This is a genomic window from Streptomyces yokosukanensis, from assembly GCF_001514035.1.
In the GTDB taxonomy this organism is placed as follows: Bacteria; Actinomycetota; Actinomycetes; order Streptomycetales; family Streptomycetaceae; genus Streptomyces; species Streptomyces yokosukanensis.
On sequence record NZ_KQ948206.1, the window covers coordinates 661060 to 716680 of the forward strand.

At 70.9% G+C, this 55621-nt stretch carries 57 protein-coding genes (2 of these 57 running past the window's edge); 37 read left to right on the forward strand and 20 right to left on the reverse strand.

From position 1 onward, the window contains the following. The 6 genes from AQI95_RS02955 to AQI95_RS02980 all read left to right on the forward strand — a co-directional run. Positions 1-616, forward strand: partial view of a CobW family GTP-binding protein gene (locus AQI95_RS02955; protein ID WP_067116661.1) — the 3' portion only. The gene continues 593 nt to the left of window position 1, outside the view; 616 of the gene's 1209 nt are visible here — the last part of the coding sequence; its start codon lies off the left edge, out of view; it ends in the stop codon at positions 614-616. Then, the gene (gene rpsR / locus AQI95_RS02960) at positions 616-849 is read left to right on the forward strand and encodes a 30S ribosomal protein S18 (RefSeq protein ID WP_067116663.1); all 234 of its coding nucleotides are present in this window, start codon (positions 616-618) and stop codon (positions 847-849) included. The genes AQI95_RS02955 and rpsR overlap by 1 nt, the downstream gene beginning before the upstream one ends. Positions 850-916: 67 nt before the next feature. Then, on the forward strand, positions 917-1288 hold the full coding sequence (locus tag AQI95_RS02965; RefSeq protein WP_067116666.1) for a VOC family protein: 372 nt from the start codon (positions 917-919) through the stop codon (positions 1286-1288). Between the two features lie 25 nt (positions 1289-1313). After that, on the forward strand, positions 1314-1670 hold the full coding sequence (locus tag AQI95_RS02970; protein ID WP_067116668.1) for an ArsR/SmtB family transcription factor: 357 nt from the start codon (positions 1314-1316) through the stop codon (positions 1668-1670). After that, the gene (locus AQI95_RS02975; RefSeq protein ID WP_067116671.1) at positions 1667-2131 is read left to right on the forward strand and encodes an SRPBCC family protein; all 465 of its coding nucleotides are present in this window, start codon (positions 1667-1669) and stop codon (positions 2129-2131) included. Before AQI95_RS02970 ends, AQI95_RS02975 begins: the two co-directional genes overlap by 4 nt. Positions 2132-2335: 204 nt before the next feature. Beyond that, positions 2336-2605 carry a DUF397 domain-containing protein gene (locus tag AQI95_RS02980; RefSeq protein ID WP_208614052.1) on the forward strand — a complete coding sequence of 90 codons (270 nt, stop codon included), beginning with the start codon at positions 2336-2338 and terminating at the stop codon, positions 2603-2605. 111 nt (positions 2606-2716) lie between these two features. On the opposite strand, the gene AQI95_RS02985 is transcribed toward AQI95_RS02980, so the two are convergent. Continuing rightward, positions 2717-3190 (reverse strand): ATP-binding protein, encoded by a 474-nt coding sequence (locus AQI95_RS02985; protein WP_067116674.1) that lies wholly within the window; start codon positions 3188-3190, stop codon positions 2717-2719. Positions 3191-3555: 365 nt separating this feature from the next. Between AQI95_RS02985 and AQI95_RS02990 the strand changes: the two genes are divergently transcribed. The 4 genes from AQI95_RS02990 (at position 3556) to AQI95_RS03005 (ending at position 7370) form a co-directional block, all read left to right on the forward strand. Continuing rightward, positions 3556-4380 carry a helix-turn-helix domain-containing protein gene (locus AQI95_RS02990; RefSeq protein ID WP_067116676.1) on the forward strand — a complete coding sequence of 275 codons (825 nt, stop codon included), beginning with the start codon at positions 3556-3558 and terminating at the stop codon, positions 4378-4380. 112 nt (positions 4381-4492) lie between these two features. Continuing rightward, complete coding sequence (locus AQI95_RS02995) at positions 4493-5953, forward strand: aldehyde dehydrogenase family protein (protein ID WP_067116678.1); 1461 nt, start codon at positions 4493-4495, stop codon at positions 5951-5953. A gap of 178 nt (positions 5954-6131) precedes the next feature. Then, entirely contained in the window at positions 6132-6683 is a 552-nt protein-coding gene (locus AQI95_RS03000) for a DinB family protein (protein ID WP_067116686.1), read from the forward strand. 45 nt (positions 6684-6728) lie between these two features. Then, positions 6729-7370, forward strand: a complete 642-nt coding sequence (locus AQI95_RS03005) for a PadR family transcriptional regulator (RefSeq protein WP_067116691.1) — start codon at positions 6729-6731, stop codon at positions 7368-7370. 42 nt (positions 7371-7412) lie between these two features. Here the strand turns inward: AQI95_RS03005 and gad are convergent, their stop codons facing one another. Then, complete coding sequence (gad, locus tag AQI95_RS03010; protein ID WP_067116694.1) at positions 7413-8819, reverse strand: glutamate decarboxylase; 1407 nt, start codon at positions 8817-8819, stop codon at positions 7413-7415. Between the two features lie 23 nt (positions 8820-8842). Next, positions 8843-10132 (reverse strand): ion channel protein, encoded by a 1290-nt coding sequence (locus tag AQI95_RS03015; protein ID WP_067116698.1) that lies wholly within the window; start codon positions 10130-10132, stop codon positions 8843-8845. A gap of 122 nt (positions 10133-10254) precedes the next feature. On the opposite strand from AQI95_RS03015, the gene AQI95_RS03020 reads away from it, so the two are divergent. Then, positions 10255-11016 carry a MerR family transcriptional regulator gene (locus tag AQI95_RS03020; RefSeq protein WP_067116702.1) on the forward strand — a complete coding sequence of 254 codons (762 nt, stop codon included), beginning with the start codon at positions 10255-10257 and terminating at the stop codon, positions 11014-11016. A 28-nt stretch (positions 11017-11044) separates the two neighbouring features. On the opposite strand, the gene AQI95_RS03025 is transcribed toward AQI95_RS03020, so the two are convergent. Then, positions 11045-11410, reverse strand: coding sequence for a YbjQ family protein (locus AQI95_RS03025; protein ID WP_067116705.1), 366 nt, complete (start codon positions 11408-11410; stop codon positions 11045-11047). Positions 11411-11555: 145 nt separating this feature from the next. Here AQI95_RS03025 and AQI95_RS03030 point away from each other — a divergent pair, with 145 nt between their 5' ends. Continuing rightward, positions 11556-12563, forward strand: coding sequence for a DedA family protein (locus AQI95_RS03030; RefSeq protein WP_425264853.1), 1008 nt, complete (start codon positions 11556-11558; stop codon positions 12561-12563). Between the two features lie 63 nt (positions 12564-12626). On the opposite strand, the gene AQI95_RS03035 is transcribed toward AQI95_RS03030, so the two are convergent. Together AQI95_RS03035 and AQI95_RS03040 are read right to left on the reverse strand one after the other, a co-directional pair. Further along, positions 12627-14282 carry a threonine/serine exporter family protein gene (locus AQI95_RS03035; RefSeq protein WP_067116711.1) on the reverse strand — a complete coding sequence of 552 codons (1656 nt, stop codon included), beginning with the start codon at positions 14280-14282 and terminating at the stop codon, positions 12627-12629. Between the two features lie 165 nt (positions 14283-14447). After that, positions 14448-14939: an inorganic diphosphatase gene (locus AQI95_RS03040; RefSeq protein ID WP_067116714.1), complete on the reverse strand. Its 492-nt coding sequence runs from the start codon at positions 14937-14939 to the stop codon at positions 14448-14450. Positions 14940-15018: 79 nt separating this feature from the next. Here AQI95_RS03040 and dacB point away from each other — a divergent pair, with 79 nt between their 5' ends. The 6 genes from dacB to folE all read left to right on the forward strand — a co-directional run bounded on the left by dacB (position 15019) and on the right by folE (position 22729). Beyond that, complete coding sequence (gene dacB / locus AQI95_RS03045; protein WP_244188597.1) at positions 15019-16623, forward strand: D-alanyl-D-alanine carboxypeptidase/D-alanyl-D-alanine endopeptidase; 1605 nt, start codon at positions 15019-15021, stop codon at positions 16621-16623. A 103-nt stretch (positions 16624-16726) separates the two neighbouring features. Further along, positions 16727-17860, forward strand: a complete 1134-nt coding sequence (locus AQI95_RS03050; RefSeq protein WP_067116720.1) for a zinc-dependent metalloprotease — start codon at positions 16727-16729, stop codon at positions 17858-17860. Positions 17861-18052: 192 nt separating this feature from the next. Beyond that, positions 18053-19108: a tRNA lysidine(34) synthetase TilS gene (gene tilS, locus AQI95_RS03055; RefSeq protein WP_067116723.1), complete on the forward strand. Its 1056-nt coding sequence runs from the start codon at positions 18053-18055 to the stop codon at positions 19106-19108. Between the two features lie 89 nt (positions 19109-19197). Next, a complete protein-coding gene (hpt, locus tag AQI95_RS03060; protein ID WP_067116727.1) occupies positions 19198-19758 on the forward strand; it encodes a hypoxanthine phosphoribosyltransferase in 561 nt (186 codons plus the stop codon). Between the two features lie 195 nt (positions 19759-19953). Continuing rightward, on the forward strand, positions 19954-21993 hold the full coding sequence (gene ftsH / locus AQI95_RS03065; protein ID WP_067116730.1) for an ATP-dependent zinc metalloprotease FtsH: 2040 nt from the start codon (positions 19954-19956) through the stop codon (positions 21991-21993). Between the two features lie 130 nt (positions 21994-22123). Next, a complete protein-coding gene (gene folE / locus AQI95_RS03070; RefSeq protein ID WP_067116733.1) occupies positions 22124-22729 on the forward strand; it encodes a GTP cyclohydrolase I FolE in 606 nt (201 codons plus the stop codon). Between the two features lie 44 nt (positions 22730-22773). Here folE and AQI95_RS03075 read toward each other — a convergent pair whose 3' ends face one another. From AQI95_RS03075 to AQI95_RS03100, 6 genes are all read right to left on the reverse strand, one after another. Further along, positions 22774-23265, reverse strand: coding sequence for a DUF3180 domain-containing protein (locus tag AQI95_RS03075; RefSeq protein WP_067116736.1), 492 nt, complete (start codon positions 23263-23265; stop codon positions 22774-22776). A gap of 71 nt (positions 23266-23336) precedes the next feature. Continuing rightward, a complete protein-coding gene (gene folK / locus AQI95_RS03080) occupies positions 23337-23948 on the reverse strand; it encodes a 2-amino-4-hydroxy-6-hydroxymethyldihydropteridine diphosphokinase (RefSeq protein WP_067116739.1) in 612 nt (203 codons plus the stop codon). Then, the gene (folB, locus tag AQI95_RS03085) at positions 23945-24304 is read right to left on the reverse strand and encodes a dihydroneopterin aldolase (RefSeq protein ID WP_067116740.1); all 360 of its coding nucleotides are present in this window, start codon (positions 24302-24304) and stop codon (positions 23945-23947) included. The genes folK and folB overlap by 4 nt, the downstream gene beginning before the upstream one ends. Before the next feature lie 248 nt (positions 24305-24552). Further along, positions 24553-25083 carry a nuclear transport factor 2 family protein gene (locus AQI95_RS03090; RefSeq protein WP_067116744.1) on the reverse strand — a complete coding sequence of 177 codons (531 nt, stop codon included), beginning with the start codon at positions 25081-25083 and terminating at the stop codon, positions 24553-24555. Next, entirely contained in the window at positions 25080-26084 is a 1005-nt protein-coding gene (gene folP / locus AQI95_RS03095; RefSeq protein ID WP_079071004.1) for a dihydropteroate synthase, read from the reverse strand. The genes AQI95_RS03090 and folP overlap by 4 nt, the downstream gene beginning before the upstream one ends. Positions 26085-26244: 160 nt before the next feature. Continuing rightward, positions 26245-28059: a phosphatidylglycerol lysyltransferase domain-containing protein gene (locus AQI95_RS03100; protein ID WP_067116747.1), complete on the reverse strand. Its 1815-nt coding sequence runs from the start codon at positions 28057-28059 to the stop codon at positions 26245-26247. Positions 28060-28285: 226 nt separating this feature from the next. Here AQI95_RS03100 and AQI95_RS03105 point away from each other — a divergent pair, with 226 nt between their 5' ends. Both AQI95_RS03105 and AQI95_RS03110 read left to right on the forward strand, forming a co-directional pair. Next, positions 28286-29413 carry an alpha/beta hydrolase gene (locus AQI95_RS03105; RefSeq protein ID WP_067116750.1) on the forward strand — a complete coding sequence of 376 codons (1128 nt, stop codon included), beginning with the start codon at positions 28286-28288 and terminating at the stop codon, positions 29411-29413. Between the two features lie 96 nt (positions 29414-29509). Beyond that, a complete protein-coding gene (locus tag AQI95_RS03110) occupies positions 29510-31078 on the forward strand; it encodes a hypothetical protein (RefSeq protein ID WP_208614053.1) in 1569 nt (522 codons plus the stop codon). A gap of 52 nt (positions 31079-31130) precedes the next feature. Here the strand turns inward: AQI95_RS03110 and AQI95_RS03115 are convergent, their stop codons facing one another. Beyond that, positions 31131-32474, reverse strand: a complete 1344-nt coding sequence (locus tag AQI95_RS03115) for a PH domain-containing protein (RefSeq protein WP_067117064.1) — start codon at positions 32472-32474, stop codon at positions 31131-31133. 104 nt (positions 32475-32578) lie between these two features. Further along, positions 32579-33082, reverse strand: a complete 504-nt coding sequence (locus AQI95_RS03120; RefSeq protein WP_067116753.1) for a PH domain-containing protein — start codon at positions 33080-33082, stop codon at positions 32579-32581. 31 nt (positions 33083-33113) lie between these two features. Here AQI95_RS03120 and AQI95_RS03125 point away from each other — a divergent pair, with 31 nt between their 5' ends. Then, positions 33114-34265, forward strand: a complete 1152-nt coding sequence (locus AQI95_RS03125) for an NADH-quinone oxidoreductase subunit D (protein WP_067116756.1) — start codon at positions 33114-33116, stop codon at positions 34263-34265. 24 nt (positions 34266-34289) lie between these two features. Here the strand turns inward: AQI95_RS03125 and AQI95_RS03130 are convergent, their stop codons facing one another. Beyond that, positions 34290-35459: an SAM-dependent methyltransferase gene (locus AQI95_RS03130; protein WP_425264848.1), complete on the reverse strand. Its 1170-nt coding sequence runs from the start codon at positions 35457-35459 to the stop codon at positions 34290-34292. A 118-nt stretch (positions 35460-35577) separates the two neighbouring features. Here AQI95_RS03130 and AQI95_RS03135 point away from each other — a divergent pair, with 118 nt between their 5' ends. Both AQI95_RS03135 and AQI95_RS03140 read left to right on the forward strand, forming a co-directional pair. Continuing rightward, positions 35578-36783, forward strand: a complete 1206-nt coding sequence (locus tag AQI95_RS03135; RefSeq protein WP_067116759.1) for a sensor histidine kinase — start codon at positions 35578-35580, stop codon at positions 36781-36783. A 115-nt stretch (positions 36784-36898) separates the two neighbouring features. Next, positions 36899-37570, forward strand: coding sequence for a response regulator (locus AQI95_RS03140; protein WP_067116762.1), 672 nt, complete (start codon positions 36899-36901; stop codon positions 37568-37570). Positions 37571-37737: 167 nt separating this feature from the next. Here the strand turns inward: AQI95_RS03140 and AQI95_RS03145 are convergent, their stop codons facing one another. After that, positions 37738-38841 carry a DUF5937 family protein gene (locus AQI95_RS03145; protein WP_067116766.1) on the reverse strand — a complete coding sequence of 368 codons (1104 nt, stop codon included), beginning with the start codon at positions 38839-38841 and terminating at the stop codon, positions 37738-37740. Positions 38842-39023: 182 nt separating this feature from the next. Between AQI95_RS03145 and AQI95_RS03150 the strand changes: the two genes are divergently transcribed. Next, the gene (locus tag AQI95_RS03150) at positions 39024-39230 is read left to right on the forward strand and encodes a hypothetical protein (RefSeq protein ID WP_067116769.1); all 207 of its coding nucleotides are present in this window, start codon (positions 39024-39026) and stop codon (positions 39228-39230) included. A 112-nt stretch (positions 39231-39342) separates the two neighbouring features. Here AQI95_RS03150 and AQI95_RS03155 read toward each other — a convergent pair whose 3' ends face one another. Next, positions 39343-40503: a threonine aldolase family protein gene (locus tag AQI95_RS03155; protein WP_079071023.1), complete on the reverse strand. Its 1161-nt coding sequence runs from the start codon at positions 40501-40503 to the stop codon at positions 39343-39345. Positions 40504-40723: 220 nt separating this feature from the next. Here AQI95_RS03155 and AQI95_RS03160 point away from each other — a divergent pair, with 220 nt between their 5' ends. The 10 genes from AQI95_RS03160 to AQI95_RS03200 all read left to right on the forward strand — a co-directional run bounded on the left by AQI95_RS03160 (position 40724) and on the right by AQI95_RS03200 (position 49085). After that, positions 40724-41671: a Rossmann-like and DUF2520 domain-containing protein gene (locus AQI95_RS03160; protein ID WP_067116775.1), complete on the forward strand. Its 948-nt coding sequence runs from the start codon at positions 40724-40726 to the stop codon at positions 41669-41671. Continuing rightward, positions 41668-42660 carry a pantoate--beta-alanine ligase gene (gene panC, locus AQI95_RS03165; RefSeq protein ID WP_067116778.1) on the forward strand — a complete coding sequence of 331 codons (993 nt, stop codon included), beginning with the start codon at positions 41668-41670 and terminating at the stop codon, positions 42658-42660. The genes AQI95_RS03160 and panC overlap by 4 nt, the downstream gene beginning before the upstream one ends. Beyond that, positions 42657-44390 carry an L-aspartate oxidase gene (locus tag AQI95_RS03170; RefSeq protein WP_067116780.1) on the forward strand — a complete coding sequence of 578 codons (1734 nt, stop codon included), beginning with the start codon at positions 42657-42659 and terminating at the stop codon, positions 44388-44390. The genes panC and AQI95_RS03170 overlap by 4 nt, the downstream gene beginning before the upstream one ends. A gap of 5 nt (positions 44391-44395) precedes the next feature. After that, on the forward strand, positions 44396-45373 hold the full coding sequence (gene nadC, locus AQI95_RS03175; protein ID WP_067117070.1) for a carboxylating nicotinate-nucleotide diphosphorylase: 978 nt from the start codon (positions 44396-44398) through the stop codon (positions 45371-45373). Positions 45374-45378: 5 nt separating this feature from the next. Beyond that, positions 45379-46176, forward strand: coding sequence for a type III pantothenate kinase (locus AQI95_RS03180; RefSeq protein ID WP_067116783.1), 798 nt, complete (start codon positions 45379-45381; stop codon positions 46174-46176). Positions 46177-46361: 185 nt separating this feature from the next. Then, complete coding sequence (locus AQI95_RS03185; protein WP_067117073.1) at positions 46362-47009, forward strand: hypothetical protein; 648 nt, start codon at positions 46362-46364, stop codon at positions 47007-47009. A 159-nt stretch (positions 47010-47168) separates the two neighbouring features. After that, positions 47169-47345: a hypothetical protein gene (locus AQI95_RS47870; RefSeq protein WP_167361921.1), complete on the forward strand. Its 177-nt coding sequence runs from the start codon at positions 47169-47171 to the stop codon at positions 47343-47345. Positions 47346-47577: 232 nt separating this feature from the next. Next, positions 47578-48003, forward strand: coding sequence for a BlaI/MecI/CopY family transcriptional regulator (locus tag AQI95_RS03190; protein ID WP_067116786.1), 426 nt, complete (start codon positions 47578-47580; stop codon positions 48001-48003). A 9-nt stretch (positions 48004-48012) separates the two neighbouring features. After that, positions 48013-48546: an amino-acid N-acetyltransferase gene (locus tag AQI95_RS03195; RefSeq protein WP_067116789.1), complete on the forward strand. Its 534-nt coding sequence runs from the start codon at positions 48013-48015 to the stop codon at positions 48544-48546. Positions 48547-48749: 203 nt separating this feature from the next. Then, positions 48750-49085 (forward strand): histone-like nucleoid-structuring protein Lsr2, encoded by a 336-nt coding sequence (locus tag AQI95_RS03200; RefSeq protein ID WP_030751806.1) that lies wholly within the window; start codon positions 48750-48752, stop codon positions 49083-49085. Here the strand turns inward: AQI95_RS03200 and AQI95_RS03205 are convergent. Continuing rightward, positions 49064-49654: an SCO3374 family protein gene (locus tag AQI95_RS03205; protein ID WP_067116792.1), complete on the reverse strand. Its 591-nt coding sequence runs from the start codon at positions 49652-49654 to the stop codon at positions 49064-49066. The genes AQI95_RS03200 and AQI95_RS03205 overlap by 22 nt on opposite strands. Positions 49655-50285: 631 nt before the next feature. On the opposite strand from AQI95_RS03205, the gene AQI95_RS03210 reads away from it, so the two are divergent. Beyond that, positions 50286-52811, forward strand: a complete 2526-nt coding sequence (locus AQI95_RS03210; RefSeq protein WP_067116795.1) for an ATP-dependent Clp protease ATP-binding subunit — start codon at positions 50286-50288, stop codon at positions 52809-52811. A 159-nt stretch (positions 52812-52970) separates the two neighbouring features. On the opposite strand, the gene AQI95_RS03215 is transcribed toward AQI95_RS03210, so the two are convergent. Then, positions 52971-53609: an HAD family acid phosphatase gene (locus AQI95_RS03215; protein WP_067116798.1), complete on the reverse strand. Its 639-nt coding sequence runs from the start codon at positions 53607-53609 to the stop codon at positions 52971-52973. 452 nt (positions 53610-54061) lie between these two features. Between AQI95_RS03215 and AQI95_RS03220 the strand changes: the two genes are divergently transcribed. Then, the gene (locus AQI95_RS03220; RefSeq protein ID WP_067116801.1) at positions 54062-54613 is read left to right on the forward strand and encodes a M23 family metallopeptidase; all 552 of its coding nucleotides are present in this window, start codon (positions 54062-54064) and stop codon (positions 54611-54613) included. A gap of 49 nt (positions 54614-54662) precedes the next feature. Here the strand turns inward: AQI95_RS03220 and AQI95_RS03225 are convergent, their stop codons facing one another. Further along, entirely contained in the window at positions 54663-55259 is a 597-nt protein-coding gene (locus tag AQI95_RS03225; RefSeq protein WP_067116804.1) for a TetR/AcrR family transcriptional regulator, read from the reverse strand. 124 nt (positions 55260-55383) lie between these two features. Here AQI95_RS03225 and AQI95_RS03230 point away from each other — a divergent pair, with 124 nt between their 5' ends. Then, positions 55384-55621: the 5' portion of an MDR family MFS transporter gene (locus AQI95_RS03230; protein WP_208614055.1), read on the forward strand. It continues 1331 nt past the right edge of the window; the window shows 238 of its 1569 coding nt (coding positions 1-238); the start codon lies at positions 55384-55386; its stop codon lies off the right edge, out of view.

Here is a 55621-nt window from a genome sequence, read left to right on the forward strand (position 1 = left end):
TGGCGCCGGCGCCGGCACCGGGTCCACCCCCGCACCCGCACCCGCCCCGGAATCCACCCCCACCCCCACCCCCGCACTCGGCCCACTGACTCGCGCGGCCCTCGCCGGGTTCGACGTGGAAGCCGCCGCGGCGGCCCAGCACCCGGCCTGTGCGCTGCTGCCCGCCGAGGCCGATCACCACGGTGTGTCGACCCTGGTCTGGAACCGCCGCCGGCCCTTCCACCCGGAGCGGCTGTACGCGGCGCTGGAGGATCTGACCTGCGCGGCGGCCCGCAGCCGGGGCCGGTTCTGGCTCGCGGAAAGGCCGGACACGCTGCTGCACTGGGACGCGGCCGGTGGGGCGCTGTGCGTCGAGAGCGCCGGGCCGTGGCTGGCCGCGCTGCCCGACGCGGCCTGGGAGCTGGTCCCGCCCGTGCGCCGAGCCGCAGCCGCACTGGACTGGCACCCGGAGCACGGCGACTGCTGCAACCACCTCGTGTTCACCTCGCCAGGCCTCGACCGCGACGGGCTGCGGCACCTGCTGGAGTCCTGCCTGCTCACCGACGCCGAGTACGACGCGGGGCGCGACGCCTGGAAGAAGCTCCCGCCCGCCTTCGACACCCTGCTGGAGATCTGATGTCCCGCAAGAGCGACCGCAAGCCCGCCCGCAGCCGCCCCAACCCCCTGGACCAGGCGGGCGTCACCTCTGTCGACTACAAGGACACGGACCTGCTGCGCAAGTTCGTCTCCGACCGGGGCAAGATCCGCAGCCGCCGGGTCACCCGGGTCACCGCCCAGCAGCAGCGGATGCTGGCACGGGCCGTCAAGACCGCGCGCGAGATGGCGCTTCTGCCGTACTCCAGCCGCTGATCACACATATAGGTAGGCGTTTCCCTACGGTTGACTGGTAGGGAAACGCCTACCTATTGTCGTATCCATGAACATCACACACGCCTCTTTCGTCACCCTCCCCGTCACCGACCAGGACCGCGCCCTGCGCTTCTACCGGGACGTCCTCGGCTTCGAGGTCACCGCCGATCTGCGGATGCCGCCGGGGCGGTGGCTCCAGGTCGCGCCGAAGGGCGCGCAGACCGCCTTCACGCTCGCCGGCCCCGGCATGGGCGCTTTCGAGCCCGGTTCGGCACGGGGGATCATGTTGGTGACGACCGATGTCGACGCCGACTGTGCGCGGCTCGCCGAGGCGGGCACCGAGGTGCAAGGCCCGGACGAGCACCCGTGGGGCCGGATGGCCTCCTTCCGGGACCCCGACGGCAACGGTCTGATGCTGCTCACGGAGGCTCACCAGTAGAGGCTCACCAGGAGAAAGGTCCGCGATGACCGCAGCCGGGGCCCGCGAGGCCGCCGCCGAGGACCGTGTCTTCGCCGCGCTCGCCAACGCCACCCGCCGCGAGGTGCTGCGGTTGCTGCGCGAGCGCGGACCGCAGCCCGTCCAGGCCCTGGCCGACCACTTCGACATGCGCCGCCCGAGCCTCTCGGAACACCTCAAGGTGCTCCGAGAGGCCGGCCTCGTCGCCGAGCAGCGCTCCGGACGGCAGCGCATCTACCGCCTTCGGGCGGCCCCGCTCGCCGAGGTGCAGGACTGGCTCCACCCGTACGAGCGGTTCTGGCGCGACCAGCTGAAGGGCCTCGGCGACCTCCTCGACCGCCTGCCCGACGATGGCCAGTCATGAGCACCGCACCGGACGACGACCTGACCACCATCCGCGTCGACCAGTTCTTCGGGCACCCGCCCGCCAAGGTCTGGCGCGCCCTGACCGACCCCGAACTGCTCGTGCAGTGGCAGATGCCCGGCGCCGAGGGCTTCCGGCTGGAGGTCGGCCACCGGTACCGGATGACCTCCGTCCCGCGTCCCAACTCCCGCTTCTCCGGGGTCGTGGAGGTGCGGGTCCTGGCCTACGACATCGAGCGGATGCTGTCCGTCCGGTGGGCCGACGCCGATCCGGCCAACCCCGCGGACTGGACCATCACCTGGACCCTGGAACATGAAGGGCGCGGTACGCGTCTCTTCCTAGTGCACGAAGGCTTCGATCCGGACGACCCGGCTCAGCTGATGGCGCGAAGGATCATGGACGGGGGGTGGCGGGGGCATGTCCTGCCCGCACTGGGGCAAACGCTGGAACAGCTTCGATGACGGGCCGTCGGCTCGGGTGGAGGGCCGTCGGCACAGGTCGCGGGGACCACTTCGGTAAAGCGGACGTCAAACCTGTAACCGAGGGAACACCCCCCGTGCACGTGCATTTGCTCATGCATCTGCACGTGAACGGGGTTATGATCCGGGTCAGTTGACCACAGCATCTATGGCCACACCAGCCAGTGCACCACCGGGGAGCGACCTGTGGACCGCGACGTTGACGGCGTGTACGGGGGGTACGACGTGTACAACGGCATGGCTGCCGAGCAGCTGGTCGGAGTGGCCTGGCAGAAGAGCAGGCACAGCAACTCGCAGGGCTCCTGCGTGGAGTTCGCCCTGCTGCCGGGCGGCGAGGTGGCGGTGCGCAACTCGCGCTTCCCGGACGGTCCGGCGCTCGTCTACACGCGCGCGGAGATAGAGGCCATGCTGCTCGGCGTCAAGGACGGGGAGTTCGACCACCTGGTGGCGAGCTGACACCCAGGGGGAGGCGGGCCCCCGGCGACCCTGATGGCAACGATGTCGGACGGGGCGGAAGAGGCGTGGTGACGCGCGTAGACACGGGACGTCCGTCGGCACGTCGCCGGATCAGCCGACCGGGCGGAGCCGGAACAGCGCCCAGACGACCTTGCCGTCGAGGGTGCCCGCGAGGGGGTGCCAGCCCCAGCTGTCCGCGAAGGAGTCCACCAGGAACAGTCCGCGCCCGGACTCGGCCGAGAAGTCGTCCGAGTCGCGTGGCACCGGCGTCTCGTGGCTCGGGTCGCGCACCGCGCACACCAGTCGCTCGGTCCAGCGCATCAGGTGCAGCCGTACGGACGAGGCGTGTTCGGAGCATCCGAGGTCGGTCGGCACCGCGTGGCGCAGGGCGTTGGTGACGAGTTCGGAGACGACGAGGCATATGTCGTCGAAGCGGTCGCCGACGTCCCACTGGTCCAGGGTGTCGCGGGTGAAGCGCCGGGCCTCGCGCACCGCCTCGTAGCGGGCGGGCAGGGCACAGGAGGCGGCATCGGACACGGCCGCGGGATCCAACGGCGGAAGGCCCTGCCGTAACGGCTTGAGCATGGTCGATCCATTCGTCCCCATGCGAGGCACTCCCGGGAATTCGCGGTCGTAGCGATGCAGCGGTGGCGCGGCACCATGGTTTCGGATGCGCTGAGCAGATGCAAGGGCAGATGCACGTGCACGCGACCGAAATGGCACTGCCCGTACCGCTTCTTGGCCATTTTTTCTGCCATCTTCTCTGCGGTTGCCGCCAGTGGTCCTGACCTCTTCCCGACATACGCAGCCAGAAACGGTTCAGCTCTTTCCGTTTCCGTAACCGGACGAGTACTGCTCGAAGTGTTTTAGTGGCAGACTGCGGGCCCTGAAGACGGTTGGGGAGGCTGGCGAACGTGAGCGCGGGAGAGCCCGGATCGGTGGTGCGGCGGATGCTGCTCGGCTCGCAACTCAGGCGACTGCGTGAAGCACGGGGGGTCACGCGCGAGGCGGCGGGGTACTCCATCCGCGCCTCCGAGTCGAAGATCAGCCGGATGGAGCTGGGCCGGGTGAGCTTCAAGACCAGAGACGTCGAGGACCTGCTGACGCTGTACGGCATCACGGACGGGACGGAACGCGAGTCGCTGCTCTCCCTCGCCCGGGAGGCCAACGTGGCGGGCTGGTGGCACAGCTACACCGACGTCCTGCCCAGCTGGTTCCCCACCTACGTGGGCCTGGAGGGCGCCGCGTCCCTCATCCGTGTCTACGAGGTCCAGTTCGTCCACGGCCTGCTCCAGACCGAGGAGTACGCGCGCGCGGTGGTCCGGCGCGGCATGAAGGGAGCGAGCCCGGCCGACGTCGACCGCCGCGTCGCGCTGCGGCTGGAGCGCCAGAAGCACCTGTTCGCGCACAGCGCCCCCGAGTTCCACTTCGTCCTCGACGAGGCCGCCCTGCGCCGCCCCTACGGCGACCGCGAGGTGATGCGCGGCCAGCTCCAGCACCTGATCGAGGTCTCCGAGCGGCCCAATGTGCGGCTGCAGATCATGCCGTTCGGCTTCGGCGGGCACTCCGGCGAGAGCGGCGCCTTCACCATCCTCAGCTTCCCCGACGCCGACCTGTCCGACGTCGTCTACATGGAGCAGCTGACCAGCGCCCTCTACCTGGACAAGCGCGAGGACGTCGCCCAGTACGAGCAGGCGCTGAAGGAACTCCAGCAGGACAGCCCCGGACCCGACGAGAGCCGGGACCTGCTCCGCGGACTCCTCCAGCTGTCCTGAGCGGTCCTCTTCTGTCTTGAGTCGACTCCTTCAACTCGCTTTAAACACAAGTACGATGACGTGTGATCAGGCATGGCGTAGATCTGGTGTCCGCTAGCGATTGAGGGATCACATGTCGTCCTACTTCACCGACCTGGCCCGGCAGTACATCGACGGCGAGTGGCGTCCGGGCACCGGCTCCTGGGACGTCATCGACTTCAACCCGTACGACGACGAGAAGCTGGCTTCGATCACGGTGGCCACGGTCGACGAGGTGGACCAGGCCTACCGGGCCGCCGCCCGCGCCCAGAAGCACTGGGCCGAGACCAACCCCTATGCGCGCCGCGCGGTCCTGGAGCGGGCGCTCAGGCTCATAGAGGACCGCGAGCAGGAGATAGCCGACCTGATCATCACGGAACTGGGCGGCACGCGCGTGAAGGCCGGTTTCGAGCTGCACCTCGCCAAGGAGTTCCTGCGCGAGTCGATCCATCTGGCGCTGCGCCCCGAGGGCAGGATCCTGCCCTCGCCGACCGACGGCAAGGAGAACCGCGTCTACCGGGTGCCGGTCGGCGTCGTGGGCGTGATCAGCCCCTTCAACTTCCCCTTCCTGCTGTCGCTGAAGTCGGTCGCCCCGGCGCTCGCGCTCGGCAACGCCGTGGTCCTCAAGCCCCACCAGAACACCCCGATCGCCGGCGGCACCCTGATCGCCAGCATCTTCGAGGAGGCCGGGCTGCCCGGCGGCCTGCTCAACGTCGTCGTCACCGACATCGCCGAGATCGGCGACGCGTTCATCGAGCACCCCGTCCCGAAGGTCATCTCCTTCACCGGCTCCGACAAGGTCGGCCGGCACGTGGCCACCGTCTGCGCCGCGAACTTCAAGCGCTCGGTCCTCGAACTGGGCGGCAACAGCGCGCTGGTGGTCCTGGACGACGCCGACATCGACTACGCGGTGGACGCGGCGGTCTTCAGCCGGTTCGTCCACCAGGGCCAGGTCTGCATGGCCGCCAACCGGGTCCTCGTGGACGCGTCCGTCGCCGAGGAGTTCACCGAGAAGTTCGTCGCCAAGGTCCGCGCCCTGAAGGTCGGCGACCCGCGCGACCCGCAGACCGTCATCGGTCCGGTGATCAACTCCCAGCAGGCGGGCGCCATCTCCGGCACCGTCGAGCAGGCGCTCGCCGAGGGTGCCACGGCCCTCGTCCGGGGTGCCACCTCCGGCAACCTGGTCGAGCCCAGCGTGCTCGTCGACGTGCCCGCCGACTCCGCGCTGCTGCAGCAGGAGGTCTTCGGACCGGTCGTCTTCCTCGTCCCGTTCGACGGCGAGGAGGAGGCGCTCCGCATCGTCAACGACACCCCCTACGGCCTCAGCGGCGCCGTCCACACGGCCGACATCGAGCGGGGCGTCGCCTTCGCCAAGCAGGTCGACACGGGCATGTTCCATGTGAACGACGGCACGGTCCACGACGAGCCGATCGTGCCGTTCGGCGGCGAGAAGCACTCCGGTCTCGGCCGCCTGAACGGCGAGACGACCCTGGAGTCCTTCACGACCGTCAAGTGGATCTCGGTGCAGCACGGCCGCAGCGGCTTCCCGTTCTGACCCGGCCCCGATCCTCCGGCCCCGATCCTCCGGCTCCGAATTCTCCGGCTCCGAATTCTTCGGCCCGACTTTTCCCGGCCACGGGCCATTGCGGACAGAAGCTGACCTCAATGGCCCGTAGCGTCATCGGTGTCGGAGGGCAGAGGGCCCCGGCAACGGTGAGGAGAGGCGGTCGGCCATGGTCACGCACGTATCGGCGGAGGAGTGGGGCGACGAGCGCGGGGCGCTGCTCGCGTTCATCGAGGAGCAGCGCGGCGGCATCCGCCGGGCCCTGCTCGGACTGACCGAAGAGCAGGCCCGCACCCGCCCCAGCGCCAGTGAGCTGTCGCTCGGCGGACTGCTCAAGCATGTCGCCGAGGTCGAGCAGAGCTGGATCGCGCGGGCGAAGCAGGAGCCGCCGGCGATCGTGCGCGACCAGTCGAACTGGCACGAGACCTTCCAGCTGATCGGCGACGAGACGGTCGCCTCGCAGCTGGCGCGCTGGCAGCAGGTCGCGGCCGAGACGGAGAAGTTCATCCGCTCCGCGCCGAGCCTGGACGACACCTTCCCGCTGCCGCCGGACCCCTGGTTCCCGCCGGAGGGCCGGGTCTCGCTGCGCTGGGTGTGTCTGCATCTGATCCGCGAGACGGCCCGGCACGCCGGCCACGCCGACATCGTCCGCGAGTCCCTGGACGGCAGGACCGCCTTCGAGCTGGTGGCCGAGGAGCGGGCCGCTCAGGGCGCCTCGTGAGGGCGCCCGCGGGGCGGACCGCCGTACGGCAATAGCCTGGTCCGCATGTCAGCGATCCGTCTTCTCGTGCTGGGCGCGGTCCGCCAGCACGGGCGGGCCCACGGCTACCAGGTGCGGGGCGACCTGGAGTACTGGGGCGCGCACGAGTGGTCCAACGCCAAGCCGGGCTCGATCTACCACGCCCTGAAGCAGATGGCCAAGCAAGGGCTGCTGCACGCGCACGAGATCGCGCCGTCCACGGCCGGTGGCCCGCCCCGCACCGAGTACGAGCTGACCGACCGGGGCACCGAGGAGTACTTCACCCTGCTGCGCGCCGCGCTGGTCACCTACGACCAGCGCGGCGACATGAAGACCGCGGCCATCGGCTTCATGGTCGACCTGCCGAGGGCGGAGGCCGTGGCGCTGCTGAAGGAGCGCACGCGCCGGATCGAGGCGTGGCGTGCCTCGGTCACCGACCACTACGTGCCCGAGGAGGGGCCGGGGCAGCTCGGCCACATCGGCGAGATCATGAACATGTGGGTCCACACGGCCGACTCCGAGGCCGAGTGGACCCATGGCCTCGTCGAGCGCGTCGAGAACGGCGCCTACACCTTCGCCGGCGAGGGCGAACCGTTCGTCGGCGTCCTCGCCGAGGACGAGGAGAACCCGTACGCGACGGGGGAGCGGCACCCGCGGGACGACCGCTGAGCCGACCGCGGAGGGCCGGTGATCCGAACGGCGCTGGGGATGTCAGTGGTGGAAGCCGGTCGCCGCCTCCTTGTCGTGGGTCAGCGGATGCGGCTGCCGGCGCAGCTCGGGCACGAGTCGGGTGAGGTCGGCCAGGAACAGGTCGGCCAGGTCGTGGGAGAAGCCGTTGCGGCACACGACCCGCAGCACGGACAGGTCCTGCCGGTTCTCCGGGAAGGAGTACGCGGGCACCAGCCAGCCGCCCTCGCGCAGCCGCCGGGAGACGTCGAAGACGTCGTACGACGTCACGTGGTCGGCGGTGGTGAAGGCGAACACGGGCAGCTCGTCGCCGCGGGTGAGCAGCCGGAAGTCGTCGAGCGCCGCGATCCGCTCGGCGAGTCCGGTCGCCACGTCCCGGGAGGTCTGCTGCACCGCGCGGTAGCCGTCCCGGCCGAGGCGCAGGAACGTGTAGTACTGCGCGACCACCTGGGCGCCGGGACGGGAGAAGTTGAGCGCGAAGGTGGGCATGTCGCCGCCCAGGTAGTTGACCCGGAAGACGAGTTCCTCGGGCAGTGCCTCCTTGTCCCGCCACAGCGCCCAGCCGACGCCCGGGTAGACCAGGCCGTACTTGTGCCCCGAGGTGTTGATCGACGCCACGCGCGCGAGCCGGAAGTCCCACACCAGGTCCTCGTCGAGGAAGGGGGCGATCATCGCGCCGGACGCGCCGTCCACGTGCACCGGGATGTCGAGCCCCGTGCGCTCCTGGAGGGCGTCCAGGGCCGCGCACAGGTCCGCGATCGGCTCGTAGGAGCCGTCGAAGGTGGAGCCGAGGACGCCGACGACCCCGATGGTGTTCTCGTCGCACAGCTCGGCCGCGGCCTGCGGGTCCAGATGGAACCGGTCGCCCTCCATGGGCACCTGCCGGGCCTCCACCTCCCAGAAGTTGCAGAACTTCTCCCAGCACACCTGGACGTTGACGCCCATGACGAGGTTCGGGCGGGCGCCCGGATAGCGGTCGGCGTTGCGCGTGGTCCACCGTCGCTTCAGCGCCATCCCGGCGAGCATGCACGCCTCGCTCGACCCGGTCGTCGAACAGCCCACCGCCGCCGACGGGTCCGGCGCGTTCCACAGGTCGGCGAGCATCGCCACACAGCGCCGCTCCAGCTCGGCCGTGCGCGGGTACTCGTCCTTGTCGATCATGTTCTTGTCCCGGCACTCCGCCATCAGCACCCCGGCCTGCGGCTCCATCCAGGTGGTGACGAACGTGGCCAGGTTCAGCCGGGAGTTGCCGTCCAGCATCAGCTCGTCGTGCACGAGCTGGTAGGCCGTGTTCGGGGCCAGCGGCGTGTCCGGCAGCCGATGCGTGGGCGGGGCCTCCGTCATGCCGCCGACCGGATTGGCCTCCCCGTAGAAGGGGTTGACCGAGATCTTCCGCTCGTCGTGCTTCTCGGGACCTTTGTGCAGGGCCATGAACGTGCCTCCAGGGAAGGGTTTCAGCGGACCGGGGTGCCGTCCGCGCACAACTGCATCTGTGGGCGCCCCGTCACCAGCAGCCAGGCCGGCAGCGACGCGATGCACAGCAGGGCGAGGAGGCCCGGCGAGGTGACCAGCACGGCGGCCGTGAACAGGCTCACCCAGGCCTGCCGGGTGACCGCCAGGAGCATGCCCAGGACGCCCGTGGCCACGCCCACCGCCGGATGGACGGCGGGCACGAGCGCGTGGGCGCACAGACCGAGGGCGCTGCCGATGAAGACCGCCGGGAAGATGCGCCCGCCGCGGAAGCCGCAGGACGCGGCGACGAGCAGCGCGGCCAGCTTCACCACCGCCATCGCGGCGAACTGGCCCGCCGTCCAGCCCTCCGGATCGCGGGACAGCTCCTCGACCTCCGACAGCCCCTTGAACAGCGTCAGATGGCCGCCAAGGGCCCCCAGGGCGCCCAGCACGGCGCCACCGGCCGGGAGCATCAGCATCGGGTGCCGCAGCCGCTGGAAGGCGGCGTGGACGTACGGGAAGGCGTGCACGGCGCACATGCCGAGCACCGCGGCCGCCGAGGCGATCACGAGGGCCGCCAGCAGGTCCTTCGCGTGCGCGTGGCCCATGGGCGGGAGCCCCAGGTCGAAGGTCGGGCGGGCCACCAGGGCGGTCGTCATGGCCCCGCACGCGCCGGCGGTCAGCGGCGCGAACACGTTGTCCCACAGCCGTCCGCGCATCGGGCGCCCGGCCAGTGCCTCGGAGATGACCAGCGCCGCCGCCACCGGCGTGCCGAACAGCGCGCCGATCGTCGCCGCCTCGGCCAGCACCGGCCACAGGGTGCCCGGCGTCCGGGGCATCAGACGGGCGCCCAGCCACACCGCGAGGCCGACGTTCACGGCGATGATCGGGTTCTCCGGGCCGAGGCTCGGGCCGCCGGCCAGCATCAGCCCGGTCGCCAGCACCAGGCCCGGCAGCACGGCCGGCGCCATCACCCGGGCGCTCAGGGCGAGGGTGGCCGGGTCGGGCCCGGCGTGCCCGGGTACCTTCCACACCACCAGCCCGACCGCGAGCCCCGTCGCGATCAGCATCGTGAACATCCACGGCACCGAGTAGCGCCCCACCCCGAGCGCGTCCGGCAGCGCGCCCCACAGCACGTGCTGCAGCCCCTCCGCCGCCGCGCTCACCCCGACGAACACCAGGCTCGCGGCCACGCCGACGGCCACGGCGGGCAGGATGAACGGCAGCAGGGCCCGCGCCGGCGCCGTGGGGGCGGTCGGGGGCACCTGCGGCGCGTCGGTCTCCTGGGCCACGCGCTCACCATAAGCGGACAAAATGCGCAGAACATCCTGAACGCCATGCGGGAAACCGGCTTGCACCTCACGTGGCGTGAGGCCTCAACGTGGAGGGCGTACCGACGAGAAGGAGCGGAAACGTGAGCTACTCCGTGGGACAGGTCGCGGGGTTCGCCGGGGTCACGGTGCGCACCCTGCACCACTACGACGAGATCGGCCTGCTCGTACCCAGCGAGCGCACACACGCCGGCCACCGGCGCTACAACGAGGCCGACCTCGACCGGCTCCAGCAGATCCTGTTCTACCGGGAGCTCGGCTTCCCGCTCGAAGAGGTCGCGGCGCTGCTCGACGACCCGGACGCGGACCCGCGCGCACACCTGCGCCGCCAGCACGAACTGCTGACCGCCCGGATCGAGAAGCTGCAGAAGATGGCCGCGGCCGTGGAGCACGCCATGGAGGCACGCAAGATGGGCATCAACCTCACGCCGGAGGAGCGGTTCGAGGTGTTCGGGGACAAGGACCCCGAGCAGTACGCCGAGGAGGCCGAACAGCGCTGGGGCGACACCGAGGCGTACGCCGAGTCGCAGCGCCGCGCCGCCACGTACACCAAGGAGGACTGGAAGCGCATCCAGGCCGAGGTCGACGACTGGGGCCGGCGGTACGCCGCCCTGGTCGCCGCCGGCGAACAGCCGGCCGGCGAGGCGGCCATGGACCTGGCCGAGGAGCACCGGCAGCAGGTCAGCAGGTACTACTTCGAGGTCTCCTACGAGATGCACCGGTGCTTCGCGGAGATGTACGTCTCCGACGAACGCTTCAAGGCGTTCTACGACTCCATGCACCCCGGTCTCGCCCAGCACCTGCGTGACGCGATCCTCGCCAACGCCGACCGGCGCACCCCCTGACCGGTCCCGGCCCGGGGGTGCACGGGGATCACTCCCGGGTCAGGACCACCGCCGTGCCGTAGGCGCACACCTCGGTGCCGACGTCCGCGGCCTCGGTCACGTCGAAGCGGAACGCCAGCACCGCGTTGGCGCCACGCGCGCGTGCCTGCTCCACGAGACGTTCCATGGCCTGGTTGCGGGTCTGGACCAGCGTCTTCGTGAGCCCCTTCAGCTCACCGCCGATCATCGACTTCAATCCGGCGCCGATCTGGCTGCCGAGGTGGCGCGATCGCACGGTGAGTCCGAAGACCTCGCCGATCACCTGTTCCACCCGGTGTCCGGGCACGTCGTTCGTCGTCACGACCAGTACGTCCGGCTGCGGCCCCTGGCCGCCGCCGTAGTCCTCGAGTCCCATGAGTCACAGCTTTCTCTCAGTCATCCCACAGTGCATCCTGGAGACACCGGTGGAACCTGGGGCGGTCACATCACGTTGATAGCTTTGTGCGGCCTTCACATGGACGCCGTAGCCGCCTTCACCCCCTCAGGAGCCCGGACCCGTGATGACACTCGCCCTCGGCCCGAGCTGGCTCGATCCCAACTACCTGCTCGACACGTACAGCATCTGGGGCCTGCTGCTCATCGTCTTCGCCGAGTCCGGCCTGCTCATCGGATTCTTTCTGCCCGGTGACTCGTTGCTCTTCACCTGCGGTCTGCTGATCACCTCGCACCAGCTGGACTTCCCCCTGTGGGGCGCGATCGGCCTGATCTGCCTCGCCGCGGTCCTCGGCGACCAGGCGGGCTACATGTTCGGCAAGAAGGTCGGTCCGTCCCTGTTCAACCGCCCGGACTCCCGCCTGTTCAAGCAGGAGAACGTCACCAAGGCGCACGAGTTCTTCGAGAAGTACGGCCCGAAGTCCCTGGTCCTGGCCCGCTTCGTGCCGATCGTGCGCACGTTCACGCCGATCATCGCGGGCGTCAGCGGCATGAAGTACCGCTCGTTCGTGATCTTCAACGTCATCGGTGGCGTGCTGTGGGGCGCGGGCGTCACCCTGCTCGGCTCCTGGCTGGGCAAGATCGACTTCGTCAAGAACAACATCGAGGCGATCCTGATCCTGATCGTCCTCGTCTCCGTGGTCCCGATCGCCATCGAGTTCCTGCGCGCCCGGAGCAAGGCGAAGAACGCGCCCCAGCCGGAGCCGGCCCCGCAGCAGCTGCCTCAGCAGCAGTCGCTGCACCAGCGCCCGCCGGCCATGGACGCCTCGACCACCCAGCTGCGCCGCATCGAGCCGGAGCAGCCGTACGGCCACCAGGCCCCCCAGACGCACCAGGCCCCCCAGACGCACCAGGCCCCCCAGGCTCACCAAGCCCCCCAGGCTCACCAGTACGAGCAGCCGTACCAGCAGCCCCAGCAGCAGGACTGGGATCAGCAGTACTACGCCCAGCAGCAGTACCCGCAGCAGCAGTACGACCAGAGCCAGTACGACCAGAGCCAGTACGGTCAGAACGGCCAGAACCAATACGGCCAGCACGGCCAGAACCCGTACCCCTACGACTACCGCCAGCAGTAGCCGACCCGGGGGCGCGGGGAACTGCGCGAACAGCCAGGGCGCACCCGCCCCCGCCCCCGCCCCCTAGAAGCCCCGGGTCCGCTTGGCCGCCCGCCGCTTACCGGCGGAGCCGACCCGCAGGAACAGCCGGAAGATCTCCGACCCCAGATTGACCCCGATGGCGATGGCCATGGCCAGGGACGCCGCGTTGGCCAGGGACACCAGCCCCTTGTCCACCTGGTTCTGGGCCATGCTCAACAGCCCGAAATAGGTGACCGAGCCGGGCAGCAGCGGCCCGATCGCGGCCGTCGTGTAGGGCAGCGCCGACGCGAACCGGTAGCGCGACAGCAGCTGCCCGAACAGGCCCACCAGCCCCGCCGCCACGGCCGTGGACGCCACCGGCGAGATGTTCGCGACGTAGTGCATCGCGCCGTACACCGTCCACGCCACACCCCCGTTGAGGGTCACCCACAGCACGGTCGAGCGCTCCTGCTGGAGCAGTACCGCGAAGGTCAGCGACAGCAGCATGGAGGCCGCGATCTGGATCAGCGGCCGCTCGTTGATGATGAGCGCCGCGTCCGGGTTCAGAGTGCCGCCGAGTTTCACGCCGAAGTACAGGACGACCAGCACGCCGGCGACGATGCCGACGAAGAAGTATAGGACCTCCAGCAGCCGGGCCGCCGCGGTGATGTAGAAGCCGGTCAGACCGTCCTGCACGCCCGCCACCAGCGCCCGCCCGGGCAGCAGCGCGAACAGCCCACCGGTGACGACGGCGGACGCCTTCACGTCGACGTGCGCCAGCGCGAACGCCACCCCGATCGCCGCGGGCGGCATCGCGGCGATGGTGAACTGGTAGAACTCCGGCAGCCCGCGCCCCGCGCACAGCCAGGCCAGCCGGTCACCGAGCATCGCGCCGAGCGCCGCCGCGACGAACACGATCAGGTCACCGCCGACCAGCACGGAGGCCGCGCCGGCCAGCAGACCGCCGGCCAGGGTCAGCGCCCAGCCGGGGTAGGGGTGCCGGTTGCGGCGGATCTCCGCCAGCCGCCGGTAGGCCTCCTCCAAAGAGACATGGGTCTCCGGGTCGGTCAGGTCGTCCACCAGGCGGAACACGGCCGCGAGCCGCGTGTAGTCGGTGCCCCGCCGCCGTACCGTCCGCGCCGCCGTCACCGGGTCCTCCACCAGCGACGGCTGGTGCGAGATCGACAGCAGCGTGAAGGTGACGTTCGGTTCGCAGCGGTCCAGGCCGTAGGACCGGCACACCGCGAACATCGCGGCCTCCACGTCCTCCGCGCCCTCACCGCCGGCCAGCAGCAGCTCCCCGATACGCAGGGTCAGGTCGAGGACGCGCGGGACGGCCGGGCCGCCCTCCTCCTCGCGCTGCACCTGCTCGGGCGCGGGCCGCTCGGCCACCGGCATGCGCAGCATCGTGCGCATCCGGTCCTGCCAGGGCGCGTCCTTGACCAGGCTGACCAGCGGCACCCCGGTGGCCGGGGTGAACGCCGTCAGGGAGTCCCTGGCGCCGTAGGTGCTCGGCGGGCTGAACGCCGACCCCTCCGGCTCGGCACCCGGCGGCTCCGGCGTCTGAAGCCCCTCCGGCACCGTGAACTCGGAGGTCGTCTCCGGCTCACCGACCGTCCTCGGGACATCGAGCCCCTCGGGAACGGCGAACTCGGATGTGGTCTCCGGGTCGTACCGCGCCTCGTCCGACCGGGGCTTGCGGTCCTCCGCCTCCGTCACCTCGCACCGCTCCCTGAACGACACCTTCCGCCGGCCCTCAGTATGCGCACGAACACCCGGTCGAGTCCGCACGGGTGCGGGAACGCGAAACGGGCCGCACGCGCACGCGTACGGCCCGTTCGCCGAAGACGCCCGGAAAGGCGCCGAAAAGAGATCGCCGAGCGATCAGTGACCGCCCTGCTCCTTGAAGCGCTTGTACGACCGCTCGATCTCGATCTCGGCGTCCGAGCGGCCCACCCAGTTGGCACCCTCGACCGACTTGCCGGGCTCCAGGTCCTTGTACACCTCGAAGAAGTGCTGGATCTCCAGGCGGTCGAACTCCGACACGTGGTGGATGTCGCGCAGGTGCTCCACCCGCGGGTCGGTGGCCGGAACGCACAGCAGCTTGTCGTCGCCGCCCGCCTCGTCCGTCATCCGGAACATGCCGATCGCGCGGCACTTGATCAGGCAGCCCGGGAAGGTCGGCTCGTCCAGGATGACCAGCGCGTCCAGCGGGTCGCCGTCCTCGCCGAGGGTGTTCTCGACGAAGCCGTAGTCGGTCGGGTAGGCGGTCGAGGTGAAGAGGCGACGGTCCAGGCGGATCCGACCGGTCTCGTGGTCCACCTCGTACTTGTTGCGCGAACCCTTCGGGATCTCGATCGTGACGTCGAACTCCACCGGTGGCTCCTCCATGATCAGCACATAGTTCTGGTGATTAAGTGTCCCTCACGCACGTGTGTGATCGCGAAAGGGGCTGGTGGTCGTGCCAGAGCTGAGGCCTTGGCGAGCCGCGAGACCGCAGGTGGAGCGGATCGCGAACGCCGTACGACCGCGTCTGGCGCGGGCCGCGACGGCCGCGAAGCCGCGCCTGGTGCAATGGACTCGGGCCCTGCGCCCCCGCCCCCCGCACCCGCCGCGCCCACAGTCCGCCAGGACCTGGCAGTACACCGCCGGCGCCGTCACGGCCGGCTTCGCGCTCGCCGCCGGTGTGGTGACCGTGGCCGGCCCCTGGGACGCCAACGGTCAGCGTACGGCCGAGCGGGACCGGGCGGTCGCCCTGGAGCGGTCAGGTGGCACAGATCACGGTGGGTCCGGTACGGCGGAGGGGGCGCCCCGGCCCGCGCCGAGCGCCGCGCCCGTCCTGGCGGGCCTGGACGCCGCGAGGAGCGCCGTCGGCGCCCAGCAGGCCGCCCCGGGCGGAAAGGCCCTCTCCGACGTCCTGAGGCCCCTTCTGAGCGCCTCCGCGCTGGGCGGCGCGCACACGGCCGCCGTCGTCGACGTGGCCACCGGCAGGCGCGTGTACGCGGCCGACGCCGGCAAGGCGCTCGCCCCGGCCTCCACCACCAAGATCGCCACCGCCGTCGCCGCCCTGTCGGCCCTCGGCCCGGACCACCGGCTCACCACCCGGGCCGCCCTCGAACCCGACACCGGCGAACTCGTCCTGGTCGGCGGCGGCGACCCCACCCTCACCGCGCACGAGAAGCCCGACGGCTGGGCCAGCCTGCGCACGCTCGCGGCGGACACCGCCGAGGCGCTGCGCAAGCGCGGCGTCCACAAGGTCACGCTCTCCTACGACACGACCCTCTACTCCGGCCCCGCCCTGCACCCCATCGGGGTCAACGAGAACGTGGCGCCCGTCAGCGCGCTGAGCGCCGACGAGGGCCGTACCGACGACTCCACCAGCGGCCCGACGCCCCGCGTGAGCGATCCGGCCGAGGACGCGGCCGGCAAGTTCGCGGGCTTCCTGAAGAACGCGGGCATCACCTCCACGCCCCCCGGCCCCTCCAAGGCCAGCACGCGCGCGGAGAACCTCGCCACGGTCTCCTCGCCCCCACTGTCCGCCCTGGTCGAACGCATGCTGACCAACAGCGACAACGACATCGCCGAGCACCTGGCCCGCCAGACGGCCCTGGCCAGCGGCCGGCCCGGCAGCTTCGACGGCGGCGCCCAGGCGGTCTCCGCACGGCTGACCAAGCTCGGCCTGCCGATGTCCGGCGCCTCCTTCCACGACGGCAGCGGCCTCGACCGCGACGACCGGCTCACCGCCGACCTCCTCACCGGCCTGCTGGTCACCGCCGGCGACCCCGGCCGCCCCGGCCTGCGCCCCGTCCTCACCGGCCTGCCCGTGGCCGGCTTCACCGGCACCCTGGCCGACCGCTACACCGACAGCGCGGCAGGCGTCGTACGCGCCAAGACCGGAACCCTGACCGGCGTGAACACCCTCGCCGGCACGGTCGTGGACGCCGACGGCCGGCTGCTGGCCTTCGCCTTCATGGCCTCCGGCACCACGGACCCCACGGCGGCGGAGGCGGCCCTGGACAGGGCGGCCACGGCACTGGCGAGCTGCGGCTGCGCCGTGTGACCCCTCGGGCCCGGCCGCACCGCCGCGCCCGCCCAACACCCCTGGCACCCGCCGACCCCGCATGGCCTGCCTCAAGCGGGAACGGTCCCGTACGGTTGACAGCATGACTGGCTTCGGTGGCACCACATCTCCCGGGATGGTCGACTGGAACCTCGCGGTGGCAACCGCGACACGGCTCGTGCGACCGGGCCCCGACGTCAGCCGCGACGAGGCGCGCACCGTCGTCGCGGAGCTGCGCCGGCACGCGAAGGCCTCGGAGGAACACGTCCGGGGCTTCACTCGTATGGGCGCTGACGAGACCCACGACACCCCCGTCCTCGTGGTCGACCGCCCCGGCTGGGTCCGCGCCAACGTCGCCGGCTTCCGCGAGATCCTCAAACCGCTCCTGGAGAAGATGCAGGAGCGCCGTTCCGGCAATCCCACCAGCGCGGTCCTCGGCACCGTCGGCGGCAAGGTCACGGGTGTGGAACTCGGCATGCTGCTGTCGTTCCTGTCCTCCCGCGTCCTCGGCCAGTACGAGACCTTCGCCCCCGCCACCCGCGACCTGCCCGCCGGCGAGAACGGCGGCGGCCGCCTGCTCCTCGTCGCCCCCAACATCGTCCACGTCGAGCGTGAACTCGACGTCGATCCGCACGACTTCCGCCTGTGGGTGTGCCTGCACGAGGAGACCCACCGCACGCAGTTCACGGCCGTGCCCTGGCTGCGTGACCACCTGGAGGGCGAAATCCAGTCGTTCTTGGCGGAGACCGATGTCGACCCGATGACGCTCCTGGAGCGCATCAGGGAAGCCGCCCAGTCCCTCGCCGGAGGCCGCCCCGAGGGCGAGGAGGACGACGGCGGGCGTTCCTTCGTGGAACTGGTGCAGACCCCGGCCCAGCGCGAGATCCTCGGTCGCCTCACCGCCGTGATGTCCCTGCTGGAGGGGCACGCCGACTACGTCATGGACGGCGTCGGGCCCAGCGTCGTACCGACCGTCTCGGAGATCCGCGAGAAGTTCCAGCAACGCCGCGCCAAGGGCGCCTCCCGCCTCGATCTCACCCTGCGCAAGCTGCTGGGTCTGGATGCCAAGCTGAGGCAGTACCGGGACGGCGAGAAGTTCGTGAGGGCCGTCGTCGAGCAGGTCGGTGTGGACGGCTTCAACCGCGTGTGGACCTCGCCCAACACCCTTCCCACCAAGACGGAGATCGCCAAACCGGCGGACTGGGTCGCACGGGTGCATCGCAAGGCCGAGTCGTGAGACGGCATGGACGCGTTGTGAAATGAATCCGGCCTGCGGCAGGCGAACGCCCCTCCAATCACCCTTCCGAGGGACCGTGAGCCATGCGTAGGCGTGCAATGCTCGGGGAACCGCCCGGTTCTGTCACCATCTACACACTCTGAGTGACCGACTCGGGTTCACCCCCCGACAACTTCATGAAGGGAACCGGACATGGGTCCCCATCCTGCGGTCGCGGCGATACGCCTGGCGGTCCGCCGCGTCCTCCATGACATCCTCAACCACCACCACACCTGCGGCTTGCCCGGCCGGCAGGCCTCCGGCGAGCGCGCGAACCGGACAGTCGAGCGGCCCCCCTCCCCGCTCGTGCTCGTCGCGTGCTCCGGCGGCGCCGACTCCATGGCCCTCGCCTCCGCCCTCGCCTTCGAAGCGCCCAGGCTCGGCGTCCGCGCCGGGGGCGTCACCGTCGACCACGGCCTCCAGCCCGGCTCCGACCTCCGCGCCGACGAGGTCGTTCTGCGCCTGCGGGAACTCGGCCTCGACCCGGTCGAGTCCATCGCCGTGACCGTCGGCCGCGACGGCGGACCGGAAGCCGCCGCCCGCGACGCCCGCTACGCCGCCCTGGACGCCATCTCCGAACGTCACGGAGCCGCGGCGATCCTGCTCGGCCACACCCGGGACGACCAGGCCGAAACCGTCCTGCTCGGCCTCGCCCGCGGCTCCGGCATCCGCTCCCTGTCCGGCATGGCCGCGGTCTCGGGGGCCGACGGCCGTTACCGGCGGCCCTTCCTGCAGCTCGACCGGCAGACCGCCCGCAAGGCCTGCATGGTCCAGTCCCTCCCGGTCTGGGAGGACCCGCACAACGCCGACCCCGCCTACACCCGCTCCCGGCTCCGGCACGAAGGCCTGCCCGCGCTGGAGAAGGCCCTCGGCAAGGGAGTCGTGGAGGCGCTCGCCCGCACCGCCCAGCTCTCCCGCGACGACGCCGACGCCCTCGACGCCTGGGCCAGCCAGGCCGAGTCCTCCGTACGCGACGCCACAGGCGTTCTGGAGTGCGCCAAGCTCTACGCCCTCCCGCCCGCCGTACGCCGCCGGATCCTGCGCCGTGCCGCCATCCAGGCCGGTGCCCCGGCGGGTTCGCTGTTCGCCCGTCACATCGAGGAAGTCGACCGCCTGATCACCGGCTGGCGCGGCCAGGGAGCCATCAATCTCCCGGGCAAAGTCGTCGCCCGGCGCCAGGGTGGCAGACTGGTGATTCGGCAAGGCTGAATCCCGGCCCCGCGGAGCGACCCTCCGGCGGCCGGTCCGGGCAGCCGAGGGCCGTGCATGCGGCCGTAAGTGCGGGACGACCGAAAGTGATGCGGGTGGACGCGAAAGACATGGGTGCCGACCTCCAGCGGGTGCTCATCACCAAGGAAGAGATCGACGCGAAGCTGGCCGAGCTGGCCGCGAAGATCGACGCGGAGTACGCGGGCAAGGACCTGCTCATCGTCGGCGTCCTCAAGGGCGCCGTGATGGTCATGGCGGACCTCGCGCGGGCGCTGTCCACCCCCCTCACCATGGACTGGATGGCCGTGTCCTCCTACGGCGCGGGCACCCAGTCCTCCGGCGTCGTGCGGATCCTCAAGGACCTCGACACCGACATCAAGGGCCGGCACGTCCTGATCGTCGAGGACATCATCGACTCCGGCCTGACCCTGTCCTGGCTGATCAACAACCTCGGCTCCCGCGAGCCCGCCTCTTTGAAGGTGTGCACGCTGCTGCGCAAGCCCGACGCCGCCAAGGTCGCCATCGACGTCGAGTGGGTCGGCTTCGACATCCCGAACGAGTTCGTCGTCGGTTACGGCCTCGACTACGCCGAGAAGTACCGCAACCTGCCGTTCGTCGGTACGCTCGCGCCTCACGTCTACGGCGGCTGAGCCAGTCGGCTCAAGCCTTGTAGGACGATCGGGAACCCCGGCGGGTTCCGCGCCGTTGAAGCATGCAGAGACGGGTTTCCCAGCCGTCGAAGCGCCTTCGTGCGGCTTCGGGCCAGCATGCTGGGGTACCGTCAGAAGAACTGTCTTATCAAACTCACTGTGGCAGGAGGGACGGGGCGGCACCGCTCCGTATGGATGGACGTGAAGCGATACTTCCGTGGGCCGGTCATGTGGATCGTGCTGGCCGTCCTTGCCGTGGTCGTGTTGATGCAGGTCGTCGGCTCGTCCGGCGGCTACAAGACGGTGGACACCGGCCAGGTTGTGGCGGCGATCAACGCCAACAAGGTCGAGTCGGCCAAGCTCACCACCGGTGACGAACAGAGCATCAAGGTCACGCTCAAGGACGGCTACAAGGTCGAGGGCAGCTCGAAGATCCAGGCGAGCTACATCGGCGATCAGGGCGTCACGATCGCCGGCACGCTGCAGACCAAGTACCAGGACAAGCAGATCCCCGACGGCTACACGGTTTCGCCGTCCAAGCAGAACCCGTTCGTCGGCGTCCTGCTCTCTCTGCTGCCCTTCGTCCTGATCGTGGTCGTCTTCCTGTTCCTGATGAATCAGATGCAGGGCGGCGGCTCCCGAGTCATGAACTTCGGGAAGTCCAAGGCCAAGCTGATCACCAAGGACACCCCGAAGACGACGTTCTCGGACGTCGCGGGCTGCGACGAGGCCGTCGAGGAACTCCACGAGATCAAGGAGTTCCTGCAGGAGCCGGCCAAGTTCCAGGCCGTCGGCGCCAAGATCCCCAAGGGCGTACTGCTCTACGGCCGCCCGGGTACCGGCAAGACCCTGCTCGCGCGCGCCGTCGCCGGCGAGGCGGGCGTCCCCTTCTACTCGATCTCCGGTTCCGACTTCGTCGAGATGTTCGTCGGTGTCGGTGCCTCCCGGGTCCGTGACCTGTTCGAGCAGGCCAAGGCGAACGCCCCGGCGATCGTCTTCGTCGACGAGATCGACGCGGTCGGCCGCCACCGCGGCGCCGGCCTCGGCGGCGGTCACGACGAGCGCGAGCAGACCCTGAACCAGCTGCTCGTCGAGATGGACGGCTTCGACGTCAAGGGCGGCGTCATCCTGATCGCCGCCACCAACCGGCCCGACATCCTCGACCCGGCGCTGCTGCGCCCGGGCCGCTTCGACCGCCAGATCGCGGTCGACCCGCCGGACCTGCAGGGCCGCCTGGAGATCCTCAAGGTCCACCAGAAGGGCAAGCCGGTCGCGCCCGACGTCGACCTGTCCGCCGTGGCCCGCCGCACCCCGGGCATGACCGGTGCCGACCTCGCGAACGTGCTGAACGAGGCCGCGCTGCTCACCGCCCGCGGCGACCAGAAGCTGATCGACAACAAGGCGCTGGACGAGGCGATCGACCGCGTGGTCGCAGGCCCGCAGAAGCGGACCCGGATCATGTCGGACAAGGAGAAGAAGATCACCGCGTACCACGAGGGCGGTCACGCCCTGGTCGCGGCTGCTTCGCCGAACTCCGACCCGGTCCACAAGATCACGATCCTGTCCCGCGGCCGCGCCCTCGGCTACACGATGGTCCTGCCGGACGAGGACAAGTACTCGACCACGCGCAACGAGATGCTGGACCAGCTCGGCTACATGCTGGGCGGCCGCGCCGCCGAGGAACTGGTCTTCCACGACCCGACCACCGGCGCCGCGAACGACATCGAGAAGGCCACCAACCTGGCCCGCGCGATGGTCACGCAGTACGGCATGACCGAGCGGCTCGGCGCCATCAAGTTCGGCGGCGACAACAGCGAGCCGTTCCTCGGACGTGAGATGGCTCACCAACGCGACTACTCCGAAGAGGTCGCCGCGCTGGTCGACGAAGAGGTCAAGAAGCTCATCGAGAACGCGCACAACGAGGCCTGGGAGATCCTGGTCGAGAACCGCGACGTCCTCGACCAGCTCGTCCTTCACCTGCTGGAGAAGGAGACCCTGGGCAAGGAGGAGATCGCGGAGATCTTCGCCCCGATCCACAAGCGCCCGCCGCGGCCCGCGTGGACCGGTTCCTCCCGCCGTACCCCGTCCACCCGCCCGCCGGTGCTCTCTCCCAAGGAGCTGGCACTGACCAACGGTGCGAACGGCGCCACGGCCGCGATCAGCACGGTCAAGTCCACCGCCACGGAGTCGGCCCCGGTCACGGACCAGACTCCGGAGGACCGCCCGGAGAGCTGACGGCTTCTGGCCAACGGGCCGGAATGAACGCCGCGTCCGCCAGGTTTTAGCCTGGAGGCGCGGCGTTCGTATGTCCGCAACATGACGGGTGGCTGTCGCCATGCGTACAGGCAGAGGAACGAGGAACCAGATGATCGACCCCGTGACGCTGGACGGTGAGGGCCGCATCGGCGAGTTCGACGAGAAGCGCGCCGAGAACGCCGTTCGCGAGCTGCTGATCGCGGTCGGCGAGGACCCGGGCCGCGAGGGCCTGCGGGAGACCCCGGCGCGGGTGGCACGGGCGTACAAGGAAATCTTCGCGGGCCTGTGGCAGAAGCCCGAGGACGTTCTGACGACGACGTTCGACCTGGGGCACGACGAGATGGTCCTGGTGAAGGACATCGAGGTGTACAGCACCTGTGAGCATCATCTGGTGCCGTTCCGGGGAGTGGCGCACGTCGGGTACATTCCGTCGACGTCCGGGAAGATCACCGGCCTGTCCAAGCTGGCCCGGCTCGTGGACGTCTATGCGCGCCGCCCTCAGGTGCAGGAGCGTCTCACGACGCAGATCGCCGACTCCCTGATGGCGATCCTGGAGCCGCGCGGCGTGATCGTGGTCGTCGAGTGCGAGCACATGTGCATGTCCATGCGCGGCATCCGCAAGCCGGGAGCGAAGACCATAACCTCAGCGGTCCGTGGTCAGCTGCGGGACGTGGCCACCCGTAACGAGGCGATGAGCCTCATCATGGCGCGCTGAACCGCGGAACCGCTGACGCCGATGCCGTCGCCGGGCATCGGCGGTCATGCCACCGGCTCTGCCCCGGGGTGGTTCTGGTCGTCGTCGTCCTCCGGGAGCCTGCACACGCGCTCCAGGAACAGCGCGGCCGCTATGACCCCGATGCCTGCCAGGACCGAGAAGCCCGCGTAGATGACCTGGTCGCGGCGTGCCGGGATGTCGAGCAGCTCCAGCAGGAAGACGCCCGTGCCGCCGTACATACCGGCGACGAGGGCGGCGACCAGGGCGCTCGCCTGACCGAAGACGACCGCGCGGGCGGCCATCAGCGGATCGACACCCTTCGCGCCGGGGCGGCGCTCGCGCTGGGCCTTGAAACGGCCGCGCAGCGAGAGCGCCGTCGAGAGCAGGACCACCGCGATCAGGGCGAGCACGACGGGGGCGGCCAGCGGGACGCTGGGAAGGGTCCCGATCGAGTTCCACAGGCGGGCGCCCGCCCAGGACAGGATGCCGGCCACGACGAACACGCCCGCCAGCACCCTGATGCGCAGCTCTCTCACGGTGTCCCTTCAGTTCCCCCGGACCGGTCCGGACTGCGGTCGCATCGACCTTGTCGTCTTGACCTTAACGACTACTCGGGCAGTCGGAGTTCCAGGTCCTGGCGTGGTTCGACGCCGGCGCGGGTGAGGGCCGACAGCAATTCGGCCACCGCGCCGCGACCGGGCAGCTGGGCCTGCGGGTCCACGTCGTGCCAGGGCGCGAGCACGAAGGCGCGCTCATGGGCGCGCGGATGGGGCAGGGTGAGCTGTGGGTCGTCGGAGGTGACATCCGCGTAGGCGACGATGTCGACGTCCAGGGTGCGCGGACCCCAGTGCTCGTCGCGGACGCGTTTGTACGCCTCCTCGATGGCGTGCGCGCGCTCCAGCAGGGAGCTGGGGGGCAGGGTGGTCTTGAGGGCCACGACCGCGTTGAAGTACGACGGCTGGCTGCCCGGCTCGACGCCCCAGGGCTCCGTCTCGTACACCGGCGAGACGGCCTTCACACGGACGCCGGGGGTGTCCTCGAGCGCGTCGACGGCGCCCTGGAGGGTCTCCAGGCGGTTGCCCAGGTTGGCGCCGATGGAGATGACGGCCCACTTGGGGTTCTGCAGGGTGGTGTCGGCGGCGTCCACCTTCTCGACGACCGAGGCGGGCACCGGCTGGACGGTCGGGTCGCTGTGACCCTGGAGGAAAGGTCGGGTCATACTCGGCTCCGGGTGATGGTGACGGTCACATCGTCGAAGGGGACGGTGATCGGCGCGTCCGGCTTGTGGACGCAGACCTCCACCTCCTGGACCCCTTCGTGCTTGAGACAGGTCTGCGCGATCCGCTCGGCGAGAGTCTCGATGAGGTTCGCCGGCTCGCCCTCGACCACGGCCGCGACCTCCTGGGCCACGATGCCGTAGTGCACGGTCTTCGCCAGGTCGTCGTCCGCCGCGGCCGACCGGGTGTCCAGCCCCAGGACGAGGTCGACGATGAAGGTCTGGCCCTCCTCGCGCTCCTTGGGGAACACACCGTGGTGCCCGCGGGCCTTGAGGCCGCGCAGCGCGACACGATCCACGCGAATCACTCCTGCAATCGTCGGGAAGGACCGGTCCGTACCACGTGCGGGCGGCACACCGGCCTCAGACGAATCTACCTGCGGGCACTGACAAAGCCGGGCTGCGGGGCGCGGGCGCGGGTCGGGAGCACGAGGGTTCATCTCGTGTTTCCCCCGGAAAACCCGGCCGTGTCATGGGCTGGTAGCGGCTCATACCCAGGGGTAGGTGATTCCAACCACTTCTTCGCCTCTGTGCGGCGTGCACCCGCTCAGGCGAGGGGTTCGTCGTCCCGTTCCGTGCCGTCGGGGCCGTTCTCGCCGTCGTCGTCGGCCTCCGCGAGGACGGGGGAGGCGTGGTGCGACCAGAGCTTCCAGCCGGAGGGCGTGCGCCGGAACACGTTGGTGGCGACGACGAGCTGGCCGACCAGCGGTCCCAGTTCCGTGCCGTCCTTCGGGGCGGGGCCGCCGCTGAGGATGTTCTCGGTGCAGGTCACGAGTGCGGTGTCGCCGGTGACGGAGACATGCACGTCGGTGAGGAAGAACTGGATGTAGTCGGTGTTGGCCATGATCAGGGCGTACGACCTGAGGACCTCGCCGCGGCCGGTGAGCACCGGCCAGCCCGGGTGGACGCAGGAGACCACGCCCGTGTCCGCCGGATCGTGGTACTCCTCGTCCACGCCCAGGTCGGCGGGGGTGAGCCAGAGGGAGGACAGCTCCTCGAAGTCGCCGCGTTCCATCGCCTCGTAGAAGGCGGTGTTGGCGGCCTCCACCTGTTCGACGTCGGTGTGAGGGGCGCTCACCGGGGTCCTTCCGCCCCGTGCGTGCCGTCGGCGCCGGGCGCACGCCCATCGCCGCGCGCCTGGTGCTCATGCGCGTCGCCCAGCGTGTGCTCCGCGTCACGCGCCCCGCGCTCGCCTCTCGCGCCCGGCGCGGGTCCCGCCGTACGTGCCTCTTCCACAGCGCGTGCGACCCGTACCGCGTCCGCGGTGGCGTGCACCTCGTGCACGCGCACCGCCCACGCGCCGGAGTGCGCCGCGAGGGCGGAGACGGCGGCAGTGGCGGCGTCGCGCTCCCGGGCCGGCGGCGGCGCGCCGTTCGGGCCGGCCAGGACCCGGCCGAGGAAACGCTTGCGGGAGGCGGCCACGAGCAGGGGGTGCCCGAGGGCGCACAGACGGTCGAGGTGGGCGAGGAGGGTGAGGTCGTGCTCGGCCTCCTTGGAGAAGCCGAGGCCGGGGTCGACGACTATGCGGTCGGGGGCGATGCCACCGGCCAGCACGGCCTCCACGCGTGCTTGCAGTTCGTCCACGACTTCGGCGACGACGTCCTCGTAGGCACCCTTGACGCTGTCGCCCTGGAGGAAGCCGCGCCAGTGCATGACGACGAACGGGGCGCCCGCGGCGGCGACCGCGGGGATCATCGCGGGGTCGGCGAGGCCGCCGCTGACGTCGTTGACGAGGGAGGCGCCGGCAGCGAGGGACTGTTCGGCGACGGAGGCGCGCATGGTGTCGACGGAGACGACGACGCCCTCGGAGGCGAGCCCGCGGACGACCGGGACGACGCGCCGGAGTTCCTCGGCCTCGTCGACGCGGGTGGCGCCGGGGCGGGTGGACTCGCCGCCGACGTCGACCAGGTCAGCGCCCTCGGACACGAGATCCAGGCCGCGCTTGACGGCGATCGTCGTGTCGAACCAGCGGCCGCCGTCGGAGAAGGAGTCGGGGGTCACGTTGACCACGCCCATGACCGCGCACCGGTCCCATGCCGGAAGGCCGGCCACCCGGCCGCGTCCGCTGTGGTTGTTCATACGTTCAGCGTAGGCCCAGCAGGGTGCCGCGAATGCGCGGTGGCCCGGGCGGACGCCCCCGTGCTGGAGGGGGTGGGGTGTCCGCCCGGGCCGGTCCTCGGGCGCACCGCTCTGTGTCGCGGCGCTCGGTTCTTTGGTGCTCAGAGCTGTCGTGCGGCGCTCAGGCCGCGCGGACATCTCTTTCCGCCACGGCGTGCGCGCAGGGGCGCTCGGTGGTCGCCCTGCGCCGGCGCATGAAGCGCGGGAGCGGAAGCGCGAGGTTGACGAAGCCCTCCGCCTGCATGGTGGCGAAGCCGATACGGGGCAGGTCGGTCGTCGCCCGGTAGACGATGAACCGCGGCTCCCAGCGCGGCTGGAACTTGGCGTTGAACTTGTACAGCGACTCGATCTGGAACCAGCGCGAGAGGAACACCAGCAGCCCGCGCCAGGCGCGCAGCACCGGACCGGCGCCGATCTTCTCGCCGCGCGCGAGCGCGGAGCGGAACATCGCGAAGTTCAGCGAGACCCGGGTGATGCCGAACTTCGGTGCGGCCTGGAGGGCGGCGACGATGAGCAGCTCGTTCATGCCGGGGTCCGCGCTGCGGTCGCGGCGCATCAGGTCGAGCGAGGCGCCGTCCTTGCCCCACGGCACGAAGTGCAGGACCGCCTTCAGGTCCCCGTACTCCCCGGGCTCGTCGTCCTGCTTGTGGGCGGTGGCGATCAGGCAGTCGCCGTCGGTGGGGTCGCCGACGCGGCCGAGGGCCATGGAGAAGCCGCGCTCGGTGTCGGTGCCGCGCCAGTCCTCCGCCGCCAGGCGGATGCGCTCCAGCTCGGCCTCGCCGAGATCACGGATGCGCCGTACCCGGGTTTCGTAGCCGGCTCGCTCGATGCGCTTGACCATTTGACGGACGTTGCGCATCGCGCGTCCGGCGAGCGAGAAATCCGCGACGTCCACCACCGCCTCGTCGCCCAGTTCGAGGGCGTCCAGGCCGGTCTCCCGGGTCCACACCTCGCCGCCCGTCTCCGAGCAGCCCACGACGGCCGGGGTCCATGAGTGGGCCTTGGCCTCGTCCATGAAGCGCTCGATGGCGCCGGGCCAGGCCTCGACGTCGCCGATCGGGTCGCCGCTGGCGAGCATCACGCCGGAGATGACGCGGTAGGTGACCGCGGCCTTGCCGCTGGGCGAGAAGACGACCGCCTTGTCGCGGCGCAGCGCGAAGTGGCCGAGCGAGTCGCGCCGGCCGTGCTTCTCCAGCAGGGCCCGCAGCTGGGACTCGTCCTCCTCGGTGAGGCGGGCGGCCGGGTGCTCGGGGCGGAACGCCAGGTAGATGGTGGTGGCGGCGGTGATCCAGCCGAGGGCGCCGAGGGAGAAGGCGACGGTCCAGGACGTGTTCCCCTGGTAGTCGACCGGGCCCTCGAAGCCGAACAGGCCGTAGACGACGTGCGTCAGCCGATCGGCCAGGCTCGGGTCACCGATCGTCCGGTGCGGGTGGACGCTGACGATGACGAGTCCGAGCACCAGGGAACTGGCGCTCATGAGGACGAAGTTGGCGAGCGCGCGCCACCTGCTGCGCGGGTCCGGCAGGGCCGCGAACTGGTCGCGATGGAGCAGCAGCGGTACGAGCAGCACGACCGCGATGAGCACGCCGACGAGCGAGTGCCGGTACGCGAACTGCGCCGCCGCGCCGGCCGGCAGCAGCGCCACCGCGGCCCGCCATGCCCGGCGCTTGCGCCGTTTGAGCCCGTGCGCGAGCAGCAGCAACAGCACGCCGGAACTCAGCGAGAGCGCTGCGGCGAAGGGCCCGAACGAGCCCGGCAGCACCTCGGCGATGGCGTGCATACGGCTGTGGCGGAAGCGCGGGAACACACCCGCGGCAATGTCCAGGGCGCCCACGATCGCGGCCGCCCTGCTGACCAGAGTAGGTACGGCCTCGGGGCGCGGACCGCGCAGTATGCGCCGCGCCCGGCTTGATCGGCCCGGAACCTCGCCCGACATTTCCCCATCTATCCTGACAGACATCGCATCCCGTAGTTCTGCGAGAGACCTTGAACCCGGGCCCGATCGGGCATCCGGCGACATTGCGCCCTCTAGGACGGTGTCTCGGGGAGAGAGGTTCACTCCTCACCGGAAAGTCGGGTCAAAGGGCAAGGAAAGCCCCGGGCAAGCCTCGCGACGGCGCGTGGGTATGCGCCGGGCGGAAAGCGCAGGCAGGAAGCAGCCCATGGGTCTCACGAGCAACAAGGTGCTGGTGCTGGCGATCGTCCTCGCCGCCGCTCTGTTCATCGGAACGGTGTGGCTGTGGCCGCGGCTGGCACGGCAGAGCTGGCGGACCGTCATCGGACGGGTCGGCCTGATGCTCACCACCCAGCTGGCGCTCTTCGTCTCCGTGGGCCTCGCCGCCAACCAGGCCTTCGGGTTCTACGCCAGCTGGGCGGACCTGTTCGGGCAGGAGACCGACCAGGGCGTCGTCGTCGACCACGCCGCGGGTGGCGGCACCGGCGGTCCGATACAGGTGCTCTCCTCGTCCGACGTCCAGGGCGTGCGCGGCACCGGCTCGCAGACCACCGGGCAGGTCCAGAAGGTCGACATCGTCGGCCGGAAGAGCCACATCGCCACGCCGGCCTTCGTCTACCTGCCGCCGGAGTACTTCCAGCCGCAGTACCGCACGCGTACGTTCCCGGCCGCGGTCGTCCTGACCGGCTACCCGGGTACGGCGCAGGCGCTGGTGGACAAGCTGCGTTACCCGCGTACGGCGCAGCAACTGGCCAAGAGCGGGCGGATGCAGCCGATGATCCTGGTGATGATGCGGCCGACCGTGGCACCGCCGCGGGACACCGAGTGCGTGGACATCCCGGGCGGGCCGCAGGCGGAGACGTTTTTCGCCCAGGACCTGCCGGAGGCCGTCCTCGCGCACTACCGGGTCGGCAAGCGCCCGGGAGGCTGGGGCGTCATCGGCGACTCCACGGGCGGCTACTGCGCGCTCAAGCTCGCCATGCACCATCCCAACGTGTACGCCGCCGCCGCGGGCCTCTCGCCGTACTACAAGGCGCCGATCGACCCCACCACCGGCGACCTCTTCCACGGCGACAAGAACCTGCAGAACCGTGCCGACCTGAACTGGCTGCTCAAGCACGAGCAGGCGCCGGACACCTCGCTGCTCGTCACCAGCAGCAAGGTCGGTGAGCACAACTACAAGGACACGCTGAAGTTCATCACGCGCGTGCAGAACACGAAGCTGACCCGGATCTCGTCGATCATCCTCGACAGTGGCGGCCACAACTTCAACACCTGGCGGCGCGAGATCCCGGCGATGCTGCAGTGGATGAGCGGACGCCTCACCGACCGCTGACCCGCCGCGCGCCTGATGCCCGCGAAGCCGGTGATGTGGCCGTGTTTTTACGGGGTGGGGGTCCACGATTCGCATACGCGCGGTAAGTTTCTGGCCATGCCACGTGGACGCCACCGCCATTCCCCGCCTCTGCACCGGCTGTTGCCTCCGTCGGCGATCGCCGGTGTCTCCGTCGCCTGCGCGCTGGGTCCCTGGGCGTTCTCCGAGACCACGGTGTTGCGCGCCCTGGCCGCTGCCGCCGCCGCGACGGCGGTCGTCGGCGCGGTCGTGATGCGCCGCTGGGACACGCACGCGGGCAAGCAGGTCGCCGAACTCACACGCGCGCGTGCCGGCGACGAATGGCGGTACGAGGAGCGGGTCGCCGAACTGGAGACCGACCTGGAGGAGTCGCGCGAACTGCGCACGAAGCTGGAGCAGCGGCTGCGCGCCAAGCGCGCGGAGCTGGCGGGCCTGCGCAACGAGCACGCCTCCCTGCTGCGCCGGTACGCCACTGCCGAGACCGAGCGCGCGAGCGCCCTGGAGGGACGTCGGCTGCTGGAGATCGAGGCGGCCGTGCCCTCGTCGGCGCCCGCGCTGCCGCCCGCACGCCGCACCGAGCCGGACCAGGCGGAGGCGAAGGCGGCGGACGAGCCCACGGAGCCGGACGACGTCGCCGGTGAGGACGCGGCGGACTCCGGGGACGGGCCGACGGCGCAGGCGGTGTTCTCGCACGAGGGCGTACGCCTGTACCAGCAGGCCCTGACGGCCCTGGCCCGGTTCGACGGCGAGGCCTCGGCCGAGTCCGAGACCGAGTCCGAGACCGAGTCCGAGACCGAGTCCGAGTCCGAGTCCGAGCCTGCGGAGGCAGACGCTTCTGAGGGTGATGAAGCGGTGACTTCCGAAACCGAGGCCGCCGGGACTGAGGCCGCCGTGACCGAGGATTTCGAGACTGCGGACTTCGAGACTGCGGGCTTCGAGACTGCTTTCGAGGCTGAGGCTTCCGGGGACACGGCTGCTGTGCACGCGGCGGCTCCTGAAGCCGATGCAGACACCGCCGCGGTCCAGGCCGATGCGGGCGCGGTTACGACGGACCGGGCCGATGTCCGCAGGTCCGACGAGGGCGAGGTCCCTTCCGCCACCGGGCCGGAGGGCACGGTGGACGTCGCGGGAGACATCGCCGCAGATGGCGCCGGGGAGAGCGCAGCGGAAGGCGTGACGGACGCCGCAGGTGCTCCTCGGAGCGGAGCCGGTGCGCCGGCCGCCCAGGAGGACGAGGCACAGGGGCAGCCCGTGGCGGCCGACGGGCACGCGCGCGCGGCCGCCGCCCCCACCGCACCGGCGGAACCCGCCCAGCCCGTGGGTCGGCCGCTCGCCGGGCACTTCACGGTGCCGACCGCGGTGGCCGTCGTACCGGCCGCGCCCGCGCGCCGCCCGGCGGTCGAGGGCGGATTCGACTTCTTCGGCACCCAGAAGGGAGCGCCGAAGGACGCGCTGGACTCGGTGCAGAACGAGGATCTCGCCGACGTCGTCGGCCAGGAAGCCCTGGACGTGCACAAGGCCGAGTCCGAGGCCGAGTTCAAGCCCGCCGGTGCGCAGGAGGACGGCGTCGGCCAGGTCATCGACCTGACCGCGCACGACGAGACCGAGCAGATCGACGTCCAGAGGCTGCGCAGCGCGGCTTCCTGAGTCGGTACCAGGCACAAGGCCCGGCTTCCCGGAGAGGGGGCCGGGCCTTGCGTCATCCGGATGTCATCCAGCGGTCGGGGCGTGCGTCCCGGCGGCCCGTACGGGACCGCTCCGCCTGGGCGTGCAGAAGCCGCGCGGCCTCCTGGGCGTCCCGCAGGCGGGCTGTCACGGTCTTGCCGGCCCCGGTGTCCACGTGGACGTCCGCGACCCGCCACAGGCGCTGCCACGGCCCCTGGCTCAGCCGTACGCTCTGCACCTTGGCGTGCGGGACCAGCGAGAGGCTGCGGCGCAGCAGACCGTGCCGGGTGGCGAACACCGTGTCGGTGACCGCGAGGCGGTGACCGCGCCACCACACCGGCACGCACCAGCCGGCCCGACGCGGTGGCCGCGACAACTCCTCGGGCACCGTGACGCCGTGCAGCACGCGCGCGACGACCGACTCGGCGATCGGGCGCGGGGCGACCGGCACCAGCACGGAGTTGGCGGACCCGGCCACGTCCAGCTCGACCCGCACCCAGCCGAGCCGCCGCCACAGCAGGGGTTCCACGAAGCGCACGGTCTGCACCCGGCCCGGCGGGACCGTCTCGTGCGTACGGTCGAGCAGTCCGTGGTCGATGCGCAGTCCGTCCGGTGACTCGCTCACCTTCCAGTCGAACTCGCCGACGAACCGTCCCGCGCTGCTCGCACCGGCGGCGCCGAACAGGGGGAGGGCGGTGGCGAGGACCGTCCACAGGTTGTGGGTGGTGAGCCACAGCACGGTCGGTGCGACGAGCGCGGCGCACAGCGAGCCCCAGGTGGCGCCCGTCAGCACCAGAGAGAGTGCGAGCGCGCGAGGGGGCACGCGCAGCAGCTCGTACGCCGGTGCCTCGCCGACTTCGCGCGCCGTCTCGGGCGCGAAACCCGCCGCGCGCGCGAGCAGCTCCGCGCGCAGGGCGCGCGCCTCCTGCTCGCCCAGGAAGGCCAGTTCGTCCTTGTCGTCGGCGCCCACGACGTCGATCCGCAGCTTCGCGACGCCCGCCATGCGCGCGAGGAGGGGGCGGGAGACGTCCACGGCCTGGATGCGCTCCAGCCGGATGTGCGCCGTGCGCCGGAACAACAGGCCGGTCCGGATGCGCAGTTCGGTGTCGGTGACCGCGAAGTGGGTGCACCACCAGGACAGGAAGCCGTAGAGCCCGGCCACCGGCACCAGCACCGCGAGCCCGAGCAGTAGCACGGTGGTGGTCAGCCGCGCCAGCTGCTGCTGTGTTCCGTCCGGGTCGTGCACCGCCCATCCGGCGAGCACGGCGATCGGCGCCCACGCCCGCCGGAAGGGCGTGACGGGATGCAGCCGGCGCTCGATCACAGCCGCGCGCCTCTCGGCACCCTCGAAGCCCGCTGTGCCCGTTGTGTCAGGTATGCCGGCTATGTCTGGTGCATCGGCTGCATCGGCTGCATCGGCTGCATCGGCTATGGCAGGTATGTCGGCCGGGGAGGCCCCGGCGTCGCTGTGGTCCGGGGTCGTCACAGGCCCGCCGATCGCGCCTCGCCCAGCTCGCTGAGCCGGTCGCGCAGCCGTTCCGCCTCGGCCGGGTCAAGGCCGGGGATGGTGGCGTCGGTGGCGGCGGCCGCCGTGTGCAGTTGCACGGTGGCCAGCCCGAAACGCCGCTCGATGGGTCCTGAAGTGACCTCCACCAGCTGCATCCGCCCGTACGGCACCACTGTCTCCTCACGCCACAGGACACCGCGGCAGATCAGCAGGTCGTCCGCGCGCTCCGCGTAGCGCCACGAGCGCCAGTTGCGCTCCAGCAGCCTCCAGCACCATGCGGCCGACGCCAGGGGCAGCAGCGCGAAGGCCGCCCAAGCGGGCCCCACCAGCAGGCCCAGCAGCAGCCCCGTGGCGAGTGCGAGCCCTGCCATCCACACGACCACGAGCAGCCGGCGCACACGCACCAGGGCGGGCTGCAGCCCCCGCCACGTCAGCTCTTCCCCCGGTGTCCCGGTCTCCTCCGGGCTCCCCGTTTCCATGGAGCCAGCGTACGTAGGGGAAACTGGGGCCATGACTCCTACGACGGAGACCACGGTCGGGATCGGCGGTGCCGCGGAGAGCACCGACATGGTGCTCAACATCGGGCCCCAGCACCCGTCCACGCACGGCGTGCTGCGGCTCAGGCTCGTGCTGGACGGGGAGCGCATCGTGCGCGCGGAGCCGGTGATCGGCTATATGCACCGCGGTGCCGAGAAGCTCTTCGAGGCGCGCGACTACCGGCAGATCATCGTGCTCGCCAACCGCCACGACTGGCTGTCGGCGTTCTCGAACGAGCTGGGCGTGGTCCTCGCCGTGGAACGGATGCTCGGCATGGAGGTGCCGGAGCGGGCGGTGTGGACGCGCACTCTGCTCGCCGAGCTGAACCGCGTGCTGAACCACCTCATGTTCCTCGGCTCCTACCCGCTGGAGCTGGGCGGCATCACCCCGGTGTTCTACGCGTTCCGCGAGCGCGAAGTGCTCCAGAACGTCATGGAGGAGGTCTCCGGCGGTCGGATGCACTACATGTTCAACCGCGTCGGCGGCCTCAAGGAGGACCTGCCGGCCGGCTGGACCGCACGCGCGCGTGCCGCCGTCGCCGCCGTGCGCTCCCGTATGGACGTCTTCGACGACCTGGTGCTCGGCAACGAGATCTTCCGGGGGCGCACCCGCGCGGTCGGTGCGATGACAGCGGAAACGGTGCACGCCTACGGCGTGAGCGGGCCCATCGCGCGCGCCTCGGGCGTCGACTTCGACCTTCGCCGTGACGAGCCGTACCTGGCGTACGGCGATCTCCAGGACACCCTGAAGGTCGTCACCCGGAGCGAGGGCGACTGCCTCGCGCGCTTCGAGGTGCTCCTGGAGCAGACCCACAACGCGCTCGACCTCGCCGACGCCTGTCTGGACCGGCTCGCCGAGCTGTCGCCCGGTCCGATCAACCAGCGGCTGCCGAAGGTGCTGAAGGCACCCGAGGGACACACCTACGCCTGGACCGAGAACCCGCTCGGCATCAACGGCTACTACCTGGTGAGCAAGGGCGAGAAGACGCCGTACCGGCTGAAGCTGCGCTCGGCCTCGTACAACAACATCCAGGCGCTGACCGAGCTGCTGCCGGGAACGCTGGTGGCGGACATGGTGGCGATCCTGGGCTCGTTGTTCTTCGTGGTCGGCGACATCGACAAATAGGCGGGCCCCGGGAGAGCGGCCGGCTCAGGCGAGCGGGTCCGGAATCCCAACGGGCTGGATCAGCCAGCCGAAGTCGCCGAGACCGCCCGGGGCGGTGAGCTCGGCGGCCTCCCCGGCGCTCGCGAGGGCGCGTACGTAGGCGGAGGGGTTCGTGGAGGCCAGCGCGAGCGGGGGGCGTGCGCCGGTGATGTGTAGGGCTCGCAAGGCGGCGCGTTGCGTGAGAAGGCGCGCGGGGGATGGTGCGTGCGCTGTGGCAGGGGGTGCGAGCGCTGTCTCTGGCGGCGCGCACCCCCGATTCTGCGCCGCTCTCAAGGGCGTGTGCGCCGTGGGAGCCGTCGCGCAGGCGTCCAGCGCGACGTGCGCCGTGATGTCGCACGCCCCGTCCGGTACCGGCGCCGTCTCGCGCCCCTCCCGAAAGCCGGTGAGCGTCCCGAACGGGGGGCGCGTGTCGACGGTGTGGGCGTAGTCCACGGCCACCGCGACCCCGCGAACCACCCGGTCCACCGCCGATGCCCACGCGGTGTCCCGGGGCAGCCCGATCTCCGCGCGCAGCCCTTCCTCGGCCGGCAGCGGCCACCACCGGGTGAGCCAGTCCGCATCCGCTCCGGTCACCGGCTCCCCGAGCCGCTCGGTACCGTCGTCGGCGACCAGCACCAGCCGGGGCACGCCCGCGGGGTCGACCTCGGCGACGTCCACGGGCACGTTGTCCAGCCACTCGTTGGCGAACAGCAGCCCGGTGACGGCGGCCGGGGGAGTGTCCAGCCAGGTGATCCGTTCGTCCAGTGCGGCCGGGCGGTCGGCGAGTTCGACGGCGTACGCGCGCGTGCGCTCGGTCACATCGGCCGGCAGGGCGGCCAGCACTCCGGTGACCAGCTCGCCGCGCCCCGCTCCCATGTCGACGAAGTCCAGCTCCGATGGCCGTCCCAGCGCCTCGTCGACCTGGCACAGCAACCGGGCCACGGCCTGTGCGAACAGCGGGGAGGCGTGCACGGACGTACGGAAGTGGCCGGCCGGGCCCTCCGGGCGGCGGTAGAAGCCGCCGGGTCCGTACAGCGCCGCTTCGGCGGCCGCACGCCAGCCGCGCCACCCCGTTCCGCCGCGCCGGGCGTCCCGGTCGTGGGCCTCGTCGCGGTCGCGGGCGTCGGGGTTGCCGCCTGCGGTTCCTTCCGGTTCCGGTGCCGTCTCATCCGTCACCGGAACAGACTAGGGGCACAGATGATCACTTCCTCCACCTTGCGGAGTACGCGCGCCGGGTGGGGATCGGTCCTCCGGTTGACCCCTGCACGCATCTGGTTTCCCTACTCTGGGTTACGTGCAGCGCCTCTATGACTTCCTCCGCCGCCACCCGACCTGGGTCGACAGCTTCTGGGCCGTCGCCCTGCTCGGGTTGTCCGGCCTGAGCGTGGTCAATCTGCACGGGGCGCCGGGACAGCAGGGATCCGTCGCCGCGGCGATGACCGTGTCCGTCGTCCTGTGCGTCGTCGTCGCGCTGCGCCGCCGTTACCCGGAGTCGATGCTGCTGGTCGCGTGCGCGACCGGGCTGGCCCAGCTGGTCCTGGACGTCGGGACGACCATCGCCGACTTCGCGATGCTGGTGATCACCTACACCGTCGCGGCGATCGGTTCCCGCTGGGCCTCGCGGCTCGCGCTCGCCGTCAGCCTCGTCGCGGCGACCCTCGCGCAGATTCGCTGGCCTGCGACGCACTCCAGCTTCGCCGGGCAGATCGCCATCGCGGTCTTCCAGACGGTGCCCTTCGCGCTCGCCTGGGTGCTCGGTGACTCCATGCGCACCCGGCGCGCCTACTTCGCCCAGCTCGAGGAGCGCGCCACCCGGCTGGAGAAGGAGCGTGAGGCGCAGGCGAAGGTCGCGGTCGCCGCCGAGCGCGCCCGCATCGCGCGCGAGCTGCACGACGTCGTCGCGCACAACGTGTCGGTGATGGTGGTGCAGGCCGACGGCGCCGCCTACGTCCTCGACGCCGCCCCCGACCAGGCCAAGAAGGCCCTGGAGACGATCTCCTCCACCGGCCGACAGGCTCTCGCCGAGATGCGCCGCCTGCTGGGCGTCCTGCGCACCGGCGAGCACCAGGAGAGCGGGGAGTACGTCCCGCAGCCCGACGTCGAGCAGATCGACGAGCTGATCGCGCAGTGCCGCACCTCCGGCCTCCCCGTCGACTTCAAGGTCGAGGGCACCCCGCGCCCGCTGCCGAGCGGTGTGGAGCTGACCGCGTACCGGATCGTGCAGGAGGCGCTCACCAACACCCGCAAGCACGGCGGGCCCAACGCGGGCGCGAGCGTGCGGCTGGTCTACTTCGACGACGGGCTCGGTCTGCTTATCGAGGACGACGGCAAGGGCGCCCCGCACGAACTGTACGAGGAGGGCGGCGCGGACGGTCAGGGACACGGCCTGATCGGTATGCGCGAACGGGTCGGCATGGTCGGTGGCACCCTGGACGCCGGCCCCCGTCCGGGCGGAGGATTCCGCATCAGCGTCCTGCTCCCGCTCAAACCGGCGCATTGACGCCGCCGCACGCCCCCAGTTGACACCTGTAACAGTGGCACCACCCGGCACTACCCCACCTTCGCCCCGTACGAGCGCCGCCTCGCACGACCCCGACCCGAACGAAAGAGGCCCGATGACGATCCGCGTGATGCTCGTCGACGACCAGGTGCTGTTGCGCACCGGGTTCGGGATGGTGCTCGCCGCCCAGCCGGACATGGAGGTCGTCGCGGAGGCGGGCGACGGCGTCGAGGCCCTGCAGGTGCTCAGGTCCACAGCCGTCGACGTCGTCCTGATGGACGTTCGCATGCCGAAGCTGGACGGCGTGGAGACCACGCGGCGGATCTGCGCCGAGTCCAACCCGCCCAAGGTACTGATCCTGACCACGTTCGACCTGGACGAGTACGCCTTCTCCGGGCTGAAGGCGGGCGCCTCCGGCTTCATGCTCAAGGACGTGCCGCCCGGTGACCTGCTGGCCGCGATCCGCGCGGTGCACAGCGGCGACGCGGTCGTGGCTCCCTCCACCACCCGGCGCCTGCTGGACCGCTTCGCGCCGATGCTGCCCTCCACCGGCAAGGAGCCCCAGCACAAGGAGCTGGAGCGGCTCACCGACCGGGAACGCGAGGTGATGGTGCTGGTGGCGCAGGGCATGTCCAACGGGGAGATCGCGGCCCGGCTGGTGCTGAGCGAGGCGACGGTGAAGACCCATGTGGGGCGCATCCTGACCAAGCTCGGCCTGCGCGACCGGGTGCAGGTGGTGGTGCTGGCCTACGAGACGGGGCTGGTGCGCGCGGGCGGCCACGGCTGAGTCCGGCCGGGGCGAGGGGCTGGCGCGGGTCCCTTCGGCCCTCGGCCGCCGGCGGGACCGGCCCGGCAGGACGGGGGCGTGGGCTCCTCATGGCCGACCACAGCCATAGCCAAGCCACGCCATAGCCAAGCCACGCCATAGCCACGGCTCGTCGCGTCCAGGTGTGATCAGCGCAGGACGCCCTCGATGAAGTCGCTGCCCAGCCTGGCCACCGCCGTCAGGTCCAGTTGGTGCTGGACGTACCGGCCGCGGCGGCAGTTGGTGATCAGGCCCGCCTTCTTCAGCACCGTCAGGTGCCGGGATATCTCGGGTGCCGTCATGCCGTGCGCCTCGGCCAGTTCGCTCGTGGTGTGCGGGGCGCGCGCCAGGTGCCGGCACAGCCGCATCCGCACCGGGTGGGCCAGCGCTTCCATGCGGCGGGTGAGCTGCTCGACGGACGGGGCCTGCGCGCGCGAGCCGCTCGCGGGGTAGGAGATCGACGGCTGCCAGCCGAATCGGTGCAGCACCAGCACATGCGGCCAGCCGAGGCTGGTCGGCACCAGGACCAGGCCGCCGTCGCCCGTGGCGGTGCGGCCCACCGAGAGCTTGTCGATCGTGATGAGCCCGGCCTGCTCGTCCAGTGAGACGGCCTGGGAGAGGGACGCGAGGGCTTCGGCGAGACCCGCGCGGCGCAGCAGGTCGGTCTTGCGCCGGGCGTCCGCGGCGAGCTGCGGCTGGATACGGGCCCAGGTGTCGGCGAAGAACGCCTCGTCGCAGTCGAGCATCAGCTGCCGGAACCAGGCGCGGACCACCGGCGGGTCCTCCAGCAGCCGGCGCGTGAACCGCTCCTGTACGGCGCCGCGCGCGGCGGCCATCTCCAGGGAGCGGTGGCGCAGCTCCGGGTCGTTGAGCGGGCCGGGATTCTGCACGTCGTAGCGCAGCTGGCAGGTGAACTCCAGGGCGGCGCTGACGAACTGGTCGTCCGTCAGCTTGTCCAGCAGGTCCAGCTCCTCCATGAGGGTGCCGCCGGGCAGCGTGCGGCCGCCGGGGATGCCTGCGAAGGGGGCGAAGACGTCGGAGAACGTCGTACGCCACAGGAAGTCCGCCTCGCACAGCCGGTCGGCCAGGCAGGGGTCCAACCGGGACGAGACGGCGGTCGCCCAGCCCTGGAGGGCGGGGTGGTGGCCGGGCTCGCTGAGGGCGTGCAGCGCCATGCCCAGTTCCGCCAGCGGAGAGGGCACGACGGAGACGCGCTCCACCGGCAGCCCGGTGATGTCGATGGTCACGCTCATGCCCTCCATCGTGCACCGGGCCACTGACAGTGACGTCGTGGATTGACGGCAGCCGTCAATCCACGGGACAACCGCCCTGGCCAGGGGCAGTCTGGAGACACCGGGGCAGCCGCGGAGCCCGAACGGTCACCGAGCGGTCGGTGGCCAGTCCCCGTCCCGAGACACTCCGAGAGCGATCCGCCATGAGCATCACCCAGCAGTACCTCCTCGACAGCTACCGCGCCCGCGTACTCGGTGAACCGGAGCCGCCCGCGCCGGGCCGGCACGATGCCGACACCATGCGCGAAGTGCGCGACTACCGGCGATTCAGAGCGGTCGTCGCCGAGCGCCCGGCGCAGGGGCGCGTGCGCTACGCCCTGCGCCGGTGGCTGCACCCGCGCGCACTGTGATCACACACCGGCGCGCACTGTGATCATGCGCGGGAGCGTGCACCGACGTGCACCGGCGTGCGCAGCGAGCATGCTCCCGCGCCCTGTGATCACGCACCCCTGGGCGCAGTGATCACAGCGCGGGCAGCCGGGCCACGAAATCGGCCACGGCCGCCCGTACGTCGTCCGCCGTCCACTCCAGGCCCGCCGCGCCGACCGTGACCTCCGTGAACGACAGGTCCGGTCCGCCGCGGTCCCAGGAGCGGGCGAACAGGCCCACCGAGGTCTCCTCCGCCTGCCTCACCGCGGCCTCGGCGAGAACGTCCGGAGCGAACGGCAGCCAGACCCGGAACTCGTGCGTGTGCGGCACCTCCGGGTGGACGCGCGCCCAGGGCAGCCCGGCCGCGGCGAATCCCTCGCGCAGCGCGGCGGCCACCACGCGCGCGTGGCGCACATAGTCCGGCAGCCGGGGCAGCTCCGTCTCCAGCCCGGCAAGCGCCGCGAGCGCGGTCGGGAACTGCTGGAAGATCGTTCCGCCGTACCGGTGCCGCCAGGTCCTGGCCTCCTCGATCAGGCTGTCCGGACCGGCGAGCGCGGCGCCGCCGAAGCCGCCGAGGGACTTGTACAACGACACGTAGACGGTGTCGGCGAGGCCGGCGATCTCGTCCAGGGGGCGGCCGAAGTGCACGGTGGACTCCCACAGGCGCGCGCCGTCGAAGTGCACCACCGCATCGCGCGCCCGCGCCGCCTCGACGACCTCGGTCAGCTCCTCCCACGTGGGCAGCAGGTAACCGGCGTCCCGGAGCGGCAGTTCCAGCATCAGCGCGCCGAAGGGCTCGTCGAAGTCGCGTATCTCCGCGGCAGTGGGCAGCCGGGGCTCGTTCGTCACCCGCACCGGGCGCAGACCGCTGACCTGGCTGAGCGCGTTCCGTTCATGAACTTCGGGGTGGCTGAGGGGGTGCAGGGCCACCGTGGGACTGCCGGTGCGGGCCGCCCAGCAGCGCAGCGCCACCTGCTGGGCCATCGTGCCGGTCGGGAAGAAGGCGGCGGCCCCGGTTCCGAGCAGGTCGGCGACCCGCTCCTCCAGCGCGGCCACGATCCGGCCGCCGCCGTACATGTCCACGCGCTCGTCCAGGTCGTGGACCTGCGGAGCCGTCCGCATGAGCCAGTCCAGCCGTTCGCGGATCGTGGCCTCGAAGCCGGGGCGCCACAGCACGCGGCGCGCCACTCGGAGAGCGGCCAGGCGCCGCTCGTACGTCGATCGTTTCTCGTCCTGTTCCGCCGTGTCGGTCATGCGCGCGATCATGCCCTGCCCCGGCCGGGCGGGGCACCATGCTGTGCGCGCGGCCGGTCGGCGGGCAGGCGCCGCAGCCCCGCGCCCGCCGCAGCGGAACGACGGCGTGGTGAAACCCACAGCCTGTGGATGACCGATCCCTGCCGGACCGAGATAGCGTTAACATGACGAGAAATCGTCCGGTACCCAGAGCGGACTGGAACGGGAAGGCCGCCGTCGCGTGAGTACAGTCCACCAGCCAGACCTCAAGGACCGCCCCGCGCGGCTCACCGTAGGCGTCGTCGGCGCCGGCCGTGTGGGCCCCGCGCTCGCCGCGTCCCTGCAACTCGCCGGGCACCGCCCGGTTGCCGTCTCCGGTGTCTCCGACGCCTCCCGAAGGCGCGCCGAGACCATGCTGCCGGACGTGCCGCTGGTGCCGCCCGCCGAGGTCCTCGCACGGGCCGACCTGGTGCTGCTCACCGTCCCCGACGACGTCCTGCCCGGCCTTGTCGACGGCCTCGCCGAGACCGGCGCGGTACGGCCGGGACAGCTGCTCGTGCACACCTCCGGCCGGTACGGCGCGGGAGTCCTCGACCCGGCCCTGCGCGCGGGCGCGCTGCCGCTGGCCCTGCACCCGGCGATGACCTTCACCGGCACCCCCGTGGACGTCCAGCGCCTCGCCGGCTGTTCCTTCGGCGTCACCGCGCCCGAGGAACTGCGGCTCGCCGCCGAGGCCCTCGTGATCGAGATGGGTGGCGAACCGGAGTGGATCAGCGAGCAGAACCGCCCGCTCTACCACGCAGCCCTCGCCCTCGGCGCCAACCACCTGGTGACCCTGGTCGCCCAGTCCATGGAGCTGCTGCGCACGGCGGGTGTCGCGGCGCCCGACCGGATGCTCGGCCCGCTGCTCGGCGCCGCCCTGGACAACGCGCTGCGCTCGGGCGACGCGGCGCTGACCGGGCCCGTCGCGCGCGGGGACGCCGGTACGGTCGCCGCGCACATCACCGAGCTGCGCGAGCATGCACCGCAGACCGTCGCGGGCTACGTCGCGATGGCCCGCGCGACCGCCGACCGCGCGCTCGCGCACGGCCTGCTGAAGCCCGAACTCGCCGAGGACCTGCTCGGCGTGCTGGCCGACGGGGCCGGCGGCACGAGAGGCACTCACGGCACCGAGGGGAACGACCGATGACCACCGTCCTGCTGAGCACCGCCGACGAGCTGCACGCGCGCGTACGCGGCGGCCGCCGTGCCGTCGTGATGACCATGGGTGCCCTGCACGACGGCCACGCCACCCTGGTCCGCAGCGCGCGCGAGATCGCCGGCCCGGACGGCGAGGTCGTCGTCACCGTGTTCGTCAACCCGCTGCAGTTCGGTGAGGGGGAGGACCTGGACCGCTACCCGCGCACCCTCGACGCCGACCTGAAGATCGCCGAACAGGCCGGTGCGGACGTGGTGTTCGCGCCCTCCGCGGACGAGGTCTACCCCGGCGGCGACCCCCAGGTCCGCATCACCGCCGGCCCCATGGGCGAACGCCTGGAGGGCGCCTCGCGACCCGGGCACTTCGACGGCATGCTCACCGTCGTCGCCAAGCTGCTGCATCTCTCCCGCCCCGACGTGGCCCTGTTCGGGCAGAAGGACGCCCAGCAGCTGGCCCTGATCCGGCGCATGGTGCGGGACCTGAACTTCGGCGTCGAGATCGTCGCCGTACCGACGGTGCGCGAGACGGACGGGCTCGCCCTGTCCAGCCGCAACCGCTACCTCTCGCCGGAGGAGCGGCTGACCGCGCTCGCGCTGTCCCGCGCGCTGTTCGCCGGCCGCGACCGGCACGCCGCGCAGGAGGCGCTGCGCGCGCGTGCCCGCGAAGTGCCCTCCACACAGGCGCGCGCCGAGGCGCTGAGCGCCCTCGGGGAGTCCCGCGCGGCCGCCGACGCGCACGCGGTCGCCACGGCGTCCCCCGGCGGCCCGGCGGCCGTCCGCGCGGCCGCCCGCCAGGTGCTGGACGAGGCCACCCGCTTCGCCCCGCCGCTCGAACTGGACTACCTCGCCCTCGTCGACCCGTCCGACTTCACCGAGATCGGTGACGGCTTCACCGGCGAGGCCGTCCTCGCCGTGGCCGCGCGGGTCGGCGCGACCCGGCTGATCGACAACCTTCCTCTCACCTTCGGAGCCGCCTCGTGACCAGCACAGGCACCAGCACAGGCATACGACTGCACGCGCCCGCCCCCGGGTGGGCCATTTCCGCGGACGTGGTCGTCGTCGGCTCCGGAGTGGCCGGCCTGACCGCGGCCCTGCGCTGCGAGGCCGCCGGCCTGACGACCGTCGTCGTCACCAAGGCCCGCCTCGACGACGGCTCCACGCGCTGGGCGCAGGGCGGCATCGCCGCCGCCCTCGGCGAGGGCGACACGCCCGAACAGCACCTCGAGGACACCCTGGTGGCCGGGGCGGGCCTGTGCGACGAGGAGGCCGTACGGATCCTCGTCACCGAAGGCCCCGACGCGGTGCGTCGGCTGATCTCCACCGGCGCCCACTTCGACACCGACGACGAGGGCGACATCCACCTCACGCGCGAGGGCGGCCACCACCGGCGCCGCATCGCGCACGCGGGCGGCGACGCGACCGGCGCGGAGGTCTCCCGCGCGCTCGTGGAGGCCGTACGCGCGCGTGGGCTGCACACCGTCGAGAACGCGCTCGTGCTGGACCTGCTGACCGACGCCGACGGCCGTACGGCCGGTGTCACGCTGCACGTGATGGGCGAGGGCCAGCACGACGGCGTGGGCGCCGTGCACGCCCCCGCGGTGGTCCTCGCCACCGGCGGCATGGGCCAGGTGTTCTCCGCGACCACCAACCCGTCCGTGTCGACCGGCGACGGCGTGGCGCTGGCGCTGCGCGCGGGCGCCGAGGTCTCCGACCTGGAGTTCGTGCAGTTCCACCCGACCGTGCTGTTCCTCGGCCCGGACGCCGAGGGCCAGCAGCCGCTGGTCTCCGAGGCGGTGCGCGGCGAGGGCGCCCACCTGGTCGACGCCGACGGCGTGCGCTTCATGGTCGGCCAGCACGAGCTGGCCGAGCTGGCCCCCCGGGACATCGTCGCCAAGGGCATCCTGCGGCGGATGCTGGAGCAGGGCGCCGAGCACATGTACCTGGACGCGCGGCACTTCGGCACCGAGATGTGGGAGCACCGCTTCCCGACCATCCTGGCCGCCTGCCGCGCCAACGGCATCGATCCGCTCGTCGACCCCATCCCGATTGCCCCGGCCGCCCACTACGCCTCCGGAGGCGTCCGCACCGACGCACGGGGCCGTACGACCGTGCCCGGCCTGTACGCGTGCGGCGAGGTCGCCTGCACCGGCGTGCACGGCGCCAACCGGCTCGCCTCCAACTCCCTCCTCGAAGGCCTCGTCTACGCCGAGCGGATCGCCGACGACATCGCCGCCGAGCGGACGGAGAACGGCCTGCACGCGCGCGTGCCGGCGCCGGTCCCGCACCCCGAGAAGCCCGCGTACCCGCTGCTCGCCCCCGAGGCCCGCTTCGCCATCCAGCGGACCATGACCGAGGGCGCCGGCGTGCTGCGTTCCGAGGAGTCCCTCGCCAGGGCCGCCGAACAGCTCCGGCGGATGCACACGGACGCCCGTGACGCCCTCGACGAGAACGGCAAGACCGCCGAGCCCGGCGTCGACACCTGGGAGGCCACCAACCTCCTGTGCGTCGCGCGCGTCCTGGTCGCCGCCGCGCGGCTGCGCGAGGAGACCCGCGGCTGCCACTGGCGCGAGGACGGCGCCGACCGCGACGACGCCCACTGGCGGCGCCACATCGTCGTACGGCTCAATCCGGACCGGTCGCTGGCCGTACACACCACGGACACCGCAGACTTCCCCCCTACCCGGCAACACCCCAGCGCTCAGGAGCAGTGACGAACGTGAGCACCGACGACCTTCCCCTCGCCTCCGCCGGCGGTTGCGGCGACGGCTGCGCCTGTGGCGCCGACGGTGACGAGGAGTACCTGGAGAGCGGGCTCGACCCCGCGCTCGCCGAGCTGCTGGCCGCCGCCGGGCTCGACCCGATCGAGGTCGAGGACATCGCCAACGTGGCCATCCAGGAGGACCTGGACGGCGGTGTGGACGTGACGACCGTCGCCACCGTCCCCGAGGAGGCGGTGGCCACCGGCGACTTCACCGCGCGCGAGGCGGGCGTCGTGGCGGGCCTCAGGGTCGCCGAGGCCGTGCTCTCCGTGGTCTGCACCGACGAGTTCGAGGTCGAGCGGCACGTCGAGGACGGCGACCGGATCGAGGCCGGGCAGAAGCTGCTGTCGGTCACCACGCGCACGCGTGACCTGCTGACCGCCGAGCGCAGCGCGCTGAACATCCTGTGCCGCCTGTCCGGCATCGCGACCGCCACGCGCGCGTGGGCGGACGCGCTGGAGGGCACCAAGACGCGCGTGCGCGACACCCGCAAGACCACTCCGGGCCTGCGCTCGCTGGAGAAGTTCGCCGTCCGCTGCGGCGGAGGCGTCAACCACCGCATGTCGCTGTCCGACGCGGCCCTGGTGAAGGACAACCACGTGGTCGCCGCCGGTGGCGTGGAGCAGGCCTTCAAGGCCGTACGGGAGACCTTCCCGGACGTGCCGATCGAGGTCGAGGTCGACACCCTGCACCAGCTGCGCGAGGTCGTCGACGCGGGCGCCGACCTGATCCTGCTGGACAACTTCACGCCCGGCGAGTGCACGGAGGCCGTCGGCATCGTCGCCGGCCGGGCACTGCTGGAGGCCTCCGGCCGCCTGACGCTCGGCAACGCGCGCGTGTACGCCGAGACGGGCGTGGACTTCCTGGCGGTCGGCGCGCTCACCCACTCCTCGCCGATCCTGGACATCGGCCTGGACCTGCGCGAGGCGGAGTAACGGCGATGCTCCTCACGATCGATGTCGGCAACACGCACACCGTCCTCGGCCTGTTCGACGGCGAGGACATCGTCGAGCACTGGCGCATCTCCACGGACGCGCGCCGTACGGCGGACGAGCTGGCCGTGCTGCTGCAGGGCCTGATGGGCATGCACCCGCTGCTCGGTGAGGAGCTGGGCGACGGCATCGACGGCATCGCGATCTGCGCGACCGTCCCGTCGGTGCTGCACGAGCTGCGCGAGGTCACCCGGCGCTACTACGGCGACGTCCCGGCCGTCCTGGTCGAGCCGGGCGTGAAGACGGGCGTGCCGATCCTCACCGACAACCCCAAGGAGGTCGGCGCGGACCGGATCATCAACGCGGTCGCGGCCGTCGAGCTGTTCGGCGGCCCGGCGATCGTCGTCGACTTCGGTACGGCGACCACGTTCGACGCGGTCTCCAAGCGCGGGGAGTACGTCGGCGGGGTCATCGCGCCCGGCATCGAGATCTCCGTGGAGGCGCTCGGCGTCAAGGGCGCGCAGCTGCGGAAGATCGAGGTGGCCCGGCCGCGCAGCGTGATCGGCAAGAACACGGTCGAGGCCATGCAGGCCGGCATCGTGTACGGCTTCGCCGGGCAGGTCGACGGGGTCGTCAGCCGGATGGCGCGGGAGCTGGCCGACGATCCGGAGGACGTGCGGGTGATCGCCACGGGCGGACTCGCGCCGATGGTGCTGGGGGAGTCCTCGGTGATCGACGAGCACCAGCCGTGGCTGACACTGATCGGACTGCGCCTGGTGTACGAGCGGAACGTGTCGCGCCTGTGAGGCGACCGGCGCCCGCGCGGGCGCCGGTTCTCTCCGTGGCGCGGTGGTGCGGCCGGTGCGGTGGTGTAGCCCCGGTCGAGGGAAACCGGGAGCGACACGCGGTGAAACAGCACACCAATTCGTCACTTTTGTCCGATTAGCGGTAGCGTCGCCGCATGCCCACGCCATACGGATCCCGCGGCGGCCTGGCGTTCGGCGTGGAGGAGCTGCGTGTGCTCCGCCGCGCCCTCGCCCTCGCCCTTCACCCCGGCCAAGCGTCCGCCGAGGACGCCCAGGACCTCTTCCGGCTCGCCGAGTCGTTCGACGAGGCGATGTGCGAGGGAGCGAGACTGCGCGCTTTCCTGGTGGCCGACCTCGGCCGGTACCGGGCCGCGCTCCCCGGTACCGCCGCCGGCTATCTCACCCTTCTGGAGGAGGCGCTGGGCGCCGGGCACCGGCCGACGCCGGACGATCTCGCCGCGCTGCGCGCGCTGCGCGGCAACCCCGCGGCGGCCGCACTTCTGGAGCGCTGCCAGCTGCTGGCGGAGCAGGACGTGCGGGCCCGGTTCGCACAGGGGGGCAGGGCCGCCCCCGCCCCCGCCGTACCGCCCGCACGGACGCGCCTGACGGCCCTTCCCGGCGGCGCCGGGGAGTCCGGGGCGGGGCAGGGCCAGGAGTCGCCGAAACCCGGGCAGAAGCCGGCGCCGAAGCCCTCGCCGACGCCTGTGGAGCGTCCTGCCACGGAGCCCGCCGCGCCGAAGCGGCCCATCCCGACGCCGGGTGAGGTCTTCCCGCGCCGCAAGCCGGTGCCTCCGGCGGACCCGGCCGAGACCCGCCAGCTCGCCGCCGGCTGACCGGTCCGTCCGCGGCCTGCCGACGGAACCCGTCCCTCCACCCGCGCCGTCCGTGCCGCAACACGGTCGCGTGCGGGTTGCGGTGCAGGTGGGGAGGGGGGTCCGGGGGTTTGTGCACCCCGTACCTTTCGCCCGGTCCGCCCTGGCTACCCTGGAGGCATGGACTACGTCTCCGCGCTCGTGCCTCCGGTCGTGATGGCCGTGTTCTTCATCGGTGTGGTCAGGGTGATCGTGAAGACCCAGGGCGGGGCCGCCAAGGCCAAGGAGGACGCGGCCGTCGACGCCGCCCTCGCGCGCGTGGAGAGCACGCGACAGGCTTCCGCCGGCGACGCCTGAGTCCGCGACGCCTGAGCCTGCGAGGCCCGCGCCCTCGACGTCCGAAGTCGGCAGCGTCCGAGTCGGCGGCGTCCCCGTCGCCCACCCGCTCAAGTTCGTGCCCCTTTGCCAGCCGTGCGCCCTTTTTGTTCCTATTCGTGGAGTTAGTGCACGTCCGGCATGCCATTGCCGGGATCTCCCACTATTGTTCTGAGCTGTGCCTCGCCCATTGGGAGAACTCGAAGACGCGGTCATGACGCGGGTGTGGAAGTGGAACCGCCCGGTGACCGTTCGAGAAGTCCTGGAAGACCTGCAGCAGGAACGCTCGATCGCGTACACCACCGTGATGACTGTTTTGGACAATCTCCATCAGAAGGGCTGGGTGCGCCGCGAGGCGGAAGGGCGGGCCTATCGATATGAGGCCGTCTCGACGCGGGCCGCGTACGCCGCCGCCCTCATGAACGATGCCTGGTCACAGAGCGACAACCCGGCCGCCGCTCTCGTCGCCTTCTTCGGGATGATGAGCGAGGAACAGCGTCAGGCACTCAGCGATGCCGTACGCATGGTCCAGGGCCCGGAAACCGTGGAACCCTCCGAACCGCGGCAACGCGAAGCCGGGCAAGAGGAACCCGCACAAGAGCAGAACCCCGGCTCGGCAGAGGGCGCGGACGGGCGATAGCGTCCGCTCATGTCAGCAGAGCGTCCTGAAGTCTCCGCAAAAGCCATCACCGTCCGGCGTGCCCGGACCGGCGATGTCCCGGCCGTACGCAACCTCCTCGACGCCTACGTCCGTGACCGCATCCTGCTCGACAAAGCCACCGTCACGCTTTACGAGGACATCCAGGAGTTCTGGGTCGCGGAACGCGACGACAACGCCGAGGTGGTCGGCTGCGGTGCGCTGCACGTCATGTGGGAGGACCTCGCGGAAGTCCGCACTCTCGCGGTGAAGCCGGGCCTCAAGGGCGCCGGCGTCGGACATCAGTTGCTGGAGAAGTTGCTGCAGACCGCGCGGTGGCTCGGCGTTCGCCGGGTTTTCTGCCTGACCTTCGAAGTGGACTTCTTCGGGAAGCACGGCTTCGTGGAGATCGGGGAGACGCCGGTCGACACCGATGTGTACGCGGAGCTGTTGCGTTCCTATGACGAGGGCGTCGCCGAGTTCCTGGGTCTCGAACGAGTGAAACCGAACACCTTGGGCAACAGTCGGATGCTTCTGCATCTGTGATCGTCTTTGCCCAGGTGCCCTATGTCCGAAACGCGCATGTTTCCGGGCGGAGGCCGCCCGCCGGTCCTCTGCCAGGGGTTTGTGTTTTTCCGGCAAAAGCGGTTTGCTTTCCGACGTACTGCAGTACTGCATATAACAGGGGCGGCGAAACGGCGGACGCCGCACACCCCTGGCCCTCAACGTTATCGATGAAAGGAAATCCGGTGGCACAGAAGGTTCAGGTCCTTCTTGTCGACGACCTCGACGGCGGCGAGGCGGACGAGACGGTGACGTTCGCGCTGGACGGCAAGACGTACGAGATCGATCTCACGACCGCCAATGCGGACAAGCTGCGCGGCCTTCTCGACCCCTATGTGAAGGGTGGTCGTCGTACCGGTGGCCGTGCCTCCGGCGGACGTGGAAAGGCGCGGGCCGCTTCCGGCGGCAATCAGGACACCGCGGCGATCCGCGCCTGGGCCAAGGAGAACGGTTACGAGGTCAACGACCGCGGCCGTGTTCCCGCGTCCATTCGCGAGGCCTACGAGAAGGCCAACGGCTGAACCCGCCGGTAGGCGGTCGGCAGCCCGGCGCCAAGGCGCAGCAGCCGGACCCGGTGACACTGCGCTGCCACCGTGTCCACCAGTCGTACGAGATCGGGGGCGCTTCCCTCGCGCCCCACGCCCGGCATCGCCGGCAGCGAGGCCTCGACCTCGCCTCCAGGATCAGGGGGCCGCAGCCACACGGCGGCCCCCTGCACGGACCCGGCCCGCACCGCGGCGCCGACCCCGGTCGGCGCCGGCGGCATGACCCCGGTGGGTACGACGACACCGGCGCGTGAGACGGCCCCGGCGGGTGAGGTGACCCCGGCGGGTGGGGCCGGTGCCTCCACGGCGTCGCCCGCGCCCAGGACCCGCAGATCGAGGGCCACGGCGCTCCACTCCAGCCAGTCCAGCAGCCCCGGCAGCTCCTCCGCGCCGCCCGCGGCCACCAGAATCTCCATCCGGTCACCCCGAAGGGCCACCGGAGAGCCGGTCGAGAGATGCCGGAGCGCCTTTGCGCCCGCCTCGGCCGGCACGTCGAGGATGTCGAACCGCACTCCGGTGAGCAGTCGCAGCGGCCGTCCGGGCACGCTCGCCCACCCCAGATCGTTCTCGTACCAGTGGCGGGCCCGGGCCTCCGGGCAGGCCGATGGAGCGTAGGACTCCGGTTCCGGATCGAGGGGCCGACGAGGAAGGGGGACCGTATGGACCGCGTGCGCGTGAGGCACCGCGTACTCGTGACTCATGGGGTCCGAGGGAGCCGTGGGGGTCGTGGGGAACGGGCCAGCCATGCCAAGTGCAACCGCGGAAGCGACCGGCAAGTTACGCTGGGTGTCTTGTCGATCGCGCAGAGTGTCACAAAAGGGGGCGCGTGGGGGTGCGGGGAGGCGCGAGGTTGTTCGCCCATAGCGGAGGGAACGGGTGCGCGCGGCATGGAGTGTCCGTCCCTGCGGGTAAGACATGCCTAGTGGGAGGGGGCGACACGCAGGCCGGGCCGTCTCGCGTTCGCCATCGGCGTACTGACGATGGGGGTAAGTGCCTGGCCTGCGGGAACATCGTCTCGCACCATCGGGTTGGAGCAGATGTCGGCGTTCGGGGTCAGGAGGCCAAGGACGGTGTCGGCAGTTGGAATGAGCGGTCCCCGCTTGCGGGACTAAGCTGCGGAAGGACAGGGAGGGGAAGTTCCCCCCACTGCCTGACCGCTCTGAGGAGCGATTAACGATGTTCGAGAGGTTCACCGACCGCGCGCGGCGGGTTGTCGTCCTGGCTCAGGAAGAAGCCCGGATGCTCAACCACAACTACATCGGCACCGAGCACATCCTCCTGGGTCTCATCCACGAGGGTGAAGGTGTCGCCGCTAAGGCCCTGGAGAGCCTCGGCATTTCGCTTGAGGCGGTCCGCCAGCAGGTGGAGGAGATCATCGGTCAGGGCCAGCAGGCCCCGTCCGGGCACATCCCCTTCACCCCCCGTGCCAAGAAGGTCCTGGAGCTGTCGCTCCGTGAGGCTCTTCAGCTGGGCCACAACTACATCGGCACAGAGCACATCCTGCTCGGCCTGATCCGTGAGGGCGAGGGCGTCGCCGCCCAGGTCCTGGTCAAGCTGGGCGCAGACCTCAACCGGGTGCGGCAGCAGGTCATCCAGCTGCTCTCCGGCTACCAGGGCAAGGAGACCGCCACCGCCGGCGGCCCGGCCGAGGGCACCCCCTCGACCTCCCTCGTCCTCGACCAGTTCGGCCGGAACCTCACCCAGGCCGCTCGTGAGTCCAAGCTCGACCCGGTCATCGGGCGCGAGAAGGAGATCGAGCGGGTCATGCAGGTGCTGTCCCGCCGTACGAAGAACAACCCGGTCCTGATCGGTGAGCCCGGCGTCGGCAAGACCGCCGTCGTCGAGGGCCTCGCCCAGGCCATCGTCAAGGGCGAGGTGCCCGAGACGCTCAAGGACAAGCACCTCTACACGCTGGACCTCGGCGCCCTGGTCGCCGGCTCCCGCTACCGCGGTGACTTCGAGGAGCGCCTGAAGAAGGTGCTCAAGGAGATCCGCACCCGCGGCGACATCATCCTGTTCATCGACGAGCTGCACACGCTGGTCGGTGCGGGTGCCGCCGAGGGCGCCATCGACGCCGCGAGCATCCTGAAGCCGATGCTGGCGCGTGGTGAGCTGCAGACCATCGGTGCGACCACCCTGGACGAGTACCGCAAGCACCTGGAGAAGGACGCGGCCCTGGAGCGCCGCTTCCAGCCCATCCAGGTCGCCGAGCCGTCCCTGCCGCACACCATCGAGATCCTCAAGGGCCTGCGCGACCGCTACGAGGCGCATCACCGCGTCTCCATCACGGACGAGGCCCTGGTCCAGGCGGCCACCCTGGCCGACCGCTACATCTCGGACCGCTTCCTGCCGGACAAGGCGATCGACCTGATCGACGAGGCCGGTTCCCGGATGCGCATCCGCCGGATGACCGCTCCGCCGGACCTGCGCGAGTTCGACGAGAAGATCGCCGCCGTCCGCCGGGACAAGGAGTCCGCGATCGACTCGCAGGACTTCGAGAAGGCCGCCTCCCTGCGCGACAAGGAGAAGCAGCTCCTGGCCGCCAAGGCCAAGCGCGAGAAGGAGTGGAAGGCCGGCGACATGGACGTCGTCGCCGAGGTCGACGGCGAGCTGATCGCCGAGGTCCTCGCCACGGCCACCGGCATCCCGGTCTTCAAGCTGACCGAGGAGGAGTCCAGCCGTCTGCTCCGCATGGAGGACGAGCTGCACAAGCGGGTCATCGGCCAGGTCGACGCCGTCAAGGCGCTGTCGAAGGCGATCCGTCGTACGCGCGCGGGTCTGAAGGACCCCAAGCGTCCGGGTGGTTCGTTCATCTTCGCCGGCCCGTCCGGTGTCGGTAAGACCGAGCTGTCCAAGGCGCTCGCCGAGTTCCTCTTCGGTGACGAGGACGCGCTGATCTCCCTCGACATGTCGGAGTTCAGCGAGAAGCACACGGTGTCGCGTCTCTTCGGTTCCCCGCCCGGATACGTGGGTTACGAAGAGGGCGGCCAGCTGACCGAGAAGGTCCGCCGCAAGCCGTTCTCCGTCGTCCTCTTCGACGAGGTCGAGAAGGCCCACCCGGACATCTTCAACTCGCTGCTGCAGATCCTGGAGGACGGTCGCCTGACCGACTCCCAGGGCCGGGTCGTGGACTTCAAGAACACGGTCATCATCATGACGACCAACCTCGGCACCCGGGACATCTCCAAGGGCTTCAACCTGGGCTTCGCCGCCGCGGGCGACACGAAGACCAACTACGAGCGCATGAAGAACAAGGTGTCGGACGAGCTGAAGCAGCACTTCCGCCCCGAGTTCCTCAACCGCGTCGACGACGTGGTCGTCTTCCCGCAGCTGACGCAGGAGGACATCCTGCGGATCGTCGACCTGATGATCAGCAAGGTGGACGAGCGCCTGAAGGACCGGGACATGGGCATCGAGCTGTCCCAGTCCGCCAAGGAGCTGCTGTCCAAGAAGGGTTACGACCCGGTGCTGGGCGCGCGTCCGCTGCGTCGCACGATCCAGCGCGAGGTCGAGGACACGCTGTCGGAGAAGATCCTCTTCGGCGAGCTGCGCCCCGGTCACATCGTGGTCGTGGACACCGAGGGCGAGGGCGACACCGCCACCTTCACCTTCCGGGGTGAGGAGAAGTCGGCGCTGCCGGACGTCCCGCCGATCGAGCAGGCGGCCGGTGGGGCTGGGCCGAACCTGAGCAAGGACGCGTAAGCCTCCTGCGGATCAGCCGAACGGAAGGGGTCGGTGCCTTTGGGCACCGGCCCCTTCCGGCGTTGTTCCATGGTGAGTTCCGCGAACAGCTTCTTCACCGGTGGCCCGAGCGGGCCGGACGCCGGCGCACGGAGCGCAACCGGGGTCCTCGGTCGTGCGTCAGGACAACTGGCCGTTGTAGTCAGGGAGTTTGAAGGTCTTCTCGGCGTGGCCGCCGGACAGGTCGGTGGCGTTGTTGCCGATGTTCGCGATGATCTTGTAGCCGTGGTTCTCGATGTCGACGCGCTGGGCGGTCTTGTAGGCGGCGACGTCCTTGAAGAGGTCGAACAGGCCGCGTACGTAGAGGCCGGAGACGTTGTAGCCGTCGTGCTCGAGGTTGTACTCGGTCGGCAGGTAGATGATGCCGGGACGGGCCGTGACGAAGAACAGCCTGACGCCGTGGTCCTGCGCGTACTTCGCGACGTTCAGGACGGGCTTGTTGGCCGGCTGCGGGTAGCTGAAGCCGAAGTCGGTCTCCAGCGTGGTGTTGTCGATGTCGAAGACGATCGCCTGCTTCTCGCCGGGCTCGGCGGCGGCGATCCGCGCCTTCAGGTACGGCAGGGCCTGGTCCATCACCGTCTGGCAGTCCTTCTGCCAGGTCGCGTAGTCGACCTTCGCGGCGGAGGCGGAGGCCGTGGCGGCGGAGGTGTCGGCGGCGATGCCCGTGGTCGCGGCCTGGGCCGGGGCGGCCATCGCTGCCAGGGCGGCCACGGAGACGGCGGTGGCGGATATGCGACGAGCCCAGGGGCCTGTGGTCATCGGTGGGGGTTCCTCTCACGCGGTGGGGGCCTGAATGTCAGGGGCATGATCCGAGGCGGGGGTGGCGTGAAGGGAACCGTAGGGTTACTGAACGGTAGGTGCCCAGAGGTGTGCGTCACATTCACGTGATCGTCGGTTTGGGGTGCCGGTGATAAGCCGCACAGGCGATATGTGCCCTACTAGCGTCGATAGTGGGATCAATCAGTCAGGTAAAGACCCGACAAAAAGGCCATGCGGCGCTGAACCATCCGCGAAAGGGCGACGTCGTGAGAGGCGGTGCCCGGCGGACCGGGGTGCTGTCAAGGTGCCGATGGTTCCGCGCTCGTCTACTAGTGGACGCCGTAGACGGGGCGTTTTGGGGCCGGTGGGGTGCTCGGTTACCAAGGAACGGTCACGCGGTGGAACGTCCGTTCGCCGGGTGGCGGTTCTGTCCCCGAGTCCACGAGGTTTCGATGTTCCAGCGCGCCACGCCCCGTTCTCCCCGCACGCCCTCCCCCTGCACCCGCGTGGCCGTCCTGGCCGCCGCAGTCGGGGCCACGGCCGTCGTGGGGACCGGGATCGCGAGCGCCGCGGCGCCGTCCGCCGCAGCCTGGGTCGACCCGGTGAAGAAGTACACGCTCTCGGCCGGCTACATGCAGTCCGGTGCCATGTGGAAGGCCAAGCACAGCGGCCAGGACTTCGCCGTGCCGACCGGCACCGAGGTCGTCTCCGTGCACGGCGGCACGGTGGTCAAGGCCGGTCCGAACGGCGCCGGCGACGGCCCCGCCTACGGCAACGCCGTCGTCGTCAAGCACGGCAACGGCCAGTACTCGCAGTACGCGCACCTGTCCCGGATCGACGTCAAGGCCGGCCAGGTCGTCAAGACCGGCCAGCGCATCGCCCTGTCCGGCTCCACCGGCAACTCCAGCGGCCCTCACCTGCACTTCGAGATCCGCGCGACCCCGAACTACGGCTCCGCCGTCGACCCGGCCGCCTTCCTGCGCGCCAAGGGCGTCACGTTCTGAGCCGCTGACGGGCGTGACCGCCTGCTCCGTACGGGCGCGACCGCCCGAACTAGCGCTCCCCGGCGTGTTCGTGCGCCTGGGTGACGAGGTCCAGGGCGACTTCGAGGACGGCCTCGCGCCGCTCCTCGGGGTCGCCGTCCATGTCCTTCATCACGAACATGCCCGTGTGCAGGGTGAACATCGCGCTGACGCAGCGGACCTGGTCGACCAGGGGTGCCTCCGGGTCGGTGAAGATGTCCCGCAGGTCGCGCATCCGGTCCTTGAAGATGTCGCCGATGCGCAGGTCCCGGACCGTGCCCTGGTTGTCGTGCATGAAGCGGAAGAGCGGCTCGGCGTCGGCCAGGACGCGGCTGTAGCGCCGGATCATCTCCTGCTTGGTCTGCAGGGTGTGCGGCTGGCTGCGGCCCCACACGATCAGATCCTCGATCGGCTTCGTCAGATCCTCGAAGAGGCTGACGATGATCTCTTCCTTCGTCTTGAAGTGGTAGTACAGGGCTGCCTTCGTGACGTCGAGATGCTCGGCGATCTCGCGCAGGGAGGTCTTCTCGTAGCCCTGATCCGCGAAGAGTTCGAGCGCCACGTCCTGGATGCGCTGGCGGGTGTTGCCGCGGCGCTGCTGTTTGGTGCCGTCCATGGTGACGCCCATCCTCGTACTCCTTGCACTCCCACGGAAACTTACTTGACGCCCGGCTAGTGAAACGTCTACCTTCCCAGTGTAGTCAACTAGCCGGGCGGCAAGTAAGTGGTCGTTGCGGGGGATTGGGGAAGAGATGGCGGACACACTCGAAAGTGTCGCGGACAGCGAAGTCGCGGAGAGCAAACAGGAGGGCAAGCAGCCCAGGAGCGTGCGCGTGGTGCTGCTCGCGCTCATGATCGCGATGATGCTCGCGATGCTCGACAACATGATCGTGGGTACGGCGATGCCGACGATCGTCGGCGAACTGGGTGGCCTGGAGCACCTGTCCTGGGTGGTCACGGGCTACACCCTGGCCACCGCGGCGTCGACCC

Excerpts from the sequence above, each read along its gene's own strand:
- AQI95_RS03145 (WP_067116766.1), bottom strand. The coding sequence starts at position 38,841 with ATGAGCGTGACCATCGACATCACCGGGCTGCCGGTGGAGCGCGTCTCC.
- AQI95_RS03050 (WP_067116720.1), top strand. The coding sequence starts at position 16,727 with ATGACTGGCTTCGGTGGCACCACATCTCCCGGGATGGTCGACTGGAAC.
- AQI95_RS02985 (WP_067116674.1), bottom strand. The coding sequence starts at position 3,190 with ATGCTCAAGCCGTTACGGCAGGGCCTTCCGCCGTTGGATCCCGCGGCC.
- AQI95_RS03030 (WP_425264853.1), top strand. The coding sequence starts at position 11,556 with ATGACACTCGCCCTCGGCCCGAGCTGGCTCGATCCCAACTACCTGCTC.
- AQI95_RS03195 (WP_067116789.1), top strand. The coding sequence starts at position 48,013 with ATGTCAGCAGAGCGTCCTGAAGTCTCCGCAAAAGCCATCACCGTCCGG.
- folE (WP_067116733.1), top strand. The coding sequence starts at position 22,124 with ATGATCGACCCCGTGACGCTGGACGGTGAGGGCCGCATCGGCGAGTTC.
- gad (WP_067116694.1), bottom strand. The coding sequence starts at position 8,819 with ATGGCCCTGCACAAAGGTCCCGAGAAGCACGACGAGCGGAAGATCTCG.
- AQI95_RS03220 (WP_067116801.1), top strand. The coding sequence starts at position 54,062 with ATGTTCCAGCGCGCCACGCCCCGTTCTCCCCGCACGCCCTCCCCCTGC.
- AQI95_RS03120 (WP_067116753.1), bottom strand. The coding sequence starts at position 33,082 with ATGGAAACGGGGAGCCCGGAGGAGACCGGGACACCGGGGGAAGAGCTG.
- AQI95_RS47870 (WP_167361921.1), top strand. The coding sequence starts at position 47,169 with ATGGACTACGTCTCCGCGCTCGTGCCTCCGGTCGTGATGGCCGTGTTC.
- tilS (WP_067116723.1), top strand. The coding sequence starts at position 18,053 with ATGGGTCCCCATCCTGCGGTCGCGGCGATACGCCTGGCGGTCCGCCGC.
- rpsR (WP_067116663.1), top strand. The coding sequence starts at position 616 with ATGTCCCGCAAGAGCGACCGCAAGCCCGCCCGCAGCCGCCCCAACCCC.
- folP (WP_079071004.1), bottom strand. The coding sequence starts at position 26,084 with ATGAACAACCACAGCGGACGCGGCCGGGTGGCCGGCCTTCCGGCATGG.
- AQI95_RS02990 (WP_067116676.1), top strand. The coding sequence starts at position 3,556 with ATGCTGCTCGGCTCGCAACTCAGGCGACTGCGTGAAGCACGGGGGGTC.
- AQI95_RS03140 (WP_067116762.1), top strand. The coding sequence starts at position 36,899 with ATGACGATCCGCGTGATGCTCGTCGACGACCAGGTGCTGTTGCGCACC.
- AQI95_RS02995 (WP_067116678.1), top strand. The coding sequence starts at position 4,493 with ATGTCGTCCTACTTCACCGACCTGGCCCGGCAGTACATCGACGGCGAG.
- ftsH (WP_067116730.1), top strand. The coding sequence starts at position 19,954 with ATGGACGTGAAGCGATACTTCCGTGGGCCGGTCATGTGGATCGTGCTG.
- AQI95_RS03180 (WP_067116783.1), top strand. The coding sequence starts at position 45,379 with ATGCTCCTCACGATCGATGTCGGCAACACGCACACCGTCCTCGGCCTG.
- AQI95_RS02965 (WP_067116666.1), top strand. The coding sequence starts at position 917 with ATGAACATCACACACGCCTCTTTCGTCACCCTCCCCGTCACCGACCAG.
- folK (WP_067116739.1), bottom strand. The coding sequence starts at position 23,948 with ATGACCCGACCTTTCCTCCAGGGTCACAGCGACCCGACCGTCCAGCCG.
- AQI95_RS03215 (WP_067116798.1), bottom strand. The coding sequence starts at position 53,609 with ATGACCACAGGCCCCTGGGCTCGTCGCATATCCGCCACCGCCGTCTCC.
- AQI95_RS03000 (WP_067116686.1), top strand. The coding sequence starts at position 6,132 with ATGGTCACGCACGTATCGGCGGAGGAGTGGGGCGACGAGCGCGGGGCG.
- AQI95_RS03105 (WP_067116750.1), top strand. The coding sequence starts at position 28,286 with ATGGGTCTCACGAGCAACAAGGTGCTGGTGCTGGCGATCGTCCTCGCC.
- hpt (WP_067116727.1), top strand. The coding sequence starts at position 19,198 with ATGCGGGTGGACGCGAAAGACATGGGTGCCGACCTCCAGCGGGTGCTC.
- AQI95_RS03125 (WP_067116756.1), top strand. The coding sequence starts at position 33,114 with ATGACTCCTACGACGGAGACCACGGTCGGGATCGGCGGTGCCGCGGAG.
- panC (WP_067116778.1), top strand. The coding sequence starts at position 41,668 with ATGACCACCGTCCTGCTGAGCACCGCCGACGAGCTGCACGCGCGCGTA.
- AQI95_RS03155 (WP_079071023.1), bottom strand. The coding sequence starts at position 40,503 with ATGACCGACACGGCGGAACAGGACGAGAAACGATCGACGTACGAGCGG.
- AQI95_RS03150 (WP_067116769.1), top strand. The coding sequence starts at position 39,024 with ATGAGCATCACCCAGCAGTACCTCCTCGACAGCTACCGCGCCCGCGTA.
- AQI95_RS03110 (WP_208614053.1), top strand. The coding sequence starts at position 29,510 with ATGCCACGTGGACGCCACCGCCATTCCCCGCCTCTGCACCGGCTGTTG.
- AQI95_RS02975 (WP_067116671.1), top strand. The coding sequence starts at position 1,667 with ATGAGCACCGCACCGGACGACGACCTGACCACCATCCGCGTCGACCAG.
- AQI95_RS03025 (WP_067116705.1), bottom strand. The coding sequence starts at position 11,410 with ATGGGACTCGAGGACTACGGCGGCGGCCAGGGGCCGCAGCCGGACGTA.
- AQI95_RS02970 (WP_067116668.1), top strand. The coding sequence starts at position 1,314 with ATGACCGCAGCCGGGGCCCGCGAGGCCGCCGCCGAGGACCGTGTCTTC.
- AQI95_RS03100 (WP_067116747.1), bottom strand. The coding sequence starts at position 28,059 with ATGTCGGGCGAGGTTCCGGGCCGATCAAGCCGGGCGCGGCGCATACTG.
- AQI95_RS03190 (WP_067116786.1), top strand. The coding sequence starts at position 47,578 with ATGACGCGGGTGTGGAAGTGGAACCGCCCGGTGACCGTTCGAGAAGTC.
- AQI95_RS03225 (WP_067116804.1), bottom strand. The coding sequence starts at position 55,259 with ATGGGCGTCACCATGGACGGCACCAAACAGCAGCGCCGCGGCAACACC.
- AQI95_RS03210 (WP_067116795.1), top strand. The coding sequence starts at position 50,286 with ATGTTCGAGAGGTTCACCGACCGCGCGCGGCGGGTTGTCGTCCTGGCT.
- AQI95_RS03005 (WP_067116691.1), top strand. The coding sequence starts at position 6,729 with ATGTCAGCGATCCGTCTTCTCGTGCTGGGCGCGGTCCGCCAGCACGGG.